The sequence below is a fragment of the Gilliamella sp. M0364 genome (assembly GCF_016100565.1).
Lineage (GTDB): Bacteria > Pseudomonadota > Gammaproteobacteria > Enterobacterales > Orbaceae > Gilliamella > Gilliamella apis.
On the sequence record NZ_JACFSF010000004.1, the window covers coordinates 115,344 to 173,014 of the forward strand.

Consider the following 57,671-nt stretch of genomic DNA (forward strand, 5'->3'; position numbering starts at 1 on the left):
CAACTGCGATTGCCGTCGCCATTCCACTTGCTGTTGCTGGCCTATTTTTAACTATGATTGTGCGAACAATTGCCGTACCTTTAGTACACTTAATGGATGCTGCGGCTGAAGAAGGTAATATTCGCAAAATAGAATGGCTACAAATGTTAGGTGTTTGTTTACAAGGTCTACGTATTGCTATTCCAGCTGCTGCATTATTATTTATTCCTGCTGAAGCCGTCAAAGAAGCGTTAAACGCAATGCCTGAATGGTTAACAACTGGTATGGCTATTGGTGGTGGAATGGTTGTTGCCGTTGGTTATGCTATGGTAATCAATATGATGGCAAACCGCGAAGTTTGGCCATTTTTCATTATCGGTTTTGTGGTTGCGGCAATATCACAATTAACTTTAATTGCACTCGGTGCCTTAGGTATCGCTTTAGCACTGATTTATATAAACCTTTCTGAACGTGGCAATTCATCAAACGGTGGAAGTAAAGGCGATCCACTTGATGATATTTTGAATGATTACTAGGAACTTGGAGAAGAACATGACAGATCGAATTCAATTAAGCAAAAAAGACCGTTTAGCGGTAGCTTGGCGTTCAACTTTCCTCCAAGGTTCTTGGAATTATGAACGTATGCAAAATGGTGGTTGGGCCTATTCAATGATTCCCGCTATCAAAAAATTATATACCACAAAAGAAGATCGTTCAGCAGCTTTGAAACGCCATTTAGAATTTTTTAATACTCACCCTTATTTAGCATCACCAGTACTAGGTGTAACTCTAGCCTTAGAAGAAGAACGAGCTAATGGTGCACCAGTTGATGATGTTGCAATTCAAGGGGTAAAAGTGGGAATGATGGGACCTTTAGCCGGTGTAGGTGATCCTGTGTTCTGGTTTACTGTTCGTCCAATGCTAGGCGCACTTGGTGCATCACTCGCCCTAAGCGGTAACATTTTAGGACCAATTTTATTCTTCTTATTTTGGAATATTATTCGTTGGAGCTTTATGTGGTTTACCCAAGAATTCGGGTACCGTACTGGTTCAAAAATTACCGATAATTTAGGTGGTGGTTTGCTACAAAAAATCACCAAAGGTGCATCTATCTTGGGGATGTTTGTACTAGCAGCATTAGTGCAAAGATGGGTTTCAATAAAATTCCAACCAATTGTATCAACGGTTAAATTAGATAATGGTGCATTTATCGATTGGAATTCTCTTCCAGCTGGTGCCGAAGGTATTCACCAAGCATTGATTCAAATGCAAAGTGGATTAGCGCTTAACCAAGAAAAAGTCACCACCTTACAAAATAACTTAGATCAGTTAATACCTGGACTGGTGCCATTATTATTAACTTTCTTATGTATGTGGTTACTTCGTAAAAAAGTATCGCCAATTTTAATTATTCTTGGACTATTTTTAGTCGGTATTATTGGTCACGTTGTTGGTCTTTTATAGAAATAATAGTTTTGACTAAAAAAATTGAGGAGAGCACTTTTTAAAGCAAAAATTGTCGCTTTCCTCAAACATTAATCACCCTTTTTCAAAATAATCGAAAAAGGGTGTAATGAGTAAATCAAATTTGCATCAGGGATACAAACAACTAAATGGTTCAGTCATTAAATAGCAAAATAGATTTAACCGTAAAAGCGACGGCTTTTTCAGGACTTTCAGAATACGGTCATATTATGATTGGCGATAAAGCGTTCGAATTTTATCATCAGCGAGATCCCCGCAAATATATTCAAATACCTTGGGAAGAAGTCGATTATGTCATCGCATCGGTATTTTTTAAAGGAAGATGGATATCACGTTACTCTATACAAACCAAAAAAGATGGTACATTTGCCTTTGCATCTAAAGATCCCAAACAAGTATTAGGAGCTATCCGAGTATATGTTGATGGTCAGAGAATGGTTAAATCATTAGGTTTTTTTGATATTTTAATTCGCGCATTTAAGCGTAAAAAGTCTTAATTATTGGGCAAACAGCTATTTAAAAGGCTAACTATCGCAATATTATAATTCAGCTAATTAACCAACATAGCTTAAGCTTATTATCTATAATATAAATTGGTTAAAAGATTAATTTATATTCATTCATAACAAAACTTGCCAATAACCAAATCCACCACGCTTTTTCACTCTCAATCAATCATTGCACTTTTTGCTAGAAAGAGTATAATTCTGGGGCTTTGATTTTGTCCATGTTGGGCAAAAGAAAGATTATTTTTTAATTTAAGAGGATGTTATGGTAACTATTCGTTTAGCTCGTGGTGGCTCTAAAAAGCGCCCTTTTTATCAAGTAGTTGTCACTGATAGCCGTAACCCACGTGATGGTCGTTTTATTGAGCGCGTTGGCTTTTTTAATCCAATTGCACAAGGTAAAGCAGAAGAATTACGTTTAGATCTTGATCGCGTAAATCATTGGGTTGGTTTAGGTGCAACTGTTTCTGATCGTGTTAATGCATTGATCAAACAAGCACAAAAAGCTGCTTAATTAAGTAATAGTAACTGTGATGATGAATACTGAGAATCTAATTGTTGTTGGTAAACTTGGTTCAAGCTACGGCATTCGTGGATGGCTCAGAATTTTTTCGTTTACAGAATTTCCAGATAGTATTTTTGATTACAAACCTTGGTATATCCAGCGTGCTGGAAAATGGCAAGAAGTAATCGTTGAGAGCTTTAAACCGCATAATCAGGACATGATTGTCAAACTCAAAGGCGTTGATGATCGCGACCAAGCTAATGCGTTAACCAATGCTGAAGTATTTGTTGATGCAGAAGAATTGCCTGAATTAAATCAAGGTGATTTTTATTGGAAAGATCTCATTGGCTGTCGAGTAAAAACAGTTAATGGTTATGACTTAGGTCAGGTAACTGATTTAATGGAAACCGGTTCTAATGATGTATTGGTTGTTAAAGCAAATCTAAAAGATGCATTTGGAGCAACAGAACGTTTAATCCCTTTTGTTGAAGAACAATTTATTAAACAAGTTGATTTAACAACAAAAATGATTGTGGTCGATTGGGATCCTGCATTTTAATTGGTAAGGTAAGAATATGTGGATTGGCGTAATTAGCCTTTTTCCCGAAATGTTCCAAGCTATTACCTGTTATGGCGTAACTGGTCGAGCCGTTAAAAATGGGCTGTTAACAGTAGATTATTGGAACCCGCGCGATTTTGCGCATGATAAGCATAAGACTGTCGACGATAGACCTTATGGTGGTGGTCCCGGCATGTTAATGATGGTACAACCACTTAGAGATGCGATTCATGCAGCCAAAGCTGTAGCAGGTGAAGATACTAAAGTAATCTATCTTTCCCCACAAGGGCGCAAATTAAACCAACAGGGAGTTTGCGAGTTGTCACAATATCAAAAATTGATTTTGATTTGTGGACGATACGAAGGTATAGATGAACGCGTTATCCAAACCGAAATTGATGAAGAATGGTCAATTGGGGATTACGTGTTAAGTGGCGGTGAATTACCGGCGATGACAATGATTGATGCATTAGCAAGGTTTATCCCTGGCGTGTTAAATCATGAATCATCAGCAGAAGAAGACTCTTTTGCTAACGGTTTACTTGATTGCCCTCACTATACTCGTCCAGAGGTGTTAGATGGAATGGCGGTGCCCGATGTATTAATGTCTGGTCACCATGAAGCGATTCGTCGTTGGCGATTAAAACAATCACTAGGACGAACTTGGTTGAGAAGAGAAGATCTTCTTGAAAATCTAGCTCTGACTGATGAAGAGCAACGTTTACTTGCTGAATTCCAACAGGAATATCGTGATAAACCGAGCCAATAATATTTCAGTATAACTAGTAAGAGACAAAATTATGAAAAATGCAATTATTCAGCAATTAGAACAAGAACAAATGAAAAAAGACATCCCGTCTTTTCGCCCGGGTGATACGGTAGAAGTTAAAGTATGGGTTGTTGAAGGTAACAAAAAACGTCTTCAAGCATATGAAGGTGTAGTTATAGCTATTCGTAATCGTGGTTTACATTCTGCATTTACAGTACGTAAAATTTCGAATGGCGAAGGTGTTGAACGAGTATTCCAAACTCACTCACCAATTGTTGATTCAATTACTGTGAAACGTCGTGGTCAAGTACGTCAAGCTAAACTTTACTACTTACGCGAACTTCGTGGTAAAGCTGCTCGTATCAAAGAGCGCCTTAACTAATTCCAATTGGTTCATATTTAATAAACTAATTAAAATATATCCAATTAAAAAGGTCACCTTTATGGTGACCGTTTTTATGGGTATTATAGTTCATTCCCGCCAACAATCGTTGACACATTTCAAGCAACATCTAGTGATAAAAAAAGGTAACACTATGGACAACTATCTTGTTGAGATTCTTGCCACCACAACCAAGTTATTTGCATTGATGACGCCACCAGCTGTGCTAAGTGCATTTTTAAGTGGCACTAAGCAGTATGATGAAGCACAACGCCGTAAAACGGCACTTAAAACATCGTGTGCGGTGTTCATTATTGGTATTGTGCTATTCTTTTTTGGTAATGCCATGTTTAGTGTATTCGGTTTTACACTCGATGCGTTTAGAATTGGCTCGGGAGCATTACTGTTTATTACCGCTGTTGCTTTAATGAATGATTCACCAGAAAAAAATAAAATTCATAGTGACGATGATGATATTAGTGTCGTGCCATTAGCAATACCGCTATGTATGGGGCCGGCATCCATCGGTACTATCATTGTTATGGGAACGAGTTCAGTTGGTATTATGCAAAATCTGATTGGCGCGCTTTCGTTATTGATTGCCTCAAGTGGTATTTACGCCATGCTATTATGCGCTAAAAGCATTGCTAAAGTATTAAAAAATACCGGTATTGCTATTCTATCAAAACTAACCGGATTATTAATATCGGCTATTGCAGCGCAAGTGGTATTTACAGGTGTCTGTGCATTCTTAAAATAATTTGGCTAACAATAGGTTAGAAATAGAATTTGCGTATTGTCAGCAAATATTAATATTTGATTGTATGTAATCACCGATAATTAATCATTAGGTGATTACATATATAATGAATATGATTAATCTATTTGGTTATCCAACTTAACTTTTCGTTTTTTGAAAAAGTAGTATGAACTCAAGATAACAAAAATTAAGATTACCTCAGATAATAAAATAAAATGTCCTGATTCACCAAACCATACGCCAACAATAATAATAATGTTAACGGTAATGGAGATCATCGCTAACCAAGGAAATAGCGGTGATTTAAATTTAATCATATCTTTACTGTATTTACCTTGATTCACACCTTTACGAAATTGGTACTGACACCAAGCAATAATTATCCACGCAAAACAACCAACTTGTCCGGTACTTGCTACTAAATAGAGGTATAATTTTTCAGCTGCGATATACTTGGAAAATAACGAAACTAAAGCAATAATGGCAATAAACAATATTCCTTTGGTTGGCACGCCACGTTTATTCACTTCTGAAAAATATTTTGGTGCTAAATTATCCTGAGCCATCGACCATAACATTCTAGAACTAGCATAAATCGCCGAATTAGCAGCCGAAATCGCGGCACAAAATATAACAAACAGCATTGCATACGATGCAAAGGTAATCCCCGCTTTATTGAATACCCAAACAAATGGGCTAATCTCATCATGTGTTGTGCCATAAGGATAAACCAGTGCTAATACGGCTATCGCTAACACATAAAACAAGATGATACGAAACGCCACACCAGTAATAATTTTCGGTAATACCGTTTGAGGTGATTGCGCTTCACCGGCGGCACTACCAATTAATTCCACCCCCTGAAATGAATAAGTCACAATAGTCATACAAACAAAGATGGATAAAAAGCCATTAGGGAACCAACCTTGATCGGTTTTAAAGGTAGGTAACTCATGCGTTTGATTATATTGTTGATAAAGTAGATATATACCAACTGCAATAAACGCAATAATAGCTAATACTTTAATCGTTGAAAACCAGTATTCACTTTCACCAAAAGCACGAACAGAGGTTAAATGAACACAAGTGATAACAGTTAGAATAATTAGACTAAGAATGTAGATAGGAATAGAGGAAAAAACTTGATGAGCAATCATAGACGCCGCTGTTAAGTCAGCAGCCATAGATAGTACCCAGCTTAACCAATATAACCAGCCAATAGTATAACTCCAGATAGGATGTGGAATAAACATTAATGCATAATGCTGGAAAGACCCTGCATGAGGGAATGCACAAGAAAGTTCACCTAAGCAAAGCATGGTTGACAGCATAATACTGCCGGCAAGTAGATACGCGATAATGGTCCCTAAAGGCCCAACCGTGCTAAGTGGCGCTGCAATACCAATAAATAATCCGGTACCAATTGAACCACCTAATGAAATCATCAATAAATGACGATTCTTTAAGTTTTTCTTTAAAGTACTGGGATAAGGACTTTCTTGAGGTTCTGATGTTGCCATGTAAACCGCCTAGTAATCAATAATAGCTGCTGGTTGCCCAGCAGCAGTTATATATTAATAAACAAATCGTTTTTCTACGCCGTTGGTTTGGCAAGCCATAAGCAGAGCTGTGTAATCAAGCTCAAAAACGATCATATCGCCAACTCGCAATGTTTCAGAAACATCTTCAATATCAACGATAGTATGATCACTCGTTTGACCTAATACCGTAATGTTATCATTAACCGGTACACAGCTTTCCGCCGGCACATCTTGACGACCAAAAGCAAGTAAAGCTCGTTTACGAGTACCGTGATCAACAAAGGTTTTGCTGTTCAAAAAGGCATCAACACCTAATTCACCAACAGGCACGGTAGGTTTACTATTAAGCTCGATAACTTGTGCATATAATTTATACATGTCACTACAAGCTTTCTCGACAGGTTTGTTTGAGTGATGAAACTCATCAAGATATTTCATATCGACATACTCAATACCAAACTCATGTAAACCACCAATACGAATGTGATTAAGCCCTTCTGGCCAGATCCCTTTATCAAGTAGATGGTAACTTGTACAGTTACCAGCAGATAGATATTTGATCTTGATATTACAAGCTTCTTCTACTTTGCGTGCTATGTGTAAAAAATCTACGCCATTTTTCACTGTCGGTAGCACCGTACCATAGCAGTTAAAGTTAGTACCAAGCCCATAAAGTTCAACACCGGGTAAAGAAAGGATCAGTTTGACCGTTTCGATAATATCGTCTACATGTTCAAACCAAATACCTTCACGCAAATCCCCCATATCAACCATTAATAAAACTTGATGGACTTTTTGCTGTTTTACCGCTTCATCAGAAAGTGCTTGGATAACTTGTTTTTCACTGTTCAAGCTAATATCAGCATATTTAACTACTTCGCTGATCTCGCTTAAACAAGGACTACGTAGTAAACAAGTTTTACAATTTAAAGCATCTTTAAGTTTCTTCAAATTGTAGGTTCTTGATTCGGCGATAACATCAATACCGCCATCAAGTACCGCTTTGGCGGTCTCCACACAACCGTCAAAGACTTTATTTACTGCCATTACTTCAATGCCGTGTTTAGCTAATAGCTCTTTTTCAACACGAGCATTGTCTTTTAATTTACCTAAATCAATTTCTAATATAGGTTTGTACATAAATTACTCCTCTATATCTTATTGTTGTTGCAAGCGATTACGTTTTTGTGCGCGATGGTATATCCATTCAGCTAACACAATTGCAAGCACTGCACCACCAACAATTTTCGCGATATACTCAACATATCCACCCATATCAATTTGTGCTGGTGGAATAAAGACTAAGATCACCGCAAATAATGTAGATAAGAATCCTAAACCTGGTAAAACAATTGGTAATACTTTACCTGGGATCTTAAAGCTACGTGGTACATCTGGTTGAGTAATACGTAAGCGATAGTAAGCAATAAACATCACTAAATAAGGGATAAAGTAACAAATGGTTGTTAATGCAGTTAACATCCAATATGCAGCAGCAATACTTGGTGATACGAATGTTGAGAAACAAAGTACCGTTACAATGATTGCTTGGATAACTAAAGCAAATGCTGGTGTTTGATATACAGGATGTAAACGACCAATACGTTCGCCAAGTAAATTATCTTCTTTTGATGCTTCTTGTAACATATAGATAGGACCAACTAACCATGAGTTAATTTGACCTAATGCACCAAAGAATAAACAGATTGCCATTACAGGTAATAACCAAGGCATATGTAACTCTTGAGCGGCAGCTTCCATCGCTTGCATTACACCGGCAACAATATCGGTATCAGCAGCAGGTAATAAAGTATTAATTGCCCAAGTACCAATCATATAGATACCGACAATAACAATTGCAGATACTGCCATTGCTTTAGGGAAGTCACGTTGTGGATCACGAGTACGACCAGCAATCATTGGTGCAACTTCAAGTCCAGCAAAAGCGAACATCATGCTTGATAAAAATACAATAGTATCCCAGCTACTTAAATCTGGAATCCAATCACTAACATGACTATAATCAGTTGCCATTGGGTGACCTGTCATTAACCAGACAATAGCTAATAACACGATAATAGCAGCAGGAATAAATACCCCTAACCAAGCACTAACACTGTTAATGATTTTAGTCCATTTCATCCCTTTGATATTCATTAATGTTAAGACCCAGAATACCACCATGGAGCCAACACCAATAAACACCTGATTTTGCGCTAATTCAGGACTAAACATGTAACCAATTGCCGTAAAACCAAATTGCAACATAAGTGGGAAGAAAAGCACGCATGAAAATAGGAAACAAACGACTACTATCCAGCCAATTCGTTTACCAAACGCTTCTTTTACCCAGACAAATATCCCACCATCTTTTGGCCAACCAGTAGAAAGCTCACCACAAACCATAGCTAATGGGAAAAACAGACAAAATGCAGCAAGTAGCCAAAGGACCATTGCTGACGCTCCATAAGGAGCCACATTAGGAATTTGACGTAAACTTAGAATCGCAATGACATTCATAAACACAATGTCTTTAATACCAAGTAAACTTGAATCTTTAGAATCACTCATAAAATAACCTCACATTATAATATCTGGAGCACTAAGTGCCCCAGATAGCTCATGATTAATACACGTCGTATCCAACCATATCCTCGTAAGTGTCTTCACGGCGAATCAATCGGTCTTTGCCTTCTTTATCGATCATAACAACAGCTGTACGTGGACGATTGTTATAAACCGTTTGGCTTTCAATGGTATAAGCACCAGCATCAAGGAAAGCAATGATATCGCCAATTTGTGTATCTTTAGGTAATAAGAATTCTTCACCTTTAACACCAACATGGAAATAGTCACCACCATCACATAATGGACCAGCTAATTTAATGTACTCATCATGTTGTTCAGTAATTTTTGACGCATCATAAACATAGAAGAACCAATCAAAGTGTTGACTGTCAGATAATACGCTATAACCCGCATCAACAAATTTCCATTCAACATGTTCTTCAATGTTACCGTCTAAATCGTAGTTAGTTTTACGTTTTTCACAAGCAACTTCAGTTAAAAGCACACCTGCTGAACCGGTAACTTTACGACCTGGTTCGATACAGATTTCAACGTCTGTACGCCATTTGTGAACTTCACTAATTACCGCATCAGCGAAATCTTGTGCTGTAATACCTGCATACATGTTGTCTTGTAATGGGTTACCATTTTCATCATCATATTTATAAGGAACAGGAATACCACCACCAACGTTGATTAAATCAAATTTAATGCCTAAAACTTCTTCTAAACGGCGTGATTCATCAACTAATACTTTTGTTGCTTTAGCAAATGGTTCTGCTTCTGGCACTTGGTCACCCACGTGCATATGTAAACCACGTAAATGTACATAAGGCATTTCAAGAATACGACGACAAGTTTCTTCAGCTTGTTCTAAATCGATACCTGATTTAGCGTGATAAGCAGTAACTAATTCTGCGTGAGTTGCTGATGGAACATTTGGTTCAACACGCACACAAACATTGGCTACTTTCTTTAAGCGACGTGAAATTTCATCGATGATATCTAATTCATATAAGCTATCAACGTTGATGATGTAAAGATCGTTTTGGATGGCAAATTCTAAATCAACCGGTTTTTTAACCACACCGTTGAAAACAATTTGACTACCTGGAAAACCAATTTCTAAACATTTACGCACTTCAAACATTGAGTTTGCTTCAGCATAGATACCAGCATCTTTAATCGCTTTAAGTACACCCATTACTGAACAAGTTTTTGATGCATAGAAAATCTTAGTGTTTGGATGAGCTTTAAACGAATCTTTGATTTCCTGAATATTACGGTCAATTTCTTTTTCAGAAAATACATAAAAAGGTGTTGGATATTTCTTGGCTAATTCTTCCAAATTCACACCATCAAAACAAAGTTTGCCGTTTTGAGCACTAAAACGACGATCTTTTGTTATTAGATCGGTACGTAATTTGTTATAATTTGACATAATTGTGTCGGACATATGACCTCCAGTTAATTAGTACATAAAAAAGGTAAGTAAAAAAGATTACTCACTTACAATGCAATCAACGTGCCAACTTATAAAAACAAAAATAATCAATATCTTAACGAAATAATTACAAATAAAATACTAGTCATTTAGTAAGAAATACGTTTTTATGACGAAAATTTGTCACTATTTTTAGTAATACTTGAAAGATATTTAAATCAACGCTAGCTATACTTAACAATAATCCATTTTTAAAAGGCTTTAGAATCATGATAATTGATCCTGAATTATTACAAGCATTGGAAATATTTAAACATTTTTTTGATCTAATACATCAGCCAATGGCCATTATTGATAAAGAAGGTAAATATATTTATTACAATCAGGAAAGCGCAGAACTTGATGGTTATTCAATGGAGCAAGCCATCGGTAAACCAATGCTTAAAGTTTACCCTAATTTGAAAAAAGAAGATAGTACTATGCTACAAGCTTTACATGGTAAGGAGTATCAAGATACTTATCAAACTTACTATAATCATGTAGGTAAATTAGTTGATTATCAACACACAACAGTACCGCTTTATAATCATAATAAAGAGATTATCGGTGCGGTTGAAATAGGACGAAATATATCCAATGTTAGGCAGTTACAAGATCAGGTTTTTCGCCTTAATAGAAAGTTATATCACAATAAAGAACAACCGCTACCGGAAATTGTTTTTGCGTCGAAAAAAATGCAAGAGGTTATCGATCAAACCAATATTTTAGGCAGTAATGATGTTCCGGTATTAATTGTTGGTGAAACTGGTACAGGGAAAGAGCTATTTGCTCGCTTAATTCATCAAACCAGTCAACGCCGCGATAAAGCATTCATTTCACTAAATTGTAGCGCTTTACCAACCACATTGATTGAAAGTACTTTATTTGGGACAGTTAAAGGAGCCTTTACCGGTGCTGAAAATCGCCAAGGTTATCTTGAACTGGCTAATGGTGGAACTTTATTTCTTGATGAACTTAATGCAATGCCACTTGAAATGCAAAGTAAACTATTGCGCTTCTTGCAAGAAAAAACTTATTGGCCTTTAGGCGGTAATAAAGAGCAACATGCCGATGTACGAATTGTAGCAGCGATGAATGAGTCTCCAGCGGAATTGTTAAAAAGCGGTAAAATGCGCAGTGACTTATTTTATCGATTAAATGTTGGTTTAATTAAACTTCCAGCCTTACGGGAAAGACAAGAAGATATCCCTGTATTGGCACGATATTTTATCGATAAACATAAAACTGATGTCAATATGGTGATCAGCGGCATCAGTGAACATGCATTGCAGCAATTAATGTCAGCTCCATGGCCAGGTAATGTACGAATGCTAGAGAATGCTATCGTCCGTAGTATGGTTTTACAAAACGAACCGGGTGAATTACAAAAAATTATTCTCGATGAAGAACTATTTGATATTCATAGTCCTTATCCACAAGATCAACTTGAAAATAAGATAGAAAAAACAAGTATTAACGAGTTAACAGGTAATCATAATCTAATCGAACAAGTTGAACATTATGAAAAGCAACTTATCATTGATGCATTAAATCAAGCCAATGGTAAAATTATTACTGCGGCGAAACTGCTCAATGTCTCACGAACAACGTTACAATATAAGGTGAAGAAATATAATATACAAATGGGAGTAATTGATAGTTAATCACCAAAAGCTTGGGCGCAGGCAAATGCACTGCTCCAAGCCCATTGGAAATTATAACCACCAAGCCAACCGGCTACATCTACAACTTCACCAATAAAGTAGAGATTAGGCTGATTTTTTACCGCCATCGTCTTTGAGGATAACGCATCGCAACTCACTCCGCCTAAAGTTACTTCTGCGGTGCGATAACCTTCCGTTCCATTTGGTATTACATTCCATGTTGTTAATGTTTGATACAGCGCTTGTTGCGCAGTAGGCGTTAACTGTTTAACCGTTGTATCAACGATCAAATTTAGTTGCATTAACGCTTCAATTAACCGCTTAGGTAATATTTGGGCTAAACAATTTTTAAGACTTTGATTGCGATTATTATCTAACAAAGGCTTAAAATCTTCCTCAAAAGCAACGTCAGGCAATAAATTGATCGTTATTGCTTCACCTGCTTGCCAATAACTGGAGATTTGTAAAATGGCTGGCCCAGATAATCCTCGATGAGTAAATAGTAGGTTTTCTTTAAAACTGATACGTTTATTAGATACTTCAACTGGTAGCGCAATTCCTGATAACGTCGATAATACAGCTAACAAAGGTTTATGTAAGGTAAACGGCACTAGCCCTGCTTTTACAGGCACAACTGGGATAGAAAATTTTTCAGCAATTTTATAACCAATAGCAGTCATACCGAGTGCAGGCATAGATTGTCCACCCGTTGCCACAATTAATTTATCAGTATAAACACAACCCTGTGAAGTAGATAACTTAAATCCTTGTTGTTCTTCAACAACATCTTCAAGTTGTGTTTTTAACATAAATTTAACTTGTCCTTTTTGGCATTCTTTGACCAACATATCGACAATATCTTGCGCTGAATTATCACAAAATAGCTGACCATGATCTTTTTCATGATAGGCAATAGCATATTGATTAACCAGTTGGATAAAATCCCATTGAGTATAGCGCTTTAACGCTGACTTGCAAAAATGACGATTTTGAGAAATATAATGATTTGCTTCGACATTAAGATTGGTAAAATTACATTTACCACCACCAGACATTAAGATTTTACGACCTAATTTTTTACCGTTATCAATGACAGTAACATCATGACCTTGTTGTCCCAACAGACCAGCACAAAAAAGCCCTGCAGCTCCAGCACCTATAATTGTAATTTTAGTTTGCATATTTCATCTATAACCAATAATCGATAATCTATTATAACAGCATAAATCTGGTGATTATAACTCCCTGATTTTGGAAAAAATCAGCAAATATAGTCAATTTTTATGGCTAAAAAACCCCTTTCCTCAAACTTTTTTTAATCAGATATTAATTCTTATTATGAAAAAATTTTTAAATTAAATAGCCTTAATCTTAAAAAAAATTTAAAACCAATAAAAACAATCATTTAACACAAGATATAAGCTTCATTAATATATATGGGTTAAGTGATTAAAATATTGACTTATAAATAATATTTATTTGACCTAAAACCTATTTTTAATTACCTTCACACCTAATATGGGATTAATGCCTATACCTTCACAAAAAATAATAACGATGAATTTGAGGCAATGATATGTTATATAACCAGCATCATGAAAAAGATAACTGCGGATTTGGTTTAATTGCTCACATTGAAGGGCAACCAAGTCATAAAGTGGTGCGTACCGCAATTCACGGGCTTGCTCGCATGCAACACCGTGGCGCCATATTATCGGATGGTAAAACCGGTGATGGCTGTGGTCTTTTATTACAAAAACCAGACCGATTTTTCCGATTAGTCGCCGAAGACGCCGGTTGGCGTTTAGCCGCTAATTATGCCGTTGGCATGCTATTTTTAAGTCAAGATGAGGCCGAAGCGCAAGCTAGTCGTGAAATTGTTGAAGAAGAGCTAGCGGAAGAAACCTTATATGTATTAGGTTGGCGTGAAGTGCCAATCGATAAAAGTGTTCTGGGTGAAATCGCCCTCTCATCACTACCAAGAATTGAACAAGTATTTGTCAATGCCCCGGCGGGTTGGACCAAAATCGATTTAGAACGCCGTCTATATATGGTGCGCCGACGTATAGAAAAACGTGTGCAAGATGATACGTTTTATGTCTGTAGTTTTTCAAATCAGGTTAATATCTATAAAGGCTTATGTATGCCGAAGGATTTACCTCGATTCTATTTAGATTTGGCTGACATTCGTATGGAAACCGCAATCTGTTTATTCCATCAACGTTTCTCAACCAATACTGTACCGCGTTGGCCACTAGCGCAACCATTTAGACATTTAGCCCATAATGGTGAAATTAATACCATTGAGGGGAACCGCCAATGGGCTAAAGCCCGATCTTACAAATTTAAAACACCATTGATTCCAGATCTGCAAGATGCCGCGCCGTTTGTCAATGTTACTGGCTCGGATTCAAGCTCGTTAGATAATATGTTGGAACTATTTTTAGTCGGCGGTATGGATATTGTTCGTGCGATGCGTTTATTAGTACCACCTGCATGGCAAAACAATCCAGATATGAATGAGGATTTACGAGCTTTCTTTGATTTTAACTCTATGCATATGGAACCGTGGGACGGACCGGCCGGTATCGTTATGTCTGATGGTCGTTATGCTGCGTGTAACTTAGACCGTAATGGTTTACGTCCTGCTCGTTATGTTATTACTACAGATAAACTCATCACTTGTGCTTCAGAAATCGGTATTTGGGACTATCAACCAGATGAAGTCGTCAGCAAAGGGCGAGTTGGTCCGGGCGAATTACTGGTAATTGATACTGAAGAAGGTCGCATTTTACAATCTTCAGAAACCGATAATGATCTCCAAAAACGTCATCCATATAAAGAGTGGATGGCTAAAAATGTAAAACGTCTGATCCCATTTGAAGATCTTCCTGATGATGATATCGGTTCTCGTGATTATGATGATACATTACTAGCAACTTACCAAAAACAATTTGGTTATAGTGCCGAAGAGCTCGACCAATGTATTCGAGTTTTAGGTGAAAACGGTCAAGAAGCAACTGGCTCAATGGGTGATGATACACCATTTGCCGTGCTATCAAGCCGTCCGCGCTTAATTTATGATTACTTCCGACAAAAATTTGCTCAGGTAACCAATCCACCGATAGATCCATTACGCGAAGCACATGTCATGTCACTGTCGACTAGTATCGGTCGTGAGATGAATGTATTTGCCGAAGCAGAAGGTCAGGCACATCGGGTTGCATTTAAATATCCAGTATTGGTTCATTCTGATTTCAAACAATTAACTACTTTAGAATCACGTTATTACAAATCAGAAACGCTTGATATCACATATGAAATTGACGGCAGTTTACGTGACGCAATTGAACAATTATGTGGTGATGCCGAAGCAAAAGTACGTGCAGGAACAGTATTACTGATTTTATCAGATAGAAATATTGCCCCTGACCGTTTACCGATCCCTGCGCCAATGGCGGTCGGTGCCGTACAACAACGTTTAGTTGAAAAGAACTTGCGCTGTGATGCCAATATCATTGTTGAAACAGCAAGTTGTCGAGATCCGCATCAATTCGCCGTGTTACTTGGCTTTGGTGCAACAGCAATCTATCCATATTTAGCCTATGAAACCCTAGCTCAAATGGTAGATAATGGCACTGTGAATAAGTCTTATCGAGAAGCAATTCTTAATTATCGCAATGGTATTAATAAAGGCTTATACAAAATCATGTCCAAAATGGGCATTTCAACTGTTGCTTCTTACCGCTGTTCTAAACTATTTGAGGCAGTAGGTCTAAATGAAGAAGTGGTTGAACTCTGCTTCCAAGGGGTAACTAGCCGTATTAGTGGTGCCAATTTTGATGATTTTGCTCAAGATCAGTTCAATCTTTCTAAGAAAGCATGGCTACGGCGTAAACCATTAGAACAAGGTGGCTTGTTGAAATTTGTGCATGGTGGTGAATACCATGCTTACAATCCTGATGTAGTACAATCACTACAAAAAGCGGTAAATAATGGTAATTATGAAGATTATAAACGCTATGTAGATATCGTAAATAATCGACCAGCTGCAACCTTGCGAGATCTATTAAAACTTAATCCACCTGAAAACGCAGCTATCGCACTTGATCAGGTGGAACCAGAAGAGTCATTATTTAAACGATTTGACTCGGCAGCTATGTCAATTGGTGCATTAAGTCCAGAAGCGCATGAATCTTTAGCCGAAGCCATGAACACCTTAGGTGGCTTTTCTAACTCAGGTGAAGGCGGAGAAGATCCAGCTCGTTATAACACAATCAAAGTATCACGTATTAAACAAGTTGCCTCTGGCCGATTTGGTGTAACACCAGGTTATTTAATGAGTGCTGATGTTATTCAAATTAAAGTCGCTCAAGGTGCAAAACCGGGCGAAGGTGGTCAATTACCTGGCGATAAAGTCACCCCTTATATTGCAAAATTACGTTTTTCTGTACCGGGTGTAACATTAATTTCACCGCCACCACATCATGATATCTATTCAATTGAAGACTTGGCGCAATTGATTTTTGACTTAAAACAGATTAATCCAACCGCAATGATTTCGGTTAAGTTGGTTTCTGAACCAGGAGTAGGTACTATCGCAACCGGTGTTGCCAAAGCCTATGCTGATTTAATCACTATTTCAGGTTACGACGGTGGTACTGGGGCCAGTCCATTAACTTCGGTTAAATATGCCGGCTCTCCTTGGGAACTTGGTCTAGTTGAGACCCAACAATCATTAGTTGCTAATGGTTTACGTCACAAAATACGCTTACAAGTTGACGGTGGCCTAAAAACTGGTGCCGATATTGTTAAAGCAGCAATTTTAGGTGCTGAAAGCTTTGGTTTTGGTACTGGGCCAATGGTTGCCCTAGGTTGTAAATACTTACGTATTTGTCACCTGAATAACTGTGCGACCGGTGTTGCCACTCAAGATGAAAAACTGCGTAGTGAGCATTATCATGGTCTACCAGAAAAAGCCATGAACTACTTCCGTTTTCTTGCTCGTAATACGCGAGAAGTCATGGCTGAACTTGGCGTTTGCCGAATTGTTGATTTAATCGGTCGTACCGATCTGCTTATTGAGCTTGATGGAATTACCGCAAAACAGCAAAAATTGGATTTATCAGGCTTGCTTGAAACGGCAACCCCAATAGAAGGTAAACCGGTTCACTGTATTGAAGACAATAAACCATTTGATAAAGGTGTGCTGAATAAAGAGATTATAACCCAAGCACAACAAGCAGTGGATAATCGTCAAAGTAAAAGCTTCTACTTTGATATTCAAAATACTGATCGTTCTGTTGGTACAACTTTATCTGGTTATATTGCTAAAAAATATGGCGATCAAGGCTTAGTCACGTCCCCTATTTCCTTGAATTTCAACGGTACTGCTGGACAAAGCTTTGGTGTATGGAATGCAGGCGGTGTTGATTTAACGCTTACTGGCGATGCCAACGACTATGTTGGTAAAGGCATGGCTGGCGGTCGTATTGTCATCCGGCCACCACAAGGTTCGGCATTTTTAAGCCATGAAGCGACCATTGCTGGTAATACCTGTTTATATGGTGCCACTGGTGGTAAATTATTTGCTGCTGGCCGAGCAGGTGAACGTTTTGCAGTGCGTAACTCAGGCGCTATAAGTGTGGTTGAAGGCATTGGTGATAATGGCTGTGAATATATGACTGGCGGTATTGTCTGTGTTTTAGGTAAAACAGGTGTTAACTTTGGGGCTGGTATGACCGGTGGTTTTGCTTATATTTTAGATACTGATGGCGATTTACATAAGCGAATCAATAAAGAGTTGGTCGAAATGTTAGATGTTGCTGACTATTCAATTCATGAAGAGCATCTACGTGGTTTAATTATGGAGCACGCACAACTAACCCACTCAACTTGGGCCGAAGAAATATTAGCTAATTGGGAAGATTTTGCTAAACAATTTGTATTAGTTAAACCAAAATCTAGCGATGTTAAAGCATTATTAGGTCACCGTAGTCGGTCAGCAGCTGAACTACGTGTTCAGGCACAGTAGGGAGAAAACACGATATGAGTCAAAATGTTTATCAGTTTATCGATTTACAACGTGTCGATCCGCCTAAAAAATCGCTAAACATTCGTAAAATTGAATTTGTAGAAATTTATGAAGGCTTTTCAGCTTCGCAATCTCAAGCACAGGCAGATCGTTGCCTTGCTTGTGGTAACCCTTATTGTGAATGGCGTTGTCCAGTCCACAATTACATTCCAAATTGGTTAAAATTAGTTACTGAAGGTAAAATTTTAGAAGCGGTTGAGTTATCTCATCAAACTAATAGTTTACCTGAGGTATGTGGTCGAGTTTGTCCACAAGATCGTCTGTGTGAAGGATCTTGTACCTTAAATACTGAATTTGGTGCGGTAACCATTGGTAATATTGAACGTTATATTACTGATGAAGCGTTCAAAATGGGCTGGAAACCAAATTTATCTAATGTTGAAAAAACAGGCTTAAGAGTCGCAATAATCGGCGCTGGTCCGGCTGGTCTTGCTTGTGCTGATGTATTAGTTCGTAATGGTATTACACCAGTCGTTTTCGATCGCCATCCAGAAATTGGCGGTTTATTAACTTTCGGTATCCCTGCCTTCAAATTAGATAAAGAGGTCTTAATTCATCGTAGACGCATCTTTACCGAAATGGGGATTGAATTCCGTCTAAATACTGAAGTCGGCAAAACCGTACAATTAGCTGATCTTATCAGTGAATTTGATGCTATTTTTGTCGGTGCTGGTACTTATCAATCAATGCGTGCCGGGCTTGAAAATGAAGATGCTGATGGTGTCTATGATGCATTACCATTTTTAATTGCTAATACTAAACATATTATGCAGCACCAACAAACTGACGATGCGCCTTATGTAGATATGAAAAATAAACGTGTCGTGGTATTAGGCGGTGGTGATACAGCCATGGACTGCGTAAGAACGTCTATCCGTCAAGGTGCTACTGAGGTGACGTGTGCCTATCGCCGTGATGAAGCCAATATGCCTGGTTCTAAACGTGAAGTAAAAAATGCTAAAGAAGAAGGCGCGCAGTTCCAATTCAATGTGCAACCGCTGAGTATTGAAATTAACAATGTAGGACATGTTACTGGCGTAAAAATGGTAAGAACCGAGCTTGGCGAACCCGATGCGAAAGGTCGTCGCTCACCAGTGATTATTGAAGGCTCAGAATTTGTGTTACCGGCGGATGCGGTGGTAATGGCATTTGGCTTTAAACCGCATGCGATGCCGTGGTTAGCTGAACATGGAGTTGATTTTGACGATAGAGGACGGATAATTGCCCCAGAAAGCAAAGGTTATCAAACCTCGAATACCAAAATCTTTGCTGGCGGAGATGCTGTGCGTGGTTCTGATTTAGTCGTTACGGCAATAAGTGAAGGGCGTAAAGCTGCTGAAGGAATCTTGGATTACTTAGAAGTTTAAAAACGACGCTTGAATTCCAATTCAACATTTGAACCCGCTAATTTATGGCGGGTTTATTTATGAAATATAAGTCATTTTTTATAAATAGACACGTTGAGTGCCTTTTTCTGGTTGAAAAGTAGCTTTACCAAATTCATCCAAAAAATAAGCAATATGATCGGTTTTATCACCCAATAAACGTCCTTTTACTTTATTCCATGTTAATAACGCAATAGTGGCATCGGGCTCACAACAAATTAACATCGGTTGTTCAAATTCCTGATTCCAATAGAACTGACCACCATATAATTTATGTGCAGTTAGTAACAGATAACAGCCATATTCTTGTGATATCATATTGAGTTGTTCTTCAGGAAGACCAAAGCTTTTATCTGCCATTTCACCAATAATCATTTCAACAACAGTAATACTCTTTTCAGAGTAATCCAATTGATTAATACTCCAAGTTGGGCTATGTAAAATAGCATTTTGAGACCAAGCCTCTATTTCTTGATATAATTCATTTTTTTGTTCAGTCATTTTTATTTACTTCGCTAGATGATTTTTCTGTTTGCTTGACAATTTGCCATGCATCTTCCATTTCTTCAAGTGTTGCATCAACTAAATTGCGATTTTTTTGCTTTAGTAGCAATTCAACTTGTTTAAATCGCCTAATAAACTTGTTATTAGCATTTTGTAAGCATAACTCCGATTTAACTTTTAGATGTCTTGCCAAATTGACGGTAGCAAACAACAGATCGCCCATTTCTTCTGCAACTTTTGATTGCTCAATAGTTGATTGTGCTAATTCTTGTTCAACTTCATTAAGTTCTTCTTTAACTTTAGCTATGACTGGTTGTAGTTCAGTCCAATCAAATCCAACTGACGCACAACGTTTTTGGATTTTTTCAGCCTTCATTAATGCCGGAATAGCATTGGGAATATCATCTAATAGCGAATATTGCTCCCGCTTATCACGTTCTTGTTGTTTAAGCTGTTCCCAATTTGGTTTACTCGTATTATTTGAAAAAATATGCGGATGACGACTTATCAATTTATCAGCCACTGATTGACAAATATCATCAAAATTAAACAAACCTTGTTGGTTGGCTAAATCCGCATAAAACACAATCTGAAACAGTAGGTCACCCAGTTCACTTTTAAGTTCAGCCATATCTTGTCTATCAATTGCATCTAAGACTTCATAGGTCTCTTCCAAAGTATAGGATTTTAACGAGTCAAAAGTTTGTTTGCTGTCCCATTCACAGCCATCAATAGGGTTACGTAACTTTTTAGTAATATCCTGCAATCGTTTTAATTCGCTTAACATTTTTCTCACAATTGGTTAATGATTAAGAATATAACCAGCATAGCATAATTACGCTGTGACTAATCTTTAATATACAAATTTTATTGTTTAAGAATAAAAATAACTTACAGCAAATAAACCAAGAAAATGGGCAAAATATGAACTTAATTGTAGAATTAATGGCAGATAAAACATAATTAAGTATATAATAACAGGCTATCAATTTAACTTTAGTATATAGGTAGTATGAATAATTTACGAGAACTTACACTACGCGGTACCATTCTTGGTGCTTTAATTACTATCGTCTTTACAGCCTCCAATGTCTATTTAGGCTTGAAAGTCGGATTAACTTTTTCATCAGCCATTCCTGCCGCAGTCATTTCCATGGCTATTTTACGATTATTTTCAGGATCGACAATTTTAGAAAATAATATGGTGCAAACTCAAGCCTCCGCAGCTGGAACTTTATCATCTGTTATTTTCGTTATGCCTGGTTTATTAATGATGGGATATTGGAGTAATTTTCCTTTCTGGCTAACCTTTTCAGTTTGCGCTGCTGGCGGCATGTTAGGGGTATTATTTTCTATTCCATTACGTCATGTTATGGTAGTGAAAAGTGATTTACCTTATCCAGAAGGTGTCGCTGCTGCTGAAATATTAAAAGCTGGTTCGAAAACTAACGATAAAGAAGCAAATGATGGATTAAAGGATATCGTATTTGGCGGTATTATCGCCTCTACAGTGAGCTTATTTACTAATGGATTTCGTTTATTATCTGATAGCACTGCTTATTGGTTTACTGGTGGTAAATCAATATTTCAGATCCCAATGGGATTTTCATTAGCATTACTTAGTGCTGGCTATCTAATTGGTATTATTTCAGGAATTGCGGTATTAATCGGAACCATTATAGCTTGGGGATTTGGTATTCCAATCCTAAGTGCCCTTACTGATTATGATACTTCCCAACCTCTATCTAAAATTGCAATGGGATTGTGGGCCACAGATATTCGTTTTATCGGTGCAGGTACCATAGCGATTGCCGCAGTCTGGACATTACTGACTTTAATCAAACCAGTTATTGAAGGTTTAAAAACATCGTTAAAAACACTTCGCTCAGATATTTCGGTAAACGATATTGATCGAACAGATAGAGACTTGTCACCAAAAACTATTTTTATGATTATGGCTGGCATGTTAATTATCTTAGTTGCAACATTTTACTCTTTTATTTCTGATAGTGGTTTATCAACTGGTATTGCTTGGTTGCTAGTCATTTGTGCAGTTTTATTTGCGTTTGTTATGGGATTTTTAGTTGCCGCTGCCTGTGGTTATATGGCTGGTTTAGTTGGTTCTTCAGCCAGTCCTATATCAGGTATTGCCATTGTTGCTGCTATAGCTATTTCACTAATATTGCTTGGCTTAAGTGAAACACATGGTATGCTATCCTCAGTTGAAGGAACTGACTTTATCACTGCATTAGCCCTATTCACAACTAGTGTTGTGTTATCAATTGCATGTATTTCAAATGATAATTTACAAGATTTGAAAACAGGTTATTTAGTTCATGCCACACCATGGCGACAACAAGTAGCCCTTTTAATTGGTTGTGTTGTCGGTGCAATTGTGATTGCCCCTATTCTTGAAATACTCTATAACGCTTATGGTTTTACTGGTGCGGTTCCTCGTCCAAATATGGATCCTACCCAAGTATTAGCCGCGCCTCAAGCAACTTTGATGACGACCATAGCTAAAGGAATTTTTTCTCATAATCTAGATTGGACAATGATTTTGATAGGTTTAGCGGTAGGCGCAACAGTTATCATCATTGACCTAATTTTAGCCAAAAAGAAAACTAAATTCCGTCTACCTGCTTTAGCTGTCGGACTAGGTATTTACTTACCACCAAGTATTACAATGGCTATATTTATCGGTTCATTATTATCATGGATAGTAAAACGTCAGGCATATGTGAAAGCAGAAAAACTAAATTTAGATCCAGAAACTGAGTTCAAAAAAGTAGATCGTAAAGCATCCTTAATTGCATCAGGTTTAATCGTCGGTGAAAGTTTAGTTGGTGTTATACTTGCCATTGTGATTGTCATTAGTGTCACTAATGGTGGTGGAGATGCACCTCTGGCAATATTCCCTGACTTAGGCAATATGTCTCAATATTTAGGATTATTTGTTTTCATTACGATCTGTTGTCTTATTATTCGCAGATCTTTGTCAGCACTTAAACGATAATATGATTATGATGCCCTTTATCAGGATACTGATAAAGGGTATTTATGACTATTTAAGGTTACGGCCTAAATTAAGTGTTAAGGCAATATTCATTGAGGTTTGATAAAGATTTGCTTTTGCCGTTGCTGATTCTAGTACTTCAGACAAAGTCGCAACTTTACTTAAAATACTAAACATGGCATTAATACCATAAGGATAAATGGTTTCAGCCTTGTCACCCAAACTACCAACAATAGCAATTACTGGTTTTTGGTATTTTTTGGCAATACTAGCAACCCCTACAGGTACTTTACCATTGATACTTTGGTAATCTAATCGCCCTTCACCGGTAATAACTAAATCTGCATTAGAAATAAGCTTATCTAGATTTAGTGCTTCAGTAATAATTTCAATTCCAGGCCTTAATTTAGCATTCATAAACGCTAATAAAGCAGCCCCCATTCCACCAGCAGCTCCCGTCCCTGGGGTAAATTCAATATCCATATTAAAGCTACGTTTTATTACTTGAGCAAAATGTTTCAGATTTTCATCAAGTAAACGAACATCATCTTGTGTCGCGCCTTTTTGCGGACCAAATATAAATGAAGCACCATTCGCACCAGTCAAAGGATTAGTAACATCACAAGCAACTTCGAAATCACAGAATTTAATTCTGTGGTCAATTTCACTAATATCAATTTTATCAAGCTCGCTTAATGAAGCTCCACCATAACCAATTTGGTTACCGGCTTTATCAAGAAGCTTGACACCTAGAGCCTGTAACATGCCAGCACCACCGTCATTGGTAGCACTCCCGCCAATACCAATAATAAATTTTTTACAACCTTTATCTAGTGCATCTTTGATTAATTCTCCAGTACCATATGAAGTCGTAATTTTCGCATCTCGCTTAGTAACAGGAACTCTTTCAAGACCGCTTGCTGCGGCCATTTCAATTACCGCTGTTTGTCCATCTCCTGAAATACCATAAAAAGCCAAACCTTTTTCACCTAATGGGTCAGTAATCGATACTGTGATTTTATTTCCATTTAATGCATCAACCATTGCATCAACAGTACCTTCACCACCATCAGCAACTGGAATCAAAAAGTATTCAGCCTTTGGGTATACGTTTAAAAATCCCTTTTTAATTATATTAGCAACCTCAATAGCACTTAGGCTTTCTTTAAAAGAATCAGGAGCAATGACAATTTTCATATTTATCCTTATGCAATTAGTCAAAGTATTGAGTATGTCGCCATACTCAATCTTAACCTTAATTATTTAATTTCTATTTTTGCTAAAGATTCATAGTAACGTGCTAATGCACTATGATCACAATCACCCAGACCATCAGTTTTTAGGACTTGCATCATTTCCATTACAGATGCAGTTAATGGTAATGATGTTCCAACACCATGCGAAGTATCTAAAGCATTTTGTAAATCTTTGATATGTAAATCAATTCTGAAACCAGGTTTAAAATTACGATTTAAAACCATTGGTGCTTTAGCATCTAGTACAGTACTTCCAGCTAATCCACCACGAATTGCTTGATAAACTAACTCTGGATTTACGCCAGCTTTAGTTGCTAAAACTAATGCTTCTGACATAGCCGCAATGTTCAAAGCAACAATAACTTGATTTGCTAATTTAGTTACATTACCAGCACCAATTTCACCAGTGTAAACCACTGAACCAGCCATGGCTTTCATTATGTCATAATGTTTATCAAAGATAGCTTTATCACCACCTACCATGACCGATAAAGTACCATCAATCGCTTTAGGTTCACCGCCACTCACTGGCGCATCTAACATTGCCAATCCTTTTTTAACGACTTCATCATGAATTTCACGGCTTGCCAATGGTGCAATTGAACTCATATCAATAATCGTAGTACCAGATTTAGCACCATCAATTATCCCATCTTCACCTAATACAACCTCTTTTACATGCGGTGAATTTGGTAACATGGTAATAATCACATCACAAAGTTTAGCAACTTCTTTAGCATTTACGGCACTTTGTGCCCCTGCAGCCACTACTTCGTCGACTGCAGATTGATTTTTATCACAAACGACTAATGAATAACCTGCTTTTAACAGGTTTTTGCTCATCGGTTTACCCATAATACCTAAACCAATAAAACCAATTTTCATTTTACTCTCCTTTTTTTACGACTAAAATAGTATTCGTTACTTTAAAAACTTATCTGCTAGTGCTTGGGTTGAACTTCTTAATAAACCTAGATCATTACCTACAGCAACGAATGTTGCCCCCATATCAATATAATGATGAACATCAGCTTCTATTGGTGCCAAAATACCGCATGCTTTACCTTGTGCTTTAGCAACATCAAAAACATGTTTTATCGCTGCTTGCACTTCAGGGTGCTTAGGATTACCAAAATGGCCTAATGAAGCAGAGAGATCACTCGGTCCAACAAAAATACCATCAATACCATCAACTGCAGTTATTGCTTCAACATTATTAACTGCTTGTTGAGTTTCAATTTGTACCACAACACAAATATTTTGATTAATTTTAGTAAAATAATCAGTAATAGTGCCAAAGCCATTACTACGATGAGAAACAGAAACCCCTCTTACCCCCTCAGGTGGATAGCGGGTATAAGCTACTGCTGATTTGGCTTGTTCGACTGTTTCTACATATGGGATTAAGAAATTATAAAACCCAATATCAAGTAATCGCTTAATTAAAACTTGATCATTCCAAGCAGGACGAACTATTGGTGCACTACTACTATCTTTTAATGCCATCAATTGCGGTACAAACGTGGTAACATCATTAATCGCATGCTCACCATCTAGTAACAACCAATCAAAACCAGCTAAACCAAGTATTTCTGTTGAAATTGGATTTCCTAAAGCAGCCCAACAACCAATAAGTTTTTTACGCTCTAACATATCTTGCTTAAATTGGTTGTGGCAGGTTATTTTTTTCATAATTTACCTTTTAAATTCTCGAGTTATTTTTGATAATAATAGTTCAATTATCTAACCAAACATGGTTTTTTATTATCAAACTGCCAGCCAGGAATTAAATATTGCATGGCCATGGCATCATTTCGGTTACCAAGACCCATTTTCTTAAATAACTCATGAGCTTTCATTACTTGATCCATATCAATTTCAATGCCTAATCCTGGTTTTTCAGGAACCTTAATTTTACCATTAATAATTTGTAATGGTTCTTTCGTTAAACGTTGGTTACCTTCCTGCCAAATCCAATGAGTATCCAGTGCAGTTGGATTGCCTGGTGCTGCTGCACCTACGTGTGTGAACATAGCTAAAGAGATATCAAAATGGTTATTAGAATGTGAGCCCCATGTTAAACCAAATTCATGACACATTTGTGCAACACGAACTGAGCCATTCATGGTCCAAAAATGTGGATCAGCTAATGGAATATCAACAGATTGTAACGATAATGTATGTCCCATTTGACGCCAATCGGTTGCAATCATGTTGGTAGCAGTCGGTAAACCCGTGGCCCGACGAAATTCAGCCATGACTTCTCGCCCTGAATAACCTTGTTCAGCACCACAAGGATCCTCTGCATAAGCCAAAGTATTTTTCAAATATTTACCAATACGAATCGCTTCCTCTAATAACCATCCTCCGTTAGGGTCAAGTGTTACTCGAGCATCTGGGAATTTCTTTTTAATTGCTATTACTGCTTCTGCTTCATCTTCTGCTGATAAAACACCGCCTTTTAATTTAAAATCGCGGAAACCATATTTTTCATAAGTAGCTTCAGCCAATTGGGCAATTTTTTCAGGCGTTAGTGCTTCTTCATGTCGTAGGCGATACCAATCACATTTTTCATCATTTTGACTTTGATAAGGTAAATCTGTTTTGTTGCGATCACCGACATAAAATAAGTATCCTAGCATTTCCACTTCATCACGTTGTTGACCATCGCCAAGTAATGATGCCACAGTAACGCCTAAATGTTTACCTAGTAGATCTAACATAGCTGCTTCAATCGCAGTAACAACGTGAATTGTTGAACGTTGATCAAATGTCTGATTGCCTCGACCACCAACATCACGATCAGCAAATTGAAGACGCACTCGATTCATCACATTTTTATATTGGCCAATAGATTGACCAACAACTAATGATTTAGCATCTTCTAATGTTTTAGTAACCGTTCCGACGCACGGTACTTCGCCGACACCAATGTTGCCTGAGTTATCTTTTAGGATAACAATATTCCGAGTAAAATACGGTGAATGTGCACCACTTAAATTAAGTAGCATACTGTCATATCCAGCGACAGGATAAACATTCATTTCCGTTATAATTGGCGTTGATAAACTCATAATATTAACCTCTTAAATTTCTTGTATTTCTCTAATTCTGTTTTAACGAACCATGCAAGGTCGTTTACGATCAAACTGCCAACCAGGTATTAAATACTGCATTGCAATAGCATCATTACGTGCACCATTTGCTAATTTTTTATGTAATTCATGAGCATTCATAATTTGTTGCATATCTAATTCAATGCCTAATCCCGGTTTATCATGCAGTTTAATTTTGCCATTACTTATTTCTAATGGATTTTTAGTCAATCTGGCCTGTCCTTCCTGCCATATCCAATGAGTATCAAGTGCAGTTGGATTGCCTGGTGCCGATGCACCAACATGACTAAACATCGCTAATGAGATATCAAAATGATTGTTAGAATGGCAACCCCAAGTTAATCCCCATTCATGACAAAGCTGAGCAACCCGACTTGCACCAGTTAAAGTCCAAAAATGCGGATCTGCTAAAGGTATATCAACGGCTTGTAACATAATAGAGTGACACATTTCTCGCCAGTTAGTTGCAACCATATTCGTTGCTGTTGGTAGACCTGTGGCACGACGAAACTCTGCCATTACTTCACGTCCCGAATAACCATTTTCTGCACCACAAGGGTCTTCGGCATAAGTCAGGACATGGTTAAGCCCTTTACATAATCGTATAGCATCTTCCAATAACCAACCGCCATTAGGATCTAAAGTAATTCTAGCATCTGAAAAACGTTTTTTTAGCTCAGTGACCGTTTCAATCTCTTTTTCACCAGCTAATACACCACCTTTCATTTTAAAATCTTTAAAACCATAGCGATCTTTTGCTACTTCAGCTAATTCTATTACCGACTGAACTGTCATCGCTTCGCGGCGTCGAATGTTGTACCATTCATGACCATTTTTGAGTGGCTGGTCATAAGGTAGATCAGTTTTCTTATCATCACCAATATAAAACAAATAGCCTAAAACAGTTACTTCATCTCTTTGTTTGCCACCACCCAATAATTCAGCCACAGGCACATTTAAAAATTGCCCCATTAAATCTAACAGTGCTGATTCCAAAGCTGCTACAGCATTAACTCGTAGTTCAAATGTCCATGCACCTTTACCAAAAGTATCATAATCAGAATCTAAATAGCCTTGATGCATATCATTTACGATACGGTTAAGAATCGAAATAGGTCTACCTTCAACATGTGCACAAGCTTCCTTCAATGCATTTTCAATTGTTGAACCACCAGGAGCCTCACCAACACCAACATGACCAGCATTATCTGTTAATATAACAATATTACGGGTAAAGTATGGACCGTGAGCACCACCAATGTTCATTAACATACTGTCATAACCTGCAACAGGTATAACTTGCATCGAAGTAATAATTGGCACTGATTGAGTATTCATACTACGATTCTCCATTTCATAATTTTTTTTCGTTATTATTTAATCCTTTTTCTTTAATTCCATTCGTTTAATTGGACCAACAAGAACTAAATAACTAAAAGCAGCAACAAACGCATGACCGGCAACAAACACTAATGCCCATTCAAAGCGCCCTGTCCATGCCACAATATAACCAATAATAATTGGAGAAATGATACTTGATGCATTACCAAACATATTGAATAAACCACCAGCTAGACCACTCATCTCTTTTGGTGCTGTATCAGCCATTACTGCCCAACCTAACGCTCCAACACCTTTGCCGAAGAAAGCCATCGACATAAATAAAATAACTAGTCCAATTGAATCAACGTAATTACACATAATCATAGTCATTGAGAATAGCATGCCTAAAATGATTGGTGTTTTACGGGCTATTGATAAAGAATTGGTTTTGCGCATAATGAAATCAGAAATAACCCCACCACTAATTCCACCAATAAAGCCACAAATAGCAGGAACTGCAGCAGCAAAGCCTACTTCTTTAATGTTCATTCCACGCTGTGTTGCCAAATAAATAGGGAACCAAGTAATAAAGAAGAATGTTAAACAGTTAATACAATATTGACCTAAATAAACACCAAGCAACATTCTATTGGTCAATAATTGCCATAAATAACCTAATTTTGGACCTTCTTGTTTACCATTGTCTTTTTTCTGATCCATATCAACTAAAGCACCACCTTCAACGATATAATCAACTTCTGCTTGATTAGCTAAAGGATGATCTTTTGGGTTGCGAATAACAAACAAAGTAACAGCACTGACAAAAATACCCAATCCTCCCATAAAGAAGAATACTGATTGCCAACCATACTCATGAGTCAACCAACCCATAATTGGTGCAAAAATAACCGTTGCAAAATATTGTGCAGAGTTAAAAATGGCTACTGCTGTTGCTCTTTCTTTAGCTGGAAACCATGCGGCGGTAATACGGCTGTTTCCAGGGAATGAAGGTGCTTCGGCAAGCCCCATTAAAAAACGGAAGGTAAAAAGCATAATTAGTGCCCAAGCACCAATAAAGAAGTGTACAGTCCCTTGTAATAGAGTAAAAATAGACCAAAATAGAATACTTAAAAAATAAACTCGTTTAGAACCGAATCTATCTAGTAACCATCCTCCAGGTAATTGTCCTATTACATAAGCAATACCAAATGATGACATCACCCATCCCATGGCTGCTGCATCAAATCCTAATTCCCCCGACATTGCTTTTCCAGCTATACCTAATGTTGCTCGGTCGCCGTAGTTAATCGCTGTGACTATAAATAAAAAAACGACCGTCATCCATCTGGCGTTAGTCCTTTTTTGTTTGGTTTTGTTTATTTCCATGTTTAGCTCCTAAACTTATAATTTCCTAAATTTAATTATTAAATATAAAAGGTATAGCTGAAGTAGAAAATAAATAGACTTTTTTACGTTTCTAAGATAATCCACTAATGGTGAGTAAGTATGGATGGTTCACCATAAAATATCATTGGGCAAAACCACAAAATATCCGCACCAATCATATTTATTTATATGCAAATACACAAATAAATGTTACTTTCTTCACAAAAATTTAATAAAACTACAAAATTTTGTGATACAAAGCGACTTTTATGGGTATTTTTATGATATTTAGCTAATTTATGAACTTATAATTGTGAATATGCACAATGCTATTTATTTTATTCGGATTTAAGATATAACGAAGAAATTATGAGAAATGTTATAAAATTTAATTTGCTATTAATTAATATATAAAAAATTAATTAGCATAATGGGAGTTGAGTAATGGAGAAGCAAATTAACAAGCCGCTCTTTATCAAAATTAAAGAAATTGATAATGTTGCGATTGTTGTCAATAATAATGGATTACCCAAAGGTACAATTTTTGACAATGGACTACAATTAATTGAAGATGTACCTCAAGGGCATAAAGTTGCATTAAATGATATCAACCAAGGACAAGCTATAATACGTTATGGTGAAACCATTGGTTACGCTAAAAAAGACATTAAACAAGGTAGCTGGATAAATGAAGCTGTAACACTGATGCCTACTGCACCAGAATTGCATGAATTAGAAATAGCAACGAAAAAAACGGATCCGTTACCACCTTTAGAAGGTTATACTTTTGAAGGTTACCGCAACAAAGATGGTTCGGTAGGCACTAGGAATATACTTGGTATTACCATGAGTGTTAATTGTGTTTCGGGCGTTGTTGAATATGTTGCAAAAATCATTGAACGTGATTTATTACCAAAATATCCTAATGTAGATGGCGTCGTGCCACTGACCCATTTATATGGTTGTGGTGTAGCCATTGACGCTCCAGCAGCTATTGTACCAATTCGTTCTATTCATAACTTAGCTAAGAATCCTAATTTTGGTGGCGAAATTATGGTGATCAGTTTGGGATGTGAAAAGTTACAACCTGAAAGACTACTAAAAGGTACTCACGATACTATTCCGATAAAATTAGAAGATGATGACCTTGTTACTTTACAAGATGAACATGGGTTTAAAGCCATGGTTGATCATATTTTGCGTGTGGCAGAAAAACACTTACAACGTCTAAACCAACGCAAACGTGAAACAGTGCCTGCATCAGAATTAATCGTCGGAATGCAATGTGGTGGTAGTGATGCATTCTCAGGTGTTACATCAAATCCATCAGTTGGCTTTGCTTCTGACTTATTAGTAAGATGTGGTGCAACAGTTATGTTTTCTGAAGTAACCGAAGTTCGTGATGGTATTCATTTGCTGACGCCAAGAGCAGCTGATGAAGAAGTCGGTAAAGCACTAATTCGAGAAATGCAATGGTATGATGAATATCTTGCGGCAGGAAAAGTTGATCGTAGCGCCAATACTACACCAGGCAATAAGAAGGGTGGCTTAAATAACATAGTTGAAAAAGCAATGGGATCTATTGCAAAATCAGGCACAAGTCCGATTGTCGAAGTGTTATCTCCTGGTCAAAGACCTACCAAAAAAGGTCTGATTTTTGCTGCAACGCCGGCTAGTGATTTTGTTTGTGGTGCTCAACAAGTTGCATCAGGTATCACATTGCAAGTTTTCACTACTGGCCGTGGAACACCATATGGATTAGCGATGGTACCTGTCATTAAAATGTCTAGCCGTAATATTGTCGCAGAACAATGGTTCGACCTTATTGATATTAGTGCTGGAGATATTGCTTTAGGCGAAGCAACTATTGAGGATATCGGTTGGAGACTTTTCCATTTAATCCTAGATGTGGCTAGTGGGCGCAAACAACCATGGTCAGATCATTGGAAATTATACAATCCACTAGCTATTTTTAATCCGGCACCAGTTACCTAAAAAACAATAAATTACATATAAATATATTATTAATTGCGATTCTAAATACACCTTAATTATTAAAAAATAAAAAGTGTATTTAGAATTTATTCGTTTCTGTCCAACTGTAATCCAATATATAATAATAATCGATCGTCAAATTTGGCTAGATTTAAACCAGTCAAATTAGCAATTTTATTTAATCGATATTCTAATGTATTGCGATGAATAAACAATTCATTAGCCGTATCACCATTTTGTACATTATTCTTAAACCATGTTTGCAATGTTTTTTGCAGTACACCATTATTATCACCCATCCTTAATTTTTTTAAAGGTAATAATAATTCTTCAGCTTGCCAATCATAACTTAAACCATGTAATAAAACGGGAAGAATAAGTTCTTGGTAATAATAATTACGGATATTTGGCATTCTTTGCTTACCAATTAACATTGTTGTTTTAGCGGTTTGATAAGATTTAACTAATGGATAAGGATGTTGTTCAAAATAATTACCTAATGAAATTCGAATATCTAAATGAGTGGAATCTTTGATGGTAATCACTAATTGTTCTAATTTCTTTTTGTGTTCTAGTAAATCCCATCGTCCATAGCGATTTAAAGCAGGAATTAAAATAACTAACTCAGTAATAGATTTAATCGCAACTAAATTATTTTGGCTAACATGTTGTATTTGATTTTGTAGATGTTGTAATTCGCTCATAGCAGTATCAATGCCTAATTGGCCACTATCGACTTCAATCATGCATACTACTCGCGGTAACTGTAAATTAATATCTAATCGTTTAACCCATTGCACCATACTTTCAGGCAAAACTTCTTTTTCAATTAGAGTAAGAATCAATTCTTCTTTTAAACGATTATCATAAGATAATTCTTGTAATAATTGGGTTTGTTCCATCATCATTTCTGCTGACATACAAACCAATTCACCAAATTGTCGAATATCGGATGGTTCACCAGTTAAACCAATAACGCCAACGATACGATCATTAAGTTTTAATGGTAAATTGATACCCGGTTTAACGCCTTTCAGACGTTTAACCATTGTGCCATCAATTGAAACAGTTCTTTTTTGAGATATAGCCAGTATTGCACCTTCATGTAATTCTCCAATACGTTCTAAATCACCACTACCAATAATACAACCATCCCCATTCATTACATTGATATTACAATCAATAATTTTCATGGTTCTGTCAACAATCTGTTGAGCAATTTTAGGGGTTAGGCAATAAGAATTCATTACCATGTTAAATTTCCTATTATCATTTTGCATACGCTTTATTTTTTGTTAGCATAACACATTTTATATTGAATCATAGGTGACTTCGTCATGATAGTGTTTGATTCTATCCAAATTCGTAGAGGTATTAATCTACTTTTAGATAATGCCTCTGCAACAATAAATCCTAAACAGAAAGTTGGATTAGTCGGTAAAAATGGCTGTGGTAAGTCCACACTTTTTTCTTTAATTAAAGGTGAAATTCAAACAGATGCTGGCAGTGTTTCTATTCCTGCCCAATGGCAATTAGCATGGGTAAACCAAGAAACTCCAGCATTAGATACAGCGGCTATCGAATATGTTATTGATGGCGATCGTGAGTTTCGCAAATTAGAACAAGATTTAGAGATTGCTTACGAAAAAAATAACGGTGAACAAATCGCCCTTATCCATGAAAAACTTGATAATATCGATGCTTGGACTATCCGCTCTCGAGCAGCAACATTATTGCATGGTTTAGGTTTTTCCAATGAACAATTAACGTTACCAGTTAAATCCTACTCTGGTGGTTGGCGTATGCGACTTAATTTAGCGCAAGCGTTAATGTGCCGTTCTGATTTACTGCTTCTTGATGAACCAACCAACCATCTTGATTTAGATGCTGTGATGTGGTTAGAAAAATGGTTAAGTAATTATCAAGGTACACTTATTTTAATCTCTCATGACCGTGATTTCTTAGATCCATTGGTTAATAAAATCATTCATATTGAACAGAAGAAATTATTTGAATACACTGGTAACTATTCATCATTTGAGATACAGCGCTCGGCAAAACTGGCGCAACAACAATCCATGTATGAAAGTCAGCAACTTAAAGTTGCTCATTTGCAAAGCTATATCGATCGTTTTAGGGCTAAAGCAACCAAAGCAAAACAGGCTCAAAGTCGAATAAAAATGTTAGAAAGAATGGAATTAATTGCCCCCGCTCATGTTGACAATCCTTTTCATTTTAAATTTCGACGACCAGAATTCTTACCTAGTCCTTTATTAACCATGGAAAATATCGTTGCAGGGTATGGTGATAAAGTTGTTTTAGAGCAGATTAAACTTAATTTAGTACCTGGCTCACGTATCGGTTTGTTAGGTCGTAACGGTGCTGGTAAATCAACACTGATTAAACTGCTAGCTGGCGAATTACCACCGATGCAAGGGCAGATTAGTTTAGCTAAAGGGGTACAATTAGGCTATTTTGCGCAACATCAATTGGAATACTTACGGGCTGATGAATCAGCTTTATGGCATTTAAAACAACTTGCAGAACCAAAGAATACCGAACAAGAATTACGTAATTATTTGGGAGGATTTGATTTTCATGGTGATAAAGTTAGTGAGCCAGTAAAAACATTTTCTGGTGGCGAAAAGGCTCGATTAGTTTTAGCGTTAATTGTTTGGCAAAAACCAAATCTACTGTTACTCGATGAGCCAACAAACCACTTAGATTTAGATATGCGACAAGCATTGACTGAAGCATTAATCGATTTTGAAGGTGCATTAGTTGTGGTATCGCATGATAGGCATTTATTACGTTCTACCACTGATGAGTTTTATTTAGTTCATGATCATAAAGTTGAACCTTTTAATGGTGATCTTGATGACTATCATAAATGGTTGACCGATGAGCAAAAGGCTGAAAATCAACCGCAAGAAAAAGATAAACCAGTAAAAAAAGAAGTGTTGCCTAAAGTTTCTGCACAAGAACGTAAAGAACAGAAACGAAAAGATGCAGAAGCCAGAGCACAAATACAACCATTGAAAAAACAGTTACATAAAGAAGAACAAACTATTGCTCGTTTAAATGATCAGTTAAAAGTCATTGAAGAGCAATTAGCTGATTCATCAATTTACGAAACTGATAAAAAATCAGAATTAACGCAATTATTACTTAATCAAAGTAATTTAAAGGCTGAATTAGATGAATCAGAATCAAAATGGTTAGAGCTACAACAGCAATTGGAAGAGTTCGAGGCTAATTAACTATCAGTTTAGTAAAATTTAAACACCTAAAACAAAAAATCACAGCTATATGCTGTGATTTTTTTAATTAGATGACAAACAGATTAACTTTTTTCTACTTGGCTAAAATCTAATTCAACAGGCGTAGAACGACCAAAAATAGAAACCGATACTTTTAAGCGGCTTTTTTCATAATCCACTTCTTCAACTACACCATTAAAGTCAGCAAATGGACCTTCGTTAACCCGAACAAGTTCACCTGGCTCAAATAATGTTTTCGGACGAGGTTTATCACCAACTTGCTGTAGACGATTCATAATTGCATCAACTTCACGTTGGCTAATTGGTGCTGGTCTATCTGATGTTCCACCAATGAATCCCATAGTTCTTGGTACACTTTTAACTAAATGCCAAGTTGCATCGTTCATCGTCATTTCAACTAAAACATAACCTGGGAAAAATTTACGTTCGCTTTTACGGCGCTGTCCACTTTTCATTTCTACAACTTCTTCGGTTGGTACTAAAACTTCGCCAAAAGAATCTTCCATATTATGTAATTTAATATACTCACGTAATGATTGTGCAACACGTGCTTCATAGCCAGAATAAGCTTGGATCACATACCAGCGTTTTTGTTGTGTTTCACTCATATTAACGCCCTATTGAAGTTAGATAAAAGATGATTGAACGGAACAAAGAATCCATTCCCCAAAGCGCAGTACCAACAATAACGGTAATAACAGCGATTAATAAGGTCGTTTGTACAGTTTCTTTACGAGTAGGCCATACAACTTTTCTTAGTTCTTTTCGTGATTCTTGCAGAAATGCTATAAACGATTTTCCTTTAGTGGTTGTAAATGCAATAAATAAGGTTAAAAGCGAAACCACAACAACTGCAATAATTCGAACGATCGCATTTGGTTGATATATATCATTAGGTACAGAGAAATAAGAATTTCCCCAAACAATTAACGCAATTAATACTAGAACCAAAACCCATTTAAATTTGTCTAGAACAGTGCTTGTATCTTGACTCTCGTTACTTACTAGCATATAAAACCTATGATTATGTTATTTATAATATTATCCATTTTCCAAAATGCTCTTTCTCTAAAAACATTTTGCTAAACAGACTAGGTAAGAAAGGGTATCAAAAGATACCCTTTCTAGATCGTACTTGCTTAAATTATTTAATAACCTTAGCAACAACACCAGCACCAACAGTACGACCACCTTCACGGATAGCGAAACGTAAACCGTCTGCCATTGCGATTGGGTGAATTAATGATACTGTCATTTTGATGTTATCACCTGGCATTACCATTTCTACGCCTTCTGGTAATTCAATAGTACCTGTTACGTCTGTTGTACGGAAGTAGAACTGTGGACGGTAACCTTTGAAGAATGGAGTATGACGACCACCTTCATCTTTACTTAGAATATACACTTCTGATTCGAAATCTGTATGTGGAGTAATTGAACCTGGTTTTGCTAATACTTGACCTCGTTCGATTTCTTCACGTTTTGTACCACGTAATAATACACCTACGTTCTCACCAGCACGACCTTCGTCTAGTAATTTACGGAACATTTCAACACCAGTACAAGTTGTTTTAGTTGTTGGTTTGATACCAACGATTTCAACTTCTTCACCAACTTTGATTACACCGCGCTCTACACGACCTGTTACTACTGTACCACGGCCTGAGATTGAGAATACGTCTTCGATTGGTAATAAGAATGGTTTATCAATGTCACGCTCTGGTTCTGGAATGTAGCTGTCTAATGCTTCTGCTAATTCTACAATTTTGTCTTCCCATGCTGCATCGCCTTCTAACGCTTTAAGCGCTGAACCACGAATTACTGGTGTATCGTCACCTGGGAAATCATATTGAGATAGAAGTTCACGTACTTCCATTTCAACTAATTCTAATAACTCTTCATCATCAACCATATCACATTTGTTTAAGAATACGATGATGTAAGGTACACCTACTTGACGACCTAAAAGAATGTGCTCACGAGTTTGTGGCATTGGACCATCAGTTGCTGCTACTACTAAGATAGCGCCGTCCATTTGTGCCGCACCAGTGATCATGTTTTTAACATAGTCAGCATGGCCTGGGCAGTCTACGTGTGCGTAGTGACGAGTTGGTGTATCGTATTCAACGTGTGAAGTATTGATGGTGATACCACGAGCTTTTTCTTCTGGTGCGTTATCGATTTGATCGAATGCACGAGCTTGACCACCGTATTTTTTAGATAATACTGATGTGATCGCTGCAGTTAAAGTTGTTTTACCATGGTCAACGTGGCCGATTGTACCAACGTTAACGTGGGGTTTTGTACGTTCAAATTTTTCTTTAGACATTTATCGTCCCTCAATGTAATACAAATCGGTGGTGATTCACCACATTAACCAAGTATCATATTTAGTTTTAACATAATACTAACTTAAAATTAGCTCTGAATGATACCAGATAAAGCCGTCAAGTGACAAGCTCTAAAGCAGTCAAATCTAATTTTTTTAGAAGGTTTAGGAAAGTAACAAGAATGGTGCTGATAGGCAGATTTGAACTGCCGACCTCACCCTTACCAAGGGTGCGCTCTACCAACTGAGCTATATCAGCAATTGGAGCGGGCAGCGGGAATCGAACCCGCATCATCAGCTTGGAAGGCTGAGGTAATAGCCATTATACGATGCCCGCATGTTCAAACTCGGCTACCTAAATGCTTCAATTAGCAATTGCTAATGTTAGATAATGGTGGTGGGGGAAGGATTCGAACCTTCGAAGTGTGACACGGCAGATTTACAGTCTGCTCCCTTTGGCCGCTCGGGAACCCCACCCCGAATCATTATAAACTGTTTACTTAGGAAAATGGTGCCGGCTGCCGGAATCGAACTGGCGACCTACTGATTACAAGTCAGTTGCTCTACCTACTGAGCTAAGCCGGCCTAAGTGCTGCGCATTATGTACTAGAACATTTAAGCTTGCAAGCAAAAAAAACATTTTTTTTATTGTTTGCTTAAAAAAAAATCAAAAAAACCAAAAAAGACTGAGATATAAACTATTTCAGAATTTTTTTTAATCAAAAAATATATGTTAAATTATTTCTTTTTTTACGCTTTTTTCTTGGTTTTAGTTACAAAATACTGTTTAAAAACGGTATTAATAGCAAAATTATTATGAATATTGCCCTTATATTGACGCAATACCATAACGAATTTCAAGCAGAATTTATAAGTTTAATAAAATTAAACAATAAAAAAGCCCGAGATATAAACTATCTCAGGCTTTTGCTAATCAAGAATAATATTTAAATTATTTCTTTTTTGGCGCTTTTTTCTTAGTTGTCGTTGCTGCTGCACCTTTAGCGGCAGTGTGAACAGCTACATCTTCACTAATATCACCTTTATCTTGATACGCACGACCATAGTAAGTATCAAGTAGAATTTGTTTTAATTCTGCAATTAAAGGATAGCGAGGATTAGCACCAGTACATTGGTCATCAAATGCATCAACTGCAAGTTGATCAACTTGAGCTAAGAAAGTTTTCTCATCTACACCAAACTCTTTGATAGAGAAAGGAATATCTAGATCTTTTCTTAATTGATCTAACCAAGCAATTAGTTTCTCAACTTTCTTTTCGTCTTTATCTGTTGCTACAGTTAAACCAAGATGTTCAGCAATCTCAGCATAACGTCTTACAGCTTGAGGATAACCATATTGGCTAAATGTACCTTGTTTAGTTGGTTTATCCGTTGCATTAAAGCGAACAACATTACTAATTAACATCGCATTCGCTACACCATGAGGAATGTGGAATGCCGCACCAATTTTATGGGCAATTGAGTGGCAAACACCTAAGAATGATTGAGCAAACGCAACACCGGCTAAAGTTGCAGCATTATGCACTTTTTCACGAGCGATAGGATTTTTTGCTCCTTCTTTGTAGCTTGTTGGCAAGTAAGCTTTTAATAAACTTAATGCTTGTAATGCTTGACCATCAGAAAACTCGCTTGCCATAATTGACACATAAGCTTCTAAAGCATGAGTTACCGCATCATAACCACCTGCAGCACAAAGTGATTTTGGCATATTCATAACTAAGTTAGCATCGACAATTGCCATGTTTGGTGTAATTGCGTAATCAGCTAATGGATATTTTTGACCAGTTGCATCATCAGTAACTACCGCAAACGGTGTCACTTCAGAACCAGTACCTGATGTGGTTGTCACGCAAATTAGTTTTGCTTTTTTACCCATATTAGGGAAATGACAAGTACGTTTACGAATATCCATAAAACGCAATGCTAATTCGTCAAATTTAGTTTCTGGGTGTTCATAAAGAACCCACATAATTTTCGCCGCATCCATTGGTGAACCACCACCTAAAGCAATAACAGTATCAGGTTGGAATGCTGTCATTGAATCAGTACCTTTACGGACGACACTTAATGTTGGGTCAGCTTCAACATCAAAGAAGGTTTCACAAATCACACCTTGCGCTTCAAGTTGATCAGTAATTTGTTTTGAGTAACCATTATTAAATAAGAATTTATCAGTTACTAAAAATACTCGTTTGGCACCTTGCTCAATCACTTCATTTAAAGCAACTGGAAGTGAGCCACGTTTAAAATAGATAGAACTTGGTAATTTGTGCCATAACATGTTTTCTGCTCTCTTAGCGATTGTTTTCTTGTTAATTAAGTGTTTCGGACCGACATTTTCTGAGACCGAGTTACCACCCCAAGAACCACATCCTAATGTTAAAGATGGTGCTAAATCAAAGTTATACAAATCACCGATACCACCGTGAGCAGCTGGTTGGTTGATTAAAATACGACATGTTTTCATTTTACTGCCAAAATAAGCAACACGATCACGATTGCTATCTTGATCAGTATAAAGTACTGAGGTATGTCCCATACCACCCATTTCAACAAGTTTTTCAGCTTTATCTACTGCTTCTTTAAAGTCTTTAGCTTTAAACATAGCTAATGTTGGTGAAAGTTTTTCGTGAGCAAATGGTTCAGATAAATCCACTTTACTTACTTCACCAACAAGTACTTTCGAACCTGCAGGAACTTTAATGCCGGCCATTTCTGCAATCTTAGTTGCTGGTTGACCTACGATATTAGCATTTAAAGCGCCTTTATCATTTAAGATGATACCTTGAACAGCTTTTGTTTCTTTAGCATTTAAAACATAAGCGCCATATTGAGTCAATAAATCACGTACTTCATCATAAACTGAATCAACAACAACGATAGCTTGCTCAGAAGCACAGATCATACCATTATCAAAAGTTTTAGACATAAGTACTGATGCAACAGCACGTTTTAAATCGGCAGTTTCATCGATAATTACAGGGGTATTACCTGCTCCAACACCTAATGCTGGTTTACCAGAACTGTAAGCCGCTTTAACCATACCTGGACCACCAGTTGCTAAAATTGCAGCAACATCATCATGATGCATTAAAGCATTTGATAATTCGATAGATGGCTCATCAATCCAACCAATGATATCTTTTGGCGCACCAGCTTTAATTGCTGCATCAAGCACAATTCGAGCGGCTTCAATAGTTGATTTTTTAGCGCGTGGATGTGGTGAAAAGACAATAGCATTACGAGTTTTTAAACTGATTAATGATTTAAAAATTGCGGTTGAAGTCGGGTTTGTAGTCGGCACGATTCCACAAATAATCCCTAATGGCTCCGCTATTGTAATGGTACCATAAGACTCATTTTCAGCAACAACACCACAAGTTTTGTCATTGCGATATTTATTAAGAATATACTCTGCAGCAAATAAGTTTTTAATAACTTTATCTTCTACAATCCCCATTCCTGATTCAGCAACAGCTTGCTGTGCAAGAGGGATTCGAGCTGCGGCTGCGGCTGTTGCTGCTGCCACGAAGATTTTATCAACTTGCTCTTGAGTATAAGTAGAATAAGTTTCCTGAGCTTTTTTAACTCGAGTCATTAACTCATTTAACTCATTCATATTGGTTACTGCCATAGATTTCTCCTTGAAAATTAAAAAATAAACTTGGATCGTTTGGCGTCTTCCTTGAACATATTTAAAGCATATTTATAATAGCAAAACGAAATTGTTGGATATCGTAAATCAGTTTTTTACTTTACACAATAAGATATTCACAAAAAATGAATGTTATTTAAAAGAGCAAATATTTTTATTGTTTTTTTGCTGATTAAAATTCAAAATTCTATTAATTTAATATCAAAGCATTTCAAAAAAAACAATTTACAACAAAGTAAAAAATATATTTTTTTAGCATAAATAAATAATAAATATTATGTAATGCTTAACTTATTTAACACATAACTAACCACCACAAAACCAAATGTTGCCGTGACAGTGCTGATTGCCCCAAAACCCGATTCACAATCCATTTTTTTTGCACCTTGCGCTTGGCTTTTCATTAAGCAAGTTTGGCCATTAGATGCCGGATAAGTCAATTGTTCAGTTGAAAAAACACATGGAATAGTAAATTTACCTTTACTATCTTTGTTAAGTTTATAATCATTTTTCAATCGCTCGCGCAATTTAGCCGCTAAAGGGTCTTGAATTGTTTTCGCTAAATCAGCGATTTTAATTTGTGTAGGATCTTTTTGCCCCCCTGCTCCCCCGATTGTAATGACCTTTAATTTTTGTCGCTTACAATAAGCCAAAACGGCAGCTTTATCTTTGACGCTGTCAATTGCATCAATAATATAGTTATAACGAGGATGTTGTTTAGAACCCAAATAATCATTAACGTTATCGGCATTAATAAAATCATCTATTTCATTAACAATACATTCAGGATTAATCTGTAAGATCCGCTCTGCCATCACCGAGGTTTTTGCTTTACCTATATTAGATTTTAAAGCATGAATTTGACGATTAGTATTGGTAATACAAACATCATCCATATCTATCAAAGTAATTTGCCCTATACCACTACGCGCGAGTGATTCAGCGACCCAAGACCCCACGCCACCAATACCAATGACACAGATATGAGCTTGAGAGAAACGCTGTAATGCCTGTTCACCATAAAGTCTGGCGATACCACTAAAGCGTTGAAAATAGAATTCTGTTTTCATCATTATTTATTGATAGTGTTTATGTTTAAACACCATATACTCCTCAAACCTTTTTAGATGAGAATATTTATTCTCTTTTATTGATAACTTATCCATTAATATTATTCCTATTATACCTTTTCAAGAGTGAAACAGTAATTTGTTTAGAATTATTGATATTAATTGGCATCCCTATAATTGACAATAACCTGATGGTATTTGGTTTAACTAATTGTTTTTTTTATAATATAAATCAAGAGCGAGAATTAATTAGCAAATAATATTGCATATATGAACAATTTAGAATAAGCACACTAAACATTGAATCTATGTTATCGATATGTTTTATGATGAGAAATAATTTGTAACTCTGCCCTAAATAAATATTTAAGGCAGAATCATAATAACTTAATTTTTAAAGGAGTGAATTGGAGCTGGAATACGCCCACCACGACTAATAAAATCACATGAACTAAATTTATTTACAGGCATTACTGGCGCATGGCCAAGTAAACCACCAAATTCAATATTATCGCCTACTTTCAAACCTACCGCAGGGATAATTCTGACAGCCGTAGTTTTATGATTAATTACGCCAATTGCTGCTTCATCAGCGATAATTGCTGAAATAGTTTCAGCTGGTGTATCACCAGGAATAGCAATCATATCTAGCCCCACTGAGCAAACGCAAGTCATGGCCTCTAATTTTTCAAGGTTTAGTGCCCCATTGTTTACCGCATCAATCATACCTGCATCTTCTGAGACAGGAATAAATGCACCACTTAATCCACCTACATGGCCACAAGCCATTACGCCACCTTTTTTTACGGCATCATTCAGCATCGCTAACGCAGCGGTAGTTCCATGTGTTCCAACAACTTCTAGTCCCATTTCTTCTAAAATATGTGCTACTGAGTCACCGATAGCTGGAGTTGGTGCTAATGATAAATCAACAATCCCAAATTTAACCCCTAACCGTTCTGACGCTTCTTTACCTACCAATTGCCCCATACGAGTTATTTTAAAGGCTGTTTTTTTAATGGTTTCAGCAACAACATCAAAAGGCTGACCTTTAACTTTTTCCAATGCTCGCTTAACTACACCCGGCCCACTCACACCGACATTAATCACACAGTCAGCTTCACCAATACCATGAAAAGCACCAGCCATAAATGGATTATCTTCAACTGCATTAGCAAATACCACTAATTTTGCACAAGCCATACTACTATTATCGGCGGTTAATGCGGCCGCTTCTTTAATAATTTGTCCCATTTGCTTTACTGCATCCATATTAATACCAGTTTGAGTAGAACCGACATTAACTGATGAACAAACTCGTTCGGTTTGTGCTAATGCTTGTGGAATTGATTTAATAAGAATTTCATCGCCTTTATGGTAACCTTTTTGCACTAATGCAGAAAATCCACCTATAAAATTAACATCAACCGCTTTGGCTGCTTCATCGAGTATTTTAGCAAAAGCAACATAGTCTTTATCGTCACTTGCGCCTGCAATCAATGATATCGGCGTAACCGAAATACGTTTATTAATAATAGGGATACCAAATTCAGAAGTAATTTGATCACCAACTTTAACTAAATCTTTCGCTAATCGCGTAATTTTATCGTATATTTTTTGACGCGCTTTTGCGCCATCACTATCAATACAATCAAGAAGAGATATACCCATGGTTATTGTGCGGATATCAAGTTTTTCTTCCTCTATCATTTTAATTGTTTCGAGGATCTGTTTTGTTTCCATTAGTTCTATCCTTTCGTAAAAATATGAAATTGAGCTTATAAACGATGCATTGCATCAAAAATTTCTTCTCGTTGTATATTCACTTTAACTTTTAACTGCTCACCGGTATGTACTAAAGTATTTTTAACTTCATCAAAAGTGGCGTTAATTTTAGATAAATCTAATAACATAATCATGGTAAAATACTCATCCATGATAGTTTGGCTAACATCTAAAATATTAATATTTAATTCATATAACTTTTGGCTTATCCCTGCAATAATTCCTGTTTGGTCCTTACCTATTACCGTTAAAATTGTTTTCATCACACTCTCCGCACAAATTTTATACACTTAAAAAATATTTATTGAGTTGTTTATAATAACACCTTCAAAAATTATCTAAATAGGAGTAGATTGTTTTTTTAATCAAAATAAAAAACAAAAAGATAAAATGAAAGGGCGTTATTATGGTGAATTTTCAAAAATCCAATAAATTGGATCATGTTTGTTATGACATTCGTGGACCAATTCTTGAACATGCAAAAAAGCTTGAAGAAGAAGGTCAAACCATTCTTAAACTTAATATTGGAAATCCCGCCCCTTTCGGTTTTACTGCTCCAGATGAACTATTAGTGGATGTTATTCGCAACCTACCAACATCACAAGGATATTGTGATTCAAAAGGTCTTTATTCTGCTCGTAAAGCGATTATGCAGCATTATCAATCCAGAGGAATTACTAATTTAGATGTAGAAGATATCTATATTGGTAATGGTGTTTCTGAGTTAATTGTTCAATCAATGCAAGCATTACTTAATAGTGGTGATGAAATATTAGTACCAATGCCTGATTATCCACTTTGGACTGCTGCCGTTAGTTTATCTGGTGGTAACGCGGTTCACTATCTTTGTGATGAAGAAGCTAATTGGTCACCTGATTTACAAGATATCAAACAAAAAATCACCCCTAAAACCAAAGGGATTGTGATTATTAACCCAAATAATCCTACTGGCGCAGTTTATAGTAAAGAGGTTTTACTCGAAATAGCGGAAATCGCACGCCAAAATAATTTAATTATTTTTGCTGACGAAATTTACGATAAAATTTTATATGATGATGCAGTACATCATTCAATAGCAGCTTTAGCGCCAGATCTATTTGTTATTACTATGAGTGGTTTATCGAAAACTTATCGAGTTGCTGGTTTCAGGCAAGGTTGGATGGCACTTTGTGGGCCAAAACAACACGTTAAAGGCTATATTGAAGGTCTAAATATGTTAGCTTCAATGCGTTTATGTGCCAATGTACCACTACAACATGCAATTCAAGGAGCATTGGGTGGTTATCAAAGTATTAACGAATTTATTGTGCCTGGCGGTCGACTCTATGATCAATGTATGTTGGCATGGCGTTTATTAAATGATATTCCCGGCGTTTCTTGTACCAAACCTCAGGGTGCTTTATATCTATTCCCTAAGCTGGATCAGAAAAAATTTAATATTCATAACGATCAAAAATTAGTTTTAGACTTTTTGTTACAAGAAAAAGTACTGTTAGTTCAGGGAAGTGGATTTAATTGGCATAAACCAGATCATGTTAGAATTGTTGCTTTACCTCATACTGGAGAACTACAAGACGCTATAGCTCGATTCGCACACTTTTTATCTAACTATAAACAAGCATAATTTAATTCCTATATCCCTCTAATTATCAATAGGGGGATATTCAACTATTAAAAACTATTTTTTATTTCAACAAAGTATTAAATTGCTTAATCGTTGCTTAAGCTTGTTATTTATGATTATTAATCATAAACAGTAACCAATAAAAAAGCGCCAAAAAGGCGCTTTTTTTCTAATAAATTATTTAAATGAATTATCTTTTTAATTCAGCTAATTTATTACGAATATTTTCAGCACGTTTTGCTGAAGATGGATGGCTACTTAAAATTGATGCATCACCACCACCTAATTTATCAAATGCAGTTGCAAGACCAGCTGGATTGATTTTTTTCTTAACTAAATAATCAAAAGAGAAATTATCAGCGTCTTGTTCTTGTGATTGAGAGAATTGAGCATTGATAACAGCTTCAGCTAAAGCACCTAAAGAAGATTTAGATAATGCTGCAACAGTACTGTTACCTGATGCCGCCGCTGCATCACGAGCAATTTCTGTTGCATAAGCAACTTGGATTGCTTTTTTACTATGACCTAAAGCTACGTGACCTAATTCGTGACCTAAAACGCCTTGAATTTCGTTATCAGTCATCATATCCATTAAACCACTGTAAACACGAACACAACCATTAGCCATTGCCCAAGCGTTAACATCTTTAGTGATATACACTTTATAGTTAACTGGAGTTCCATTGATATTATTACCAAGAGCTTTAGCAATTTTATTTAAGCGTTTAGTATAAGCACTTTTAGCTGGAGCAATTTTTGATTGAGCATCCATTTGCGCACATGATTGTTGGCTTAATGATTTCACATCATTATCACTGAGTGTTGCTGCTTTTAAACCTTTCATACCAAGACTAGTTAAATCACTAGCACTCATATTTTTACAGCCAGCTAAAGACATAGCTGCAACTAAAGGTAGTGCAACAAGCAATGTTTTTTGATGTTTTTTCATAATATTTTCCTTATATTAACAGACTTTACTTTCTTCTAACATAAATGTTAGATAAATTGAATTTTAACGCAACTTTAATAATAATCAACAAATAATTACTTGCTTAGAGATAATTAGCCATTTAGACTAGTGCCTCATTTTTTGAGGAACATAATTATGCAACTGTCTGATTTCAATTTTACTCTCCCCAAAGAACTGATAGCAAAATACCCTTCAGAAACAAGAAGTTCTTGTCGATTATTAGCACTTGATGGCCATACAGGTAAAATTGAAGATAAAGTATTTACAGATATTGTTGATTATATAAATGCTGGTGATTTACTCATTTTCAATAATACTAAAGTCATTCCTGCACGGTTATATGGAAAAAAAGTATCAGGTGGAAAAATTGAAGTATTGATTGAACGATTGTTAGAGGGAAATCGAGCACTTGCACATATTAAAGCCTCAAAGTCGCCTAAAATAGGAGCGGAACTTATTTTAGGTGAAAATGATAATATCCAAGTTACTATGGTAGCACGCCATAATGCATTATTTGAGCTACAATTTCCTGACGATGTGCTTAGCATTTTAAATGAAATTGGCCATATTCCATTACCACCTTATATAGATCGCCCTGATGATGCTCAAGATCGTGAAGTATACCAAACCGTTTATAGCAAAGTTCCCGGAGCTGTCGCAGCTCCAACTGCAGGTCTTCATTTTGATAAGCCTTTATTAGACAAACTTAAACAAAAGGGTGTTGAGATGGAATTTGTTACCTTACATGTGGGCGCTGGTACATTTCAGCCGGTCAGAGTTGAAAATATTGAAACCCATATTATGCATGCCGAATATGCAGAAGTTCCAGAATCAGTTGTGAAAGCGGTTTTAGACTGTAAAGCTCGTGGAAATAAAGTTATTGCTGTAGGAACAACATCGGTCAGAGCTCTTGAAAGTGCGGCACAACAAACTGGAACTATAGCACCTTTTTTTGCTGACACCCGAATTTTTATTTACCCTGGCTATCAATTTAAAGTCATTGATTCTCTTATCACTAACTTCCATTTACCTGAATCAACATTAATTATGCTGGTTTCAGCATTTGCTGGTTATGAAAACACCATGAATGCTTATCAGTATGCCGTAAAAGAAAAATATCAATTCTTTAGTTATGGTGATGCAATGCTAATTACCAATAATAAATGATTTATATCCAGAATAAATCATTTATATTCAATAAATTAAAAATAGTTAATGATAATTCAATCTATCAACAATATTGGCCATTCGTTTTATTCTTGATGGATGTGAGGTAGGTTGATTTTTAGAATGAATTGGCATTTTTGTTAACATATTGAGCAAACCAATTGGATCTATACTTTCTCGCACTAATAAATTAAAAGCATAACTATCTGCTTCAACCTCATATTGATGTGAGGTTTCTTCTTTTACAATAATTACAAGTTCATTAGCTTTATCAGTAATTTCAATATAAGGAGCTTGTCGAAACAAACTTATCCCATGTTTTAGGGCTATATGAGCCTGTTCATGCGCAAGTACGGCTTGTAACTCATTATCTTCAAGTAATTTTATTAAACCACTATTTATTCGAATACAACCATTAGCTGTTGACCAAGCATTGGGGTCTGTATCAATATAAACCTTATAGTTTAATTCAATATTATTTATTCGTTTTGGTAAACTTTGGGCTATTTTAGATAATCGACGATTAAGATGATGATAATCAGGAGGAATAATCGCTCTATTGTCATTTTCAATACAAGCTTGTTGACTAATTGCCAATATATCATTTTCCGATAAGCTTTTAACTCCTTCAGGTGAAACAATAGTTGGTGGTATTCTAGTTTGGCTTTGACATCCAACCTGCATAAGTATTACAACACATGAGATAAATAAAATAATAGATTTCAATGGTTCGAAAATCCTTACAAATATTGTCTAATTAAGCTTAGCACGATACACTAGGCGCCACTATTTAATAATACAAGTTTGTATTATAGCAATAATTGGCGCCAAACTGTTTATTTGGTCGCAAGAGGTTAATATAAAAATGAAATTTGAGTTAGATAATACTGACGGCTTAGCTCGTCGTGGCCGTATGAAGTTTGATCGTCGTGGAGTGGAATATACCGTTGAGACTCCTGCCTTTATGCCGGTTGGTACCTATGGCACAGTAAAAGGTATGACTCCTGAAGAAGTAAAAGCAACAGGAGCACAAATCTTATTGGGTAATACTTTTCATCTATGGTTAAGACCAGGACAGGAAATTATGCGCAAACACGGAGATCTTCATGATTTCATGCAGTGGTCAGGACCAATCTTAACCGATTCAGGGGGATTTCAAGTTTTTAGTCTTGGTGATATTCGTAAAATAAAAGAAGAAGGTGTTTATTTTCGTAATCCAATTAATGGTGATTCAATTTTCTTATCTCCTGAAATTTCAATGGAAATCCAATATGATCTTGGTTCTGATATTGTAATGATTTTTGATGAATGTGCCCCCTTTCCTGCTGAATGGGATTATGTCAAAAAATCAATGGAGATGTCCTTACGTTGGGCAAAACGTAGCCGACAACGTTTTGATGAACTAAATAACAAAAATGCATTATTTGGTATTGTACAAGGCGGTATACATCAAGAATTACGTGATATTTCAATTAAGGGATTAACCGAAATTGGTTTTGATGGTTACGCGGTTGGTGGACTTGCGGTTGGTGAACCGAAAGAAGATATGCACCGCATACTTGAAGGAACCTGCCCACAATTACCAGCCGATAAACCGCGTTATTTAATGGGTGTTGGTAAACCAGAAGATTTAGTTGAAGGCGTACGTCGAGGTATCGATATGTTTGACTGCGTAATGCCAACTCGAAACGCTCGTAATGGTCATTTATTTGTTACCAATGGGGTTATAAAAATTCGTAATGCCAAATATAAAGACGATACGACACCACTAGATCCGCACTGTGATTGTTATACCTGTAAAAACTACACAAAATCATATCTTCATCATTTAGATAAATGCGGTGAAATATTGGGAGCTCGCTTAAATACTATTCACAATTTACGTTATTATCAACGTTTAATGGCTGAAATACGCGAAGCGGTAGCAAATAGACGATATGAAGCGTTTGTTACTGAATTCTATCAACGAATAGGTAAAACACCAGCACCATTAGGTAACAAAGCCGAACAAAGTTGCTAAAATTTATATATCAACTATTGACACATTATAGTTAGCGCAGTATTATGCGCTTCCTAACGGCGAGTAGCGCAGCTTGGTAGCGCAACTGGTTTGGGACCAGTGGGTCGGAGGTTCGAATCCTCTCTCGCCGACCAATTTAATAAGAAAGCCTACTCGTTTGAGTGGGCTTTTTTATTACTACAACGATGCATTTGATTCGAACCGATAAGAGGTTCGAGCCAAGTAGAACGAGACAGCGTTGCTTTAGCAACGACCCGTAGGGCGAGCATAAAATGCGAGTCAATCCTCGCTCTCATCCATTCATTTTATTATCATAGCTATTAGATTAATTCAAACTTAAAGTATTTCTTTAAATAATTAATTTTCTGGTTAAATTACAAACTATCTCTTAAACAAATTGTTGGTACCAGAGTTGATATTTCGAAACTTGAATGACCACCTTTATCTGTTAATTCATTCAATAATAAATTACCGATATATTCCCCTTTTTTCTTTGAAGGTAAAGAAACAGTAGTGAGGGTTGGAATGCTTACCTGACTAAATTCGCTATCACCAAATCCACAAACGGCTAATTGATAAGGAACGCGAATATGTCGTCTTTGACATTCATAGAGCACACCACACGCCAACTCATCGGTAGTACAAACTAATGCATCTATTTCAGGCCAGTTCAACAAGATATCAGGTAACAATGCACTACCAGTACTAAAATTAGCTGGTTTTGCCGGATTAATTATTCTATGTGTTGGCAAATGATTGTTTAACATAGCTTTATGCCAACCATGTAACCTTTGTTGAAAAACATGACATTGATGGTCAGCACAAAGTAAACCAATATGGCGATAGCCTTTTTTTATTACATGTTCAGTCAACATACACATTGCTAAACTATCATCCACTTCGATATGTATATTTGCCACTTCATCATACGACTTACCAATATTGAAAGTAGGAATCGTTTTATTGTTTAATATTTTTTCAACAAAATCATCATTTTCAATATAAAAGAGCAATATCGCTTCAAGATTATTACTATAGAGAGTATCTAATAGTTGTGATTCACGTTTATAGAAATAATAAGATTCAAATATAATTGTGGTATAACCTTCTTTGAGTAAATATGCTTGCAGTGAATTGAGTGCTATACGGGTTGAATCTTCATAAATTTTTGTAGTAATGACTGCAATAACTTTATTGGCAGAAGCTGATGCGAGTAAACTGGCTGCTATATTAGGTTTATAGCCTAATGTCTCAACTGCTAGTTGGATTTTTTGACGCAGTTTATCCGACACTTTATCTGGCGTTCGTAATGCTCTTGAAACAGTCATCGTACCAACACCAGCATATTTAGCGACATCAAATAAAGTTGTTTGACCTGTACTTCTGCGCTTTTTTGTATCCTGCATATCTGATCTCAATTAGAACTAACTAATAGTTAAATGTATACTTCAAAATTTCACAAAACAAATAATTACAATAAGTTAACTTACTAATTTAAATATTTAATCAAAAGAAGAGAGATTATTATAATATTATGCAATAACAATTTTTTTTCAAATATATATTAAAAATGCTATCCAAATCACAAAATAGAAAAATTATTGACTAAAAAATGATAGCGCTATCACATTTTTGTTTTTTTTAAATTATTATTGTTAGCCAATGTGTTAATTTTCTATTATCGTAATATTAACAAATAATAAATCAGTTTTTCGGAGGTAAAATGTTAAATCAATGGCTAACTGGTCAAACGGTAAAAATTGTTGATTCTGTCAAAGATTGGAAAGAAGCAATAGAGCTTTGCGCCACTCCATTATTAGAGAATCAATCAATAACACCAAACTATATTGATGCTATCTTTCAGCTACATGAATCAATTGGTCCTTACTATGTATTAGCACCAGGAATTGCAATGCCTCATGCCAGACCAGAACAAGGAGTAAATAATTTAGGATTATCGATGCTATTAGTTAAAAATGGCGTTAATTTTAATTCAGAAGAAAATGATCCTGTTTATTTAATTACTTTGTTAGCCGCAAGTGATAGCACTAGTCACATCGAAATGTTAACTCAGTTAGCTTCATTATTCGCTGAATCAAATGATGTTGATACAATTTTTAATGCTAAAAATAGCGATGAAATTTTAACAGTAATTGATCGTTATTAAATTCAAACCAATTAATATAAGGATAAATAATATGAAAATTATGGCTGTTTGTGGTTCAGGACTTGGTAGTAGTTTCATGGTTGAAATGAATATCAAAAAAGTACTCAAAAAATTAAACATTGATGCTGAAGTAACACATGCCGATCTTGCCTCAGCCACACCAGAACAAGCAGATCTTTTTGTGATGACTAAAGATCTAGCAGCAAGTTCTGGCATTCCACAAGATAAATTAGTAGTTTTAAACAATATTATTGATATCAACGATTTAGAGCAAAAACTCGTTGAACATTTTAATAAAGCCTAATTATGAGGTAATGCTATGATTCAAGAAGTAATTAAATTCGTTGTTGATATCTTAAAAGTACCAGCAATACTCGTAGGTCTAATCGCCATGGTTGGGCTATTAGCACAACGAAAATCATTTGCAGATACAGTTAAAGGAACGGTTAAAACAATTTTAGGTTTTTTAGTATTAGGTGGTGGTGCAACGGTTTTAATCAGTGCAATTACTCCTTTAGGTTTAATGTTTGAAGAAGCTTTTAAACTTCAAGGTATCATCCCTAATAATGAAGCCATCGTTTCAATGGCATTAAATGAATATGGTACAGCAACCGCGTTAATTATGGCATTCGGTATGGTTGCCAATATTATGGTTGCAAGATTCACATGCTTAAAATATATTTTTCTAACTGGCCATCATACTTTTTATATGGCATGTATGATCAGTATTATTTTGACCGTTGCTGGATTTGAAGGTTGGCAATTAGTATTTACTGGCTCATTGGTTCTCGGCTTAATCATGGCATTCTTCCCAGCTTTAGCCCAACCACATATGCGAAAAATAACTGGCAATGATGATGTTGCATTCGGTCATTTCGGAACCTTAGGTTATGTATTAGCGGGTTGGCTTGGTTCTGCCTTTGGTAAAGGCTCACGTTCTACTGAAGAAATGAATTTACCAAAAAACTTAAGTTTTTTACGTGACAGCTCAATTTCTATCTCATTAACAATGATGATTATCTACTTAATTTTAGCTATATTTGCTGGCCCTGATTATATTCAAACAAACCTAAGTAAAGGAGATAATTATTTAGTTTATGCGATTATTGAAGCCATCACATTTGCGGCAGGTGTATTCATCATCCTTCAAGGGGTTAGACTTATTTTAGCTGAAATTGTTCCTGCATTTACTGGTTTCTCAGAAAAATTAGTACCAAATGCAAAACCTGCTTTAGACTGTCCTGTTGTTTTCCCTTATGCACCAAATGCAGTATTAATTGGCTTCTTATTTAGTTTTCTTGGTGGATTAGTTGGATTATTTGTACTAGGACAACTAAATGCTGTACTTATTTTACCGGGTGTTGTACCTCATTTCTTCTGTGGTGCAACTGCTGGCGTATTTGGTAATGCTATGGGAGGCCGTCGAGGTGCAATGCTTGGTGCATTTGCAAATGGCTTATTAGTGACATTCCTACCAGTACTTTTATTACCAGTTTTAGGGTCACTTGGTTTTTCTAATACAACTTTCTCTGATGTAGACTTTTGTGGTGTAGGAATTATTCTGGGCAATATGGCAAAATGGTTCAATAAAGATATTATTATGGGAATCTTTATCGCTATTTTTGCTTTGTTAGTTGTACATAATGCATTAACAAAACCTAAAAAAAGTAACAATGAAAAATAGATTATTATCTTTTCATTAAGTAACAATATGATGCCAGACTTGTTAGTCTGGCAATTTTATACTACTTCATCTTACTACAACTTAGCCTATCAACTTTCAACAACGTCGTTTATTTAATATACATGACAACATAATTTGTTTAAAATCTTTAAGCAACTTTGTTAGGTATTTTAAAAAAGTTAATAATGACCAATAATCCAAAAGATATAATTGATGTTAATAAACATCTTTGCTTAGTACCAGCAAATAATCAATATGCATCAGATATTTATAATATTATCGCTAGCAATAGAGAGTACTTTAGTCAATTTATGGTATGGCCTAAATTTGTGAAAAACCAAGCGGATACAGCGCAGTTTTTAGATTCTTGTTGGTTAAAACATCAACAGAATGAAAGCAAAACCTATGTCATTTTATTAAAAGGTCAAGCTATTGGATTACTATCTTTTAATCAGATTGATAAAAATAATAAAACAGCTTATATCGGTTATTGGCTAGATAGCTCAAAACAGGGCAATGGAATTATGACCGTCGCAATCAATGCATTAATAAAGTATTATGCTATGCAAAAAATAATTAGACGATTTGTTATTAAGTGTACTGTTTATAATGAAAAAAGTAATGCTTTGGCCAAACGCTGTGGTTTTAGTTATGAAGGTACTTTAAAACAAGCTGAATATATTAATGAAACTTTTCACGATCAAAATATTTATGGTTTGATTGCTGATTAGGTTTAACTTTTTGATTACAAAAAACCGACCGCAGTCGGTTTTGATTAACAATTGTTTAATAAATGTGCTTAACGATTATTTGATTATAAAATAACCATAGGCGATTAAACCTAAAACAATAATAATTGAAGATATTGCAATCATATACTTGGTTTTAAATTGGTATTTCTTTACTTCACCAAGTGAAAGTTCAATATGTTTATTTTTATTATCAAAATAGTAATAAAGAGGTAAACCAATTAGTGTTAACACTATCGAGGCTATCCCATTTACAGTTTGGTGAATTAACATACCGTATATAACATATCCAGCACCTAAAATAGCGATAAGAGGAATAACTGGATAACCAATTACTTTATAAGGTCTTGGTGTATCAGCAAATTTTTTCCTGGCGATAATTACCCCAATAAAGGTTAATAAATAGAATACCCAAATAGAAAACATCGAAATTTCAGATAAACGATCAGCATCAAGTAGCGTTGAATAAAGGAAGGAAAACACAACTAGGATAATAATTGCATTCACCGGTGAACGACTATCGTCATCAATGGTACTTAGGAATTTTGCTCCAATAATGGTTCCTCGCTCTCCCATGCTAAAGATAGTTCGAGATAATGTCATGATATAACCATTAATACCACCTAGAATTGAAACCATAATACCAACAGCAACTAAATTACCACCTAAATGCCCAAACATGCGCTGTGAAGCAACTGCTGAAGCGTCATGGCCAAGCGTAACCATTTCTTGTACTGGAAATATCTTGAACAGTGCAATATTAATACATGCATAAACAATTACTAAAAATATTATGCCTAGAATAATTGCTTTAGGTAATACTTTTGATGGATTACGAATTTCACCAGCAACAGAGGCAACTTGCGCCCATCCATCATAAGCAAATAGCGTTGCCAAAATTGCTACTGCAAATGGCGCATAAGTTTCAATACCTTGACCACTAGCACTAAATAGTGCAACTTGCCCATTACCTTTCCATAATCCAAATATTGCTAACAATAAGATTGGGACAAGCTTACAAAAGGTAGCAATCGTTTGCAGATATCCAGCCTGTTTCACGCCTATTGAATTAATGTATGCAATAAGCCCCAAAACACCAGCGCTTACCGCCATACGATAGGCATCATTGATCCCAAATAATAAACAAAATACTGAGCTAAAATAACCAACCAAAGCACCAACTAAAGATGGCGCAAAAAGCACAGTGATCATCCAACCATATAGATGAGAAACTTTAGCTCCATAAATTTTTTCTAAATAAACCAGCATGCCCCCAGTTTTTGGGAACATAACACCAAGTTCACATAACGTTAAACCACCACAAATTGAAAAAATTCCACCAATAATCCACGCTAACAAAGCAAAATTATAATCGCCAGCGACTTCTAATACAGCGGGTGGTTTCATAAATGCACCAGCGCCTAAAACCATTCCAACAACTAGTGATAATGCAGAAACTAAACCAAGATCTTTCCGCAAATTATTCTCTAAATTGTGTTCAGACATAAATAACCTCTTAAACTGATCAATAAAGCAAAACTTGCCTATAATAGGACTTTATTTATAAAAAACAAGCAAGATTAACTTTAATCGAAAAAAGCTTTTCAAATTAGAAATTACTATCAATAAAAAAGTCAGCATAAAGCTGACTTTCAATGAGTTAATCACTCAATAATTACTATTTTTTCTTCATTTTCATATCAATAACCATACGACCACGAATTTTACCTGCTTTCATCTCGTCAATCATATCATTGATATCTTCAAGAGGGCGTTTTTCAACCATTGGTACAACTTTACCTTCGGCACTAAAACGAAATGCTTCCGCTAAATCTTCTCGAGTACCAACTAATGAGCCGAGCACTTGAATACCATCTAGAACTGTCTTAGGAATACTTAAATCCATTGTTTCAGAAGGTAGACCCAAAGCTACAACTCGACCTAATGGACGTACAGAACCAATAGCCTGATTGAATGCTGTTTTAGTAACTGAAGTTACCACCGCACCATGCACACCACCATCGGTATGTTCTTTTATGTAAGCACCAACATCAGCCACTTTTTTAGGATTAACCACTAAATCAGCACCAAGTTTCTTACATAACTCTAGCTGGCTATCACTGTTACTAATCGCAACAACTTTATTGTTAAAAACATTTTTACCATATTCGATAGCCAAAGTACCAAGTCCACCAATACCAAAAACTGCTAGCCATTGACCAGGTTTAGTGTCAGCAACCTTAATTCCTTTATAAGTAGTTACACCTGCACAAGTCACACTAGTTGCTTGAGCTGGATCTAAGCCATCTGGCACTTTTACCGCATAATCAGCTTTAACAATACATTGCTCAGCCATACCACCATCGACAGTATAACCTGAGTTTAAAGCACTTCGGCAAAATGTTTCGTTACCAGATATACAATATTCACAGGTACCGCAACCTGCATGGAACCATGCAATACTAACACGATCTCCAACCTTCAAACTTTTTACATCAGGTGCAATTTTAGTCACAATACCCACACCTTCATGACCAATTACTCGACCTGGTTTTTTACCGAAATCGCCAGCAGCGACATGAAGATCAGTGTGACAAAGCCCACAATACTCAACCTCAACCAAAGCCTCCCCGGCCTCTAATGGGCGAACAGGAACGTCTTTAATTTCAACTTGACCATCGCATTCTTGTCTAATAACTGCAGCTTTCATTTGTTTCTCCTAAAATAATTACAATTTAAAAAATATGACTGGCTTCATTTTAAACTATTTATTTAGAAAAAATATGCGCTATTTCACATTTATCAATAAAAATGAGAATTATTCATTATTCCTTTCTATATACAGTCTTAAATTATCAAATAGCAAACCTTGA

At 36.2% G+C, this 57,671-nt stretch carries 47 protein-coding genes, 5 tRNA genes and 1 other RNA gene (1 of these 53 only partly in view); 23 read left to right on the forward strand and 30 right to left on the reverse strand.

What is annotated here, in order from left to right; translation table 11 throughout:
* From H3U96_RS07185 to H3U96_RS07220, 8 genes are all read left to right on the forward strand, one after another.
* On the forward strand, window positions 1–515 hold the 3' portion of the coding sequence (locus H3U96_RS07185) for a PTS mannose/fructose/sorbose transporter subunit IIC (protein ID WP_065577640.1). Its footprint begins 286 nt before the window's first position; the window shows 515 of its 801 coding nt (coding positions 287–801); its start codon lies off the left edge, out of view; it ends in the stop codon at window positions 513–515.
* Between the two features lie 16 nt (window positions 516–531).
* Window positions 532–1,443, forward strand: a complete 912-nt coding sequence (locus tag H3U96_RS07190; RefSeq protein WP_065651528.1) for a PTS system mannose/fructose/sorbose family transporter subunit IID — start codon at window positions 532–534, stop codon at window positions 1,441–1,443.
* 149 nt (window positions 1,444–1,592) lie between these two features.
* On the forward strand, window positions 1,593–1,961 hold the full coding sequence (locus H3U96_RS07195; RefSeq protein WP_198196129.1) for a DUF956 family protein: 369 nt from the start codon (window positions 1,593–1,595) through the stop codon (window positions 1,959–1,961).
* 274 nt (window positions 1,962–2,235) lie between these two features.
* Window positions 2,236–2,484 carry a 30S ribosomal protein S16 gene (gene rpsP / locus H3U96_RS07200; RefSeq protein ID WP_034900786.1) on the forward strand — a complete coding sequence of 83 codons (249 nt, stop codon included), beginning with the start codon at window positions 2,236–2,238 and terminating at the stop codon, window positions 2,482–2,484.
* Window positions 2,485–2,503: 19 nt separating this feature from the next.
* Complete coding sequence (gene rimM / locus H3U96_RS07205) at window positions 2,504–3,034, forward strand: ribosome maturation factor RimM (RefSeq protein WP_034883158.1); 531 nt, start codon at window positions 2,504–2,506, stop codon at window positions 3,032–3,034.
* 16 nt (window positions 3,035–3,050) lie between these two features.
* Window positions 3,051–3,803 (forward strand): tRNA (guanosine(37)-N1)-methyltransferase TrmD, encoded by a 753-nt coding sequence (gene trmD, locus H3U96_RS07210; RefSeq protein WP_065577644.1) that lies wholly within the window; start codon window positions 3,051–3,053, stop codon window positions 3,801–3,803.
* Window positions 3,804–3,834: 31 nt separating this feature from the next.
* Complete coding sequence (rplS, locus tag H3U96_RS07215; protein ID WP_034900792.1) at window positions 3,835–4,185, forward strand: 50S ribosomal protein L19; 351 nt, start codon at window positions 3,835–3,837, stop codon at window positions 4,183–4,185.
* Between the two features lie 154 nt (window positions 4,186–4,339).
* Entirely contained in the window at window positions 4,340–4,945 is a 606-nt protein-coding gene (locus tag H3U96_RS07220) for a MarC family protein (protein WP_086320475.1), read from the forward strand.
* Window positions 4,946–5,061: 116 nt separating this feature from the next.
* Here the strand turns inward: H3U96_RS07220 and H3U96_RS07225 are convergent, their stop codons facing one another.
* Genes H3U96_RS07225 through lysA form a run of 4 tightly spaced genes read right to left on the reverse strand, consistent with a single transcriptional unit; the run spans window position 5,062 to window position 10,510 of the window.
* Window positions 5,062–6,465, reverse strand: a complete 1,404-nt coding sequence (locus tag H3U96_RS07225; RefSeq protein ID WP_198196131.1) for an amino acid permease — start codon at window positions 6,463–6,465, stop codon at window positions 5,062–5,064.
* 54 nt (window positions 6,466–6,519) lie between these two features.
* The gene (locus H3U96_RS07230; RefSeq protein WP_034900798.1) at window positions 6,520–7,626 is read right to left on the reverse strand and encodes an alanine/ornithine racemase family PLP-dependent enzyme; all 1,107 of its coding nucleotides are present in this window, start codon (window positions 7,624–7,626) and stop codon (window positions 6,520–6,522) included.
* 18 nt (window positions 7,627–7,644) lie between these two features.
* Entirely contained in the window at window positions 7,645–9,057 is a 1,413-nt protein-coding gene (locus H3U96_RS07235; RefSeq protein ID WP_034900800.1) for an APC family permease, read from the reverse strand.
* A 55-nt stretch (window positions 9,058–9,112) separates the two neighbouring features.
* On the reverse strand, window positions 9,113–10,510 hold the full coding sequence (gene lysA, locus H3U96_RS07240; protein ID WP_034900801.1) for a diaminopimelate decarboxylase: 1,398 nt from the start codon (window positions 10,508–10,510) through the stop codon (window positions 9,113–9,115).
* A 257-nt stretch (window positions 10,511–10,767) separates the two neighbouring features.
* Between lysA and H3U96_RS07245 the strand changes: the two genes are divergently transcribed.
* Complete coding sequence (locus H3U96_RS07245; protein WP_198196138.1) at window positions 10,768–12,201, forward strand: sigma-54-dependent Fis family transcriptional regulator; 1,434 nt, start codon at window positions 10,768–10,770, stop codon at window positions 12,199–12,201.
* On the opposite strand, the gene H3U96_RS07250 is transcribed toward H3U96_RS07245, so the two are convergent.
* Window positions 12,198–13,382 carry an NAD(P)/FAD-dependent oxidoreductase gene (locus tag H3U96_RS07250; protein ID WP_198196139.1) on the reverse strand — a complete coding sequence of 395 codons (1,185 nt, stop codon included), beginning with the start codon at window positions 13,380–13,382 and terminating at the stop codon, window positions 12,198–12,200. The genes H3U96_RS07245 and H3U96_RS07250 overlap by 4 nt on opposite strands.
* Window positions 13,383–13,777: 395 nt before the next feature.
* Here H3U96_RS07250 and gltB point away from each other — a divergent pair, with 395 nt between their 5' ends.
* Together gltB and H3U96_RS07260 are read left to right on the forward strand one after the other, a co-directional pair.
* On the forward strand, window positions 13,778–18,235 hold the full coding sequence (gene gltB, locus H3U96_RS07255; protein ID WP_198196141.1) for a glutamate synthase large subunit: 4,458 nt from the start codon (window positions 13,778–13,780) through the stop codon (window positions 18,233–18,235).
* 14 nt (window positions 18,236–18,249) lie between these two features.
* Window positions 18,250–19,662, forward strand: a complete 1,413-nt coding sequence (locus H3U96_RS07260) for an FAD-dependent oxidoreductase (protein WP_198196143.1) — start codon at window positions 18,250–18,252, stop codon at window positions 19,660–19,662.
* Window positions 19,663–19,740: 78 nt separating this feature from the next.
* On the opposite strand, the gene H3U96_RS07265 is transcribed toward H3U96_RS07260, so the two are convergent.
* Both H3U96_RS07265 and mazG read right to left on the reverse strand, forming a co-directional pair.
* Complete coding sequence (locus H3U96_RS07265) at window positions 19,741–20,181, reverse strand: hypothetical protein (RefSeq protein WP_034900816.1); 441 nt, start codon at window positions 20,179–20,181, stop codon at window positions 19,741–19,743.
* Window positions 20,174–20,971 (reverse strand): nucleoside triphosphate pyrophosphohydrolase, encoded by a 798-nt coding sequence (mazG, locus tag H3U96_RS07270; RefSeq protein ID WP_198196145.1) that lies wholly within the window; start codon window positions 20,969–20,971, stop codon window positions 20,174–20,176. Before mazG ends, H3U96_RS07265 begins: the two co-directional genes overlap by 8 nt.
* Before the next feature lie 225 nt (window positions 20,972–21,196).
* On the opposite strand from mazG, the gene H3U96_RS07275 reads away from it, so the two are divergent.
* Entirely contained in the window at window positions 21,197–23,200 is a 2,004-nt protein-coding gene (locus H3U96_RS07275; protein WP_065577654.1) for an OPT family oligopeptide transporter, read from the forward strand.
* A 48-nt stretch (window positions 23,201–23,248) separates the two neighbouring features.
* Here H3U96_RS07275 and H3U96_RS07280 read toward each other — a convergent pair whose 3' ends face one another.
* The 6 genes from H3U96_RS07280 to H3U96_RS07305 form a co-directional block, all read right to left on the reverse strand.
* The gene (locus H3U96_RS07280; protein WP_086357482.1) at window positions 23,249–24,397 is read right to left on the reverse strand and encodes a glycerate kinase; all 1,149 of its coding nucleotides are present in this window, start codon (window positions 24,395–24,397) and stop codon (window positions 23,249–23,251) included.
* Window positions 24,398–24,459: 62 nt separating this feature from the next.
* Complete coding sequence (garR, locus tag H3U96_RS07285) at window positions 24,460–25,341, reverse strand: 2-hydroxy-3-oxopropionate reductase (RefSeq protein WP_198196147.1); 882 nt, start codon at window positions 25,339–25,341, stop codon at window positions 24,460–24,462.
* Between the two features lie 36 nt (window positions 25,342–25,377).
* Window positions 25,378–26,148, reverse strand: coding sequence for a 2-dehydro-3-deoxyglucarate aldolase (gene garL / locus H3U96_RS07290; protein ID WP_034900840.1), 771 nt, complete (start codon window positions 26,146–26,148; stop codon window positions 25,378–25,380).
* A 47-nt stretch (window positions 26,149–26,195) separates the two neighbouring features.
* Window positions 26,196–27,530, reverse strand: a complete 1,335-nt coding sequence (gene gudD, locus H3U96_RS07295) for a glucarate dehydratase (RefSeq protein WP_034900842.1) — start codon at window positions 27,528–27,530, stop codon at window positions 26,196–26,198.
* A gap of 42 nt (window positions 27,531–27,572) precedes the next feature.
* On the reverse strand, window positions 27,573–28,910 hold the full coding sequence (locus tag H3U96_RS07300; protein WP_065577657.1) for an enolase C-terminal domain-like protein: 1,338 nt from the start codon (window positions 28,908–28,910) through the stop codon (window positions 27,573–27,575).
* A gap of 39 nt (window positions 28,911–28,949) precedes the next feature.
* A complete protein-coding gene (locus H3U96_RS07305) occupies window positions 28,950–30,281 on the reverse strand; it encodes an MFS transporter (RefSeq protein ID WP_034900846.1) in 1,332 nt (443 codons plus the stop codon).
* Between the two features lie 456 nt (window positions 30,282–30,737).
* On the opposite strand from H3U96_RS07305, the gene garD reads away from it, so the two are divergent.
* Window positions 30,738–32,276, forward strand: a complete 1,539-nt coding sequence (garD, locus tag H3U96_RS07310) for a galactarate dehydratase (protein WP_370545637.1) — start codon at window positions 30,738–30,740, stop codon at window positions 32,274–32,276.
* 86 nt (window positions 32,277–32,362) lie between these two features.
* Here garD and H3U96_RS07315 read toward each other — a convergent pair whose 3' ends face one another.
* Complete coding sequence (locus H3U96_RS07315) at window positions 32,363–33,523, reverse strand: sugar diacid recognition domain-containing protein (RefSeq protein WP_198196204.1); 1,161 nt, start codon at window positions 33,521–33,523, stop codon at window positions 32,363–32,365.
* A 90-nt stretch (window positions 33,524–33,613) separates the two neighbouring features.
* Here H3U96_RS07315 and H3U96_RS07320 point away from each other — a divergent pair, with 90 nt between their 5' ends.
* A complete protein-coding gene (locus tag H3U96_RS07320) occupies window positions 33,614–35,536 on the forward strand; it encodes an ABC transporter ATP-binding protein (protein WP_198196151.1) in 1,923 nt (640 codons plus the stop codon).
* Window positions 35,537–35,619: 83 nt separating this feature from the next.
* Here the strand turns inward: H3U96_RS07320 and nusG are convergent, their stop codons facing one another.
* The 11 genes from nusG to H3U96_RS07375 all read right to left on the reverse strand — a co-directional run bounded on the left by nusG (window position 35,620) and on the right by H3U96_RS07375 (window position 44,680).
* Window positions 35,620–36,165 (reverse strand): transcription termination/antitermination protein NusG, encoded by a 546-nt coding sequence (gene nusG / locus H3U96_RS07325; RefSeq protein ID WP_034900847.1) that lies wholly within the window; start codon window positions 36,163–36,165, stop codon window positions 35,620–35,622.
* 1 nt (window position 36,166) lies between these two features.
* Entirely contained in the window at window positions 36,167–36,568 is a 402-nt protein-coding gene (secE, locus tag H3U96_RS07330) for a preprotein translocase subunit SecE (protein WP_034900849.1), read from the reverse strand.
* Between the two features lie 133 nt (window positions 36,569–36,701).
* Complete coding sequence (tuf, locus tag H3U96_RS07335; RefSeq protein WP_034900851.1) at window positions 36,702–37,886, reverse strand: elongation factor Tu; 1,185 nt, start codon at window positions 37,884–37,886, stop codon at window positions 36,702–36,704.
* A gap of 183 nt (window positions 37,887–38,069) precedes the next feature.
* Window positions 38,070–38,145: transfer RNA gene (locus tag H3U96_RS07340), tRNA-Thr, on the reverse strand.
* A 3-nt stretch (window positions 38,146–38,148) separates the two neighbouring features.
* Window positions 38,149–38,223, reverse strand: a tRNA-Gly gene (locus tag H3U96_RS07345).
* A gap of 55 nt (window positions 38,224–38,278) precedes the next feature.
* Window positions 38,279–38,363, reverse strand: a tRNA-Tyr gene (locus H3U96_RS07350).
* 32 nt (window positions 38,364–38,395) lie between these two features.
* A tRNA-Thr gene (locus tag H3U96_RS07355) sits at window positions 38,396–38,471 on the reverse strand.
* Between the two features lie 367 nt (window positions 38,472–38,838).
* Entirely contained in the window at window positions 38,839–41,541 is a 2,703-nt protein-coding gene (adhE, locus tag H3U96_RS07360) for a bifunctional acetaldehyde-CoA/alcohol dehydrogenase (RefSeq protein ID WP_198196153.1), read from the reverse strand.
* A 296-nt stretch (window positions 41,542–41,837) separates the two neighbouring features.
* Window positions 41,838–42,632: a tRNA cyclic N6-threonylcarbamoyladenosine(37) synthase TcdA gene (tcdA, locus tag H3U96_RS07365; RefSeq protein ID WP_370545638.1), complete on the reverse strand. Its 795-nt coding sequence runs from the start codon at window positions 42,630–42,632 to the stop codon at window positions 41,838–41,840.
* 387 nt (window positions 42,633–43,019) lie between these two features.
* Window positions 43,020–44,375 carry a PFL family protein gene (locus tag H3U96_RS07370; RefSeq protein ID WP_198196157.1) on the reverse strand — a complete coding sequence of 452 codons (1,356 nt, stop codon included), beginning with the start codon at window positions 44,373–44,375 and terminating at the stop codon, window positions 43,020–43,022.
* A gap of 35 nt (window positions 44,376–44,410) precedes the next feature.
* The gene (locus tag H3U96_RS07375; RefSeq protein WP_034900855.1) at window positions 44,411–44,680 is read right to left on the reverse strand and encodes an ACT domain-containing protein; all 270 of its coding nucleotides are present in this window, start codon (window positions 44,678–44,680) and stop codon (window positions 44,411–44,413) included.
* A gap of 143 nt (window positions 44,681–44,823) precedes the next feature.
* Between H3U96_RS07375 and H3U96_RS07380 the strand changes: the two genes are divergently transcribed.
* On the forward strand, window positions 44,824–46,041 hold the full coding sequence (locus H3U96_RS07380) for a pyridoxal phosphate-dependent aminotransferase (RefSeq protein WP_065578302.1): 1,218 nt from the start codon (window positions 44,824–44,826) through the stop codon (window positions 46,039–46,041).
* A gap of 190 nt (window positions 46,042–46,231) precedes the next feature.
* On the opposite strand, the gene H3U96_RS07385 is transcribed toward H3U96_RS07380, so the two are convergent.
* A complete protein-coding gene (locus H3U96_RS07385) occupies window positions 46,232–46,990 on the reverse strand; it encodes a M48 family metallopeptidase (RefSeq protein ID WP_034900860.1) in 759 nt (252 codons plus the stop codon).
* Window positions 46,991–47,146: 156 nt separating this feature from the next.
* On the opposite strand from H3U96_RS07385, the gene queA reads away from it, so the two are divergent.
* Window positions 47,147–48,178 (forward strand): tRNA preQ1(34) S-adenosylmethionine ribosyltransferase-isomerase QueA, encoded by a 1,032-nt coding sequence (gene queA, locus H3U96_RS07390; RefSeq protein ID WP_198196159.1) that lies wholly within the window; start codon window positions 47,147–47,149, stop codon window positions 48,176–48,178.
* 45 nt (window positions 48,179–48,223) lie between these two features.
* On the opposite strand, the gene H3U96_RS07395 is transcribed toward queA, so the two are convergent.
* The gene (locus tag H3U96_RS07395; protein ID WP_086365155.1) at window positions 48,224–48,904 is read right to left on the reverse strand and encodes a M48 family metalloprotease; all 681 of its coding nucleotides are present in this window, start codon (window positions 48,902–48,904) and stop codon (window positions 48,224–48,226) included.
* 139 nt (window positions 48,905–49,043) lie between these two features.
* On the opposite strand from H3U96_RS07395, the gene tgt reads away from it, so the two are divergent.
* The 3 genes from tgt (at window position 49,044) to H3U96_RS07410 (ending at window position 50,497) form a co-directional block, all read left to right on the forward strand.
* Window positions 49,044–50,198, forward strand: a complete 1,155-nt coding sequence (gene tgt, locus H3U96_RS07400; RefSeq protein WP_034900864.1) for a tRNA guanosine(34) transglycosylase Tgt — start codon at window positions 49,044–49,046, stop codon at window positions 50,196–50,198.
* Between the two features lie 57 nt (window positions 50,199–50,255).
* Window positions 50,256–50,332: transfer RNA gene (locus H3U96_RS07405), tRNA-Pro, on the forward strand.
* A gap of 34 nt (window positions 50,333–50,366) precedes the next feature.
* Window positions 50,367–50,497: non-coding RNA, RtT sRNA (locus H3U96_RS07410), on the forward strand.
* 75 nt (window positions 50,498–50,572) lie between these two features.
* Here H3U96_RS07410 and H3U96_RS07415 read toward each other — a convergent pair.
* The gene (locus H3U96_RS07415) at window positions 50,573–51,604 is read right to left on the reverse strand and encodes a LacI family DNA-binding transcriptional regulator (protein ID WP_065578297.1); all 1,032 of its coding nucleotides are present in this window, start codon (window positions 51,602–51,604) and stop codon (window positions 50,573–50,575) included.
* A 317-nt stretch (window positions 51,605–51,921) separates the two neighbouring features.
* Between H3U96_RS07415 and H3U96_RS07420 the strand changes: the two genes are divergently transcribed.
* The 4 genes from H3U96_RS07420 (at window position 51,922) to rimL (ending at window position 54,780) form a co-directional block, all read left to right on the forward strand.
* The gene (locus tag H3U96_RS07420; protein WP_065578296.1) at window positions 51,922–52,365 is read left to right on the forward strand and encodes a PTS sugar transporter subunit IIA; all 444 of its coding nucleotides are present in this window, start codon (window positions 51,922–51,924) and stop codon (window positions 52,363–52,365) included.
* Window positions 52,366–52,396: 31 nt separating this feature from the next.
* A complete protein-coding gene (locus tag H3U96_RS07425) occupies window positions 52,397–52,669 on the forward strand; it encodes a PTS sugar transporter subunit IIB (RefSeq protein ID WP_034900870.1) in 273 nt (90 codons plus the stop codon).
* Between the two features lie 15 nt (window positions 52,670–52,684).
* Window positions 52,685–54,049, forward strand: coding sequence for a PTS ascorbate transporter subunit IIC (locus H3U96_RS07430; protein ID WP_065578295.1), 1,365 nt, complete (start codon window positions 52,685–52,687; stop codon window positions 54,047–54,049).
* Window positions 54,050–54,234: 185 nt separating this feature from the next.
* A complete protein-coding gene (rimL, locus tag H3U96_RS07435) occupies window positions 54,235–54,780 on the forward strand; it encodes a 50S ribosomal protein L7/L12-serine acetyltransferase (RefSeq protein WP_198196161.1) in 546 nt (181 codons plus the stop codon).
* A gap of 75 nt (window positions 54,781–54,855) precedes the next feature.
* On the opposite strand, the gene H3U96_RS07440 is transcribed toward rimL, so the two are convergent.
* Complete coding sequence (locus H3U96_RS07440) at window positions 54,856–56,304, reverse strand: APC family permease (protein WP_198196163.1); 1,449 nt, start codon at window positions 56,302–56,304, stop codon at window positions 54,856–54,858.
* Between the two features lie 172 nt (window positions 56,305–56,476).
* Window positions 56,477–57,508, reverse strand: coding sequence for an alcohol dehydrogenase AdhP (gene adhP, locus H3U96_RS07445; RefSeq protein WP_065578293.1), 1,032 nt, complete (start codon window positions 57,506–57,508; stop codon window positions 56,477–56,479).
* Window positions 57,509–57,671: the final 163 nt, after the last annotated feature.

Bases quoted from the DNA above. Each gene is read 5' to 3' on its own strand.
- H3U96_RS07275 (WP_065577654.1), top strand. From the start codon at position 21,197: ATGAATAATTTACGAGAACTTACACTACGCGGTACCATTCTTGGTGCT.
- H3U96_RS07265 (WP_034900816.1), bottom strand. From the start codon at position 20,181: ATGACTGAACAAAAAAATGAATTATATCAAGAAATAGAGGCTTGGTCT.
- garR (WP_198196147.1), bottom strand. From the start codon at position 25,341: ATGAAAATTGGTTTTATTGGTTTAGGTATTATGGGTAAACCGATGAGC.
- H3U96_RS07320 (WP_198196151.1), top strand. From the start codon at position 33,614: ATGATAGTGTTTGATTCTATCCAAATTCGTAGAGGTATTAATCTACTT.
- H3U96_RS07440 (WP_198196163.1), bottom strand. From the start codon at position 56,304: ATGTCTGAACACAATTTAGAGAATAATTTGCGGAAAGATCTTGGTTTA.
- H3U96_RS07380 (WP_065578302.1), top strand. From the start codon at position 44,824: ATGGTGAATTTTCAAAAATCCAATAAATTGGATCATGTTTGTTATGAC.
- H3U96_RS07195 (WP_198196129.1), top strand. From the start codon at position 1,593: ATGGTTCAGTCATTAAATAGCAAAATAGATTTAACCGTAAAAGCGACG.
- H3U96_RS07220 (WP_086320475.1), top strand. From the start codon at position 4,340: ATGGACAACTATCTTGTTGAGATTCTTGCCACCACAACCAAGTTATTT.
- tuf (WP_034900851.1), bottom strand. From the start codon at position 37,886: ATGTCTAAAGAAAAATTTGAACGTACAAAACCCCACGTTAACGTTGGT.
- H3U96_RS07190 (WP_065651528.1), top strand. From the start codon at position 532: ATGACAGATCGAATTCAATTAAGCAAAAAAGACCGTTTAGCGGTAGCT.
- gudD (WP_034900842.1), bottom strand. From the start codon at position 27,530: ATGAGTTTATCAACGCCAATTATAACGGAAATGAATGTTTATCCTGTC.
- mazG (WP_198196145.1), bottom strand. From the start codon at position 20,971: ATGTTAAGCGAATTAAAACGATTGCAGGATATTACTAAAAAGTTACGT.
- rplS (WP_034900792.1), top strand. From the start codon at position 3,835: ATGAAAAATGCAATTATTCAGCAATTAGAACAAGAACAAATGAAAAAA.
- queA (WP_198196159.1), top strand. From the start codon at position 47,147: ATGCAACTGTCTGATTTCAATTTTACTCTCCCCAAAGAACTGATAGCA.
- H3U96_RS07300 (WP_065577657.1), bottom strand. From the start codon at position 28,910: ATGAATACTCAATCAGTGCCAATTATTACTTCGATGCAAGTTATACCT.
- H3U96_RS07305 (WP_034900846.1), bottom strand. From the start codon at position 30,281: ATGGAAATAAACAAAACCAAACAAAAAAGGACTAACGCCAGATGGATG.
- rimM (WP_034883158.1), top strand. From the start codon at position 2,504: ATGATGAATACTGAGAATCTAATTGTTGTTGGTAAACTTGGTTCAAGC.
- H3U96_RS07430 (WP_065578295.1), top strand. From the start codon at position 52,685: ATGATTCAAGAAGTAATTAAATTCGTTGTTGATATCTTAAAAGTACCA.
- H3U96_RS07375 (WP_034900855.1), bottom strand. From the start codon at position 44,680: ATGAAAACAATTTTAACGGTAATAGGTAAGGACCAAACAGGAATTATT.
- nusG (WP_034900847.1), bottom strand. From the start codon at position 36,165: ATGAGTGAAACACAACAAAAACGCTGGTATGTGATCCAAGCTTATTCT.
- H3U96_RS07425 (WP_034900870.1), top strand. From the start codon at position 52,397: ATGAAAATTATGGCTGTTTGTGGTTCAGGACTTGGTAGTAGTTTCATG.
- lysA (WP_034900801.1), bottom strand. From the start codon at position 10,510: ATGTCCGACACAATTATGTCAAATTATAACAAATTACGTACCGATCTA.
- H3U96_RS07280 (WP_086357482.1), bottom strand. From the start codon at position 24,397: ATGAAAATTGTCATTGCTCCTGATTCTTTTAAAGAAAGCCTAAGTGCT.
- H3U96_RS07250 (WP_198196139.1), bottom strand. From the start codon at position 13,382: ATGCAAACTAAAATTACAATTATAGGTGCTGGAGCTGCAGGGCTTTTT.
- adhP (WP_065578293.1), bottom strand. From the start codon at position 57,508: ATGAAAGCTGCAGTTATTAGACAAGAATGCGATGGTCAAGTTGAAATT.
- H3U96_RS07415 (WP_065578297.1), bottom strand. From the start codon at position 51,604: ATGCAGGATACAAAAAAGCGCAGAAGTACAGGTCAAACAACTTTATTT.
- H3U96_RS07225 (WP_198196131.1), bottom strand. From the start codon at position 6,465: ATGGCAACATCAGAACCTCAAGAAAGTCCTTATCCCAGTACTTTAAAG.
- H3U96_RS07370 (WP_198196157.1), bottom strand. From the start codon at position 44,375: ATGGAAACAAAACAGATCCTCGAAACAATTAAAATGATAGAGGAAGAA.
- H3U96_RS07245 (WP_198196138.1), top strand. From the start codon at position 10,768: ATGATAATTGATCCTGAATTATTACAAGCATTGGAAATATTTAAACAT.
- secE (WP_034900849.1), bottom strand. From the start codon at position 36,568: ATGCTAGTAAGTAACGAGAGTCAAGATACAAGCACTGTTCTAGACAAA.
- H3U96_RS07385 (WP_034900860.1), bottom strand. From the start codon at position 46,990: ATGAAAAAACATCAAAAAACATTGCTTGTTGCACTACCTTTAGTTGCA.
- H3U96_RS07315 (WP_198196204.1), bottom strand. From the start codon at position 33,523: ATGAATTCTTATTGCCTAACCCCTAAAATTGCTCAACAGATTGTTGAC.
- tcdA (WP_370545638.1), bottom strand. From the start codon at position 42,632: ATGAAAACAGAATTCTATTTTCAACGCTTTAGTGGTATCGCCAGACTT.
- H3U96_RS07420 (WP_065578296.1), top strand. From the start codon at position 51,922: ATGTTAAATCAATGGCTAACTGGTCAAACGGTAAAAATTGTTGATTCT.
- garL (WP_034900840.1), bottom strand. From the start codon at position 26,148: ATGAAAAAAATAACCTGCCACAACCAATTTAAGCAAGATATGTTAGAG.
- gltB (WP_198196141.1), top strand. From the start codon at position 13,778: ATGTTATATAACCAGCATCATGAAAAAGATAACTGCGGATTTGGTTTA.
- tgt (WP_034900864.1), top strand. From the start codon at position 49,044: ATGAAATTTGAGTTAGATAATACTGACGGCTTAGCTCGTCGTGGCCGT.
- rimL (WP_198196161.1), top strand. From the start codon at position 54,235: ATGACCAATAATCCAAAAGATATAATTGATGTTAATAAACATCTTTGC.
- rpsP (WP_034900786.1), top strand. From the start codon at position 2,236: ATGGTAACTATTCGTTTAGCTCGTGGTGGCTCTAAAAAGCGCCCTTTT.
- trmD (WP_065577644.1), top strand. From the start codon at position 3,051: ATGTGGATTGGCGTAATTAGCCTTTTTCCCGAAATGTTCCAAGCTATT.
- H3U96_RS07235 (WP_034900800.1), bottom strand. From the start codon at position 9,057: ATGAGTGATTCTAAAGATTCAAGTTTACTTGGTATTAAAGACATTGTG.
- adhE (WP_198196153.1), bottom strand. From the start codon at position 41,541: ATGGCAGTAACCAATATGAATGAGTTAAATGAGTTAATGACTCGAGTT.
- H3U96_RS07260 (WP_198196143.1), top strand. From the start codon at position 18,250: ATGAGTCAAAATGTTTATCAGTTTATCGATTTACAACGTGTCGATCCG.
- H3U96_RS07230 (WP_034900798.1), bottom strand. From the start codon at position 7,626: ATGTACAAACCTATATTAGAAATTGATTTAGGTAAATTAAAAGACAAT.